General features: G+C 62.1%; 53 protein-coding genes (1 of these 53 cut by a window edge). 28 read left to right on the top strand and 25 right to left on the bottom strand.

Translation table 11 applies throughout. The features are described from left to right. Positions 1–153: 153 nt before the first annotated feature. The gene (locus SFY93_RS09275; protein WP_320446870.1) at positions 154–1,764 is read right to left on the bottom strand and encodes an acyl-CoA synthetase; all 1,611 of its coding nucleotides are present in this window, start codon (positions 1,762–1,764) and stop codon (positions 154–156) included. A gap of 201 nt (positions 1,765–1,965) precedes the next feature. Here SFY93_RS09275 and SFY93_RS09270 point away from each other — a divergent pair, with 201 nt between their 5' ends. Continuing rightward, positions 1,966–2,811 carry a DUF1499 domain-containing protein gene (locus SFY93_RS09270; protein WP_320446869.1) on the top strand — a complete coding sequence of 282 codons (846 nt, stop codon included), beginning with the start codon at positions 1,966–1,968 and terminating at the stop codon, positions 2,809–2,811. Positions 2,812–2,975: 164 nt separating this feature from the next. Here the strand turns inward: SFY93_RS09270 and SFY93_RS09265 are convergent, their stop codons facing one another. Together SFY93_RS09265 and SFY93_RS09260 are read right to left on the bottom strand one after the other, a co-directional pair. Next, positions 2,976–3,914, bottom strand: a complete 939-nt coding sequence (locus tag SFY93_RS09265; RefSeq protein WP_320446868.1) for an IS110 family RNA-guided transposase — start codon at positions 3,912–3,914, stop codon at positions 2,976–2,978. Positions 3,915–4,113: 199 nt separating this feature from the next. Continuing rightward, complete coding sequence (locus SFY93_RS09260; protein WP_320446867.1) at positions 4,114–5,355, bottom strand: aminotransferase-like domain-containing protein; 1,242 nt, start codon at positions 5,353–5,355, stop codon at positions 4,114–4,116. A gap of 154 nt (positions 5,356–5,509) precedes the next feature. On the opposite strand from SFY93_RS09260, the gene SFY93_RS09255 reads away from it, so the two are divergent. The 7 genes from SFY93_RS09255 (at position 5,510) to SFY93_RS09225 (ending at position 13,820) form a co-directional block, all read left to right on the top strand. Continuing rightward, on the top strand, positions 5,510–7,237 hold the full coding sequence (locus SFY93_RS09255) for a cation:proton antiporter (RefSeq protein ID WP_320446866.1): 1,728 nt from the start codon (positions 5,510–5,512) through the stop codon (positions 7,235–7,237). Positions 7,238–7,509: 272 nt separating this feature from the next. Next, positions 7,510–8,601, top strand: a complete 1,092-nt coding sequence (gene ribB / locus SFY93_RS09250; RefSeq protein WP_320446865.1) for a 3,4-dihydroxy-2-butanone-4-phosphate synthase — start codon at positions 7,510–7,512, stop codon at positions 8,599–8,601. 124 nt (positions 8,602–8,725) lie between these two features. Continuing rightward, positions 8,726–9,940, top strand: coding sequence for an acyl-CoA dehydrogenase (locus SFY93_RS09245; protein WP_320446864.1), 1,215 nt, complete (start codon positions 8,726–8,728; stop codon positions 9,938–9,940). Positions 9,941–10,189: 249 nt separating this feature from the next. Further along, positions 10,190–10,657 (top strand): RrF2 family transcriptional regulator, encoded by a 468-nt coding sequence (locus SFY93_RS09240; protein ID WP_116661216.1) that lies wholly within the window; start codon positions 10,190–10,192, stop codon positions 10,655–10,657. Beyond that, positions 10,654–11,553: an NAD(P)/FAD-dependent oxidoreductase gene (locus SFY93_RS09235; RefSeq protein ID WP_320446863.1), complete on the top strand. Its 900-nt coding sequence runs from the start codon at positions 10,654–10,656 to the stop codon at positions 11,551–11,553. The genes SFY93_RS09240 and SFY93_RS09235 overlap by 4 nt, the downstream gene beginning before the upstream one ends. A gap of 212 nt (positions 11,554–11,765) precedes the next feature. Further along, the gene (locus SFY93_RS09230) at positions 11,766–12,701 is read left to right on the top strand and encodes an MBL fold metallo-hydrolase (RefSeq protein ID WP_320446862.1); all 936 of its coding nucleotides are present in this window, start codon (positions 11,766–11,768) and stop codon (positions 12,699–12,701) included. Positions 12,702–12,881: 180 nt separating this feature from the next. After that, positions 12,882–13,820, top strand: a complete 939-nt coding sequence (locus tag SFY93_RS09225) for an IS110 family RNA-guided transposase (protein ID WP_320444434.1) — start codon at positions 12,882–12,884, stop codon at positions 13,818–13,820. Between the two features lie 221 nt (positions 13,821–14,041). Here SFY93_RS09225 and SFY93_RS09220 read toward each other — a convergent pair whose 3' ends face one another. Beyond that, positions 14,042–15,193, bottom strand: a complete 1,152-nt coding sequence (locus SFY93_RS09220; RefSeq protein ID WP_320446861.1) for a lactonase family protein — start codon at positions 15,191–15,193, stop codon at positions 14,042–14,044. A gap of 92 nt (positions 15,194–15,285) precedes the next feature. Next, a complete protein-coding gene (locus SFY93_RS09215; RefSeq protein ID WP_320446860.1) occupies positions 15,286–17,586 on the bottom strand; it encodes a TonB-dependent receptor in 2,301 nt (766 codons plus the stop codon). Positions 17,587–17,681: 95 nt separating this feature from the next. Between SFY93_RS09215 and nikR the strand changes: the two genes are divergently transcribed. Next, positions 17,682–18,122 carry a nickel-responsive transcriptional regulator NikR gene (nikR, locus tag SFY93_RS09210; protein ID WP_320446859.1) on the top strand — a complete coding sequence of 147 codons (441 nt, stop codon included), beginning with the start codon at positions 17,682–17,684 and terminating at the stop codon, positions 18,120–18,122. 206 nt (positions 18,123–18,328) lie between these two features. On the opposite strand, the gene SFY93_RS09205 is transcribed toward nikR, so the two are convergent. Continuing rightward, complete coding sequence (locus tag SFY93_RS09205) at positions 18,329–19,147, bottom strand: aldo/keto reductase (protein ID WP_320446858.1); 819 nt, start codon at positions 19,145–19,147, stop codon at positions 18,329–18,331. Positions 19,148–19,272: 125 nt separating this feature from the next. On the opposite strand from SFY93_RS09205, the gene SFY93_RS09200 reads away from it, so the two are divergent. From SFY93_RS09200 to SFY93_RS09180, 5 genes are all read left to right on the top strand, one after another. Beyond that, positions 19,273–19,398 (top strand): hypothetical protein, encoded by a 126-nt coding sequence (locus tag SFY93_RS09200; protein WP_256461202.1) that lies wholly within the window; start codon positions 19,273–19,275, stop codon positions 19,396–19,398. A 109-nt stretch (positions 19,399–19,507) separates the two neighbouring features. Then, entirely contained in the window at positions 19,508–20,758 is a 1,251-nt protein-coding gene (locus SFY93_RS09195) for a sarcosine oxidase subunit beta family protein (protein ID WP_320446857.1), read from the top strand. Between the two features lie 6 nt (positions 20,759–20,764). After that, entirely contained in the window at positions 20,765–21,025 is a 261-nt protein-coding gene (locus SFY93_RS09190; RefSeq protein ID WP_320446856.1) for a sarcosine oxidase subunit delta, read from the top strand. Beyond that, positions 21,022–23,988, top strand: coding sequence for a sarcosine oxidase subunit alpha family protein (locus SFY93_RS09185; RefSeq protein ID WP_320446855.1), 2,967 nt, complete (start codon positions 21,022–21,024; stop codon positions 23,986–23,988). Before SFY93_RS09190 ends, SFY93_RS09185 begins: the two co-directional genes overlap by 4 nt. Then, on the top strand, positions 23,981–24,559 hold the full coding sequence (locus SFY93_RS09180) for a sarcosine oxidase subunit gamma (protein WP_320446854.1): 579 nt from the start codon (positions 23,981–23,983) through the stop codon (positions 24,557–24,559). The genes SFY93_RS09185 and SFY93_RS09180 overlap by 8 nt, the downstream gene beginning before the upstream one ends. A gap of 139 nt (positions 24,560–24,698) precedes the next feature. Here SFY93_RS09180 and SFY93_RS09175 read toward each other — a convergent pair whose 3' ends face one another. The 6 genes from SFY93_RS09175 to SFY93_RS09150 form a co-directional block, all read right to left on the bottom strand. After that, positions 24,699–25,637 (bottom strand): 2-hydroxyacid dehydrogenase, encoded by a 939-nt coding sequence (locus SFY93_RS09175; protein WP_320446853.1) that lies wholly within the window; start codon positions 25,635–25,637, stop codon positions 24,699–24,701. Positions 25,638–25,656: 19 nt separating this feature from the next. Then, entirely contained in the window at positions 25,657–27,276 is a 1,620-nt protein-coding gene (locus SFY93_RS09170) for an ABC transporter ATP-binding protein (RefSeq protein ID WP_320446852.1), read from the bottom strand. Then, positions 27,276–28,115 carry an ABC transporter permease gene (locus SFY93_RS09165; protein WP_184513560.1) on the bottom strand — a complete coding sequence of 280 codons (840 nt, stop codon included), beginning with the start codon at positions 28,113–28,115 and terminating at the stop codon, positions 27,276–27,278. Before SFY93_RS09165 ends, SFY93_RS09170 begins: the two co-directional genes overlap by 1 nt. Further along, on the bottom strand, positions 28,112–29,083 hold the full coding sequence (locus SFY93_RS09160; RefSeq protein WP_320446851.1) for an ABC transporter permease: 972 nt from the start codon (positions 29,081–29,083) through the stop codon (positions 28,112–28,114). Before SFY93_RS09160 ends, SFY93_RS09165 begins: the two co-directional genes overlap by 4 nt. A gap of 84 nt (positions 29,084–29,167) precedes the next feature. Next, positions 29,168–30,733, bottom strand: coding sequence for an ABC transporter substrate-binding protein (locus SFY93_RS09155; protein ID WP_320446850.1), 1,566 nt, complete (start codon positions 30,731–30,733; stop codon positions 29,168–29,170). Between the two features lie 66 nt (positions 30,734–30,799). Beyond that, the gene (locus SFY93_RS09150) at positions 30,800–31,573 is read right to left on the bottom strand and encodes a class II aldolase/adducin family protein (protein WP_320447731.1); all 774 of its coding nucleotides are present in this window, start codon (positions 31,571–31,573) and stop codon (positions 30,800–30,802) included. Positions 31,574–31,712: 139 nt separating this feature from the next. Between SFY93_RS09150 and SFY93_RS09145 the strand changes: the two genes are divergently transcribed. From SFY93_RS09145 to SFY93_RS09130, 4 genes are all read left to right on the top strand, one after another. After that, complete coding sequence (locus tag SFY93_RS09145; protein ID WP_320446849.1) at positions 31,713–32,411, top strand: GntR family transcriptional regulator; 699 nt, start codon at positions 31,713–31,715, stop codon at positions 32,409–32,411. Continuing rightward, a complete protein-coding gene (locus SFY93_RS09140) occupies positions 32,408–33,433 on the top strand; it encodes a histone deacetylase family protein (protein WP_320446848.1) in 1,026 nt (341 codons plus the stop codon). The genes SFY93_RS09145 and SFY93_RS09140 overlap by 4 nt, the downstream gene beginning before the upstream one ends. Positions 33,434–33,723: 290 nt before the next feature. Beyond that, entirely contained in the window at positions 33,724–35,001 is a 1,278-nt protein-coding gene (gene gabT, locus SFY93_RS09135) for a 4-aminobutyrate--2-oxoglutarate transaminase (protein ID WP_320446847.1), read from the top strand. Positions 35,002–35,029: 28 nt separating this feature from the next. Further along, entirely contained in the window at positions 35,030–36,319 is a 1,290-nt protein-coding gene (locus tag SFY93_RS09130; protein ID WP_320446846.1) for an ArgE/DapE family deacylase, read from the top strand. Positions 36,320–36,374: 55 nt separating this feature from the next. Here SFY93_RS09130 and SFY93_RS09125 read toward each other — a convergent pair whose 3' ends face one another. Then, positions 36,375–36,764, bottom strand: a complete 390-nt coding sequence (locus tag SFY93_RS09125; protein ID WP_320446845.1) for a hypothetical protein — start codon at positions 36,762–36,764, stop codon at positions 36,375–36,377. Between the two features lie 230 nt (positions 36,765–36,994). Between SFY93_RS09125 and SFY93_RS09120 the strand changes: the two genes are divergently transcribed. The 6 genes from SFY93_RS09120 (at position 36,995) to SFY93_RS09095 (ending at position 42,474) form a co-directional block, all read left to right on the top strand. Continuing rightward, complete coding sequence (locus SFY93_RS09120; protein ID WP_320446844.1) at positions 36,995–37,402, top strand: hypothetical protein; 408 nt, start codon at positions 36,995–36,997, stop codon at positions 37,400–37,402. A gap of 500 nt (positions 37,403–37,902) precedes the next feature. Next, positions 37,903–39,126, top strand: a complete 1,224-nt coding sequence (locus tag SFY93_RS09115; protein ID WP_320446843.1) for an ABC transporter substrate-binding protein — start codon at positions 37,903–37,905, stop codon at positions 39,124–39,126. Between the two features lie 128 nt (positions 39,127–39,254). After that, positions 39,255–40,109: a branched-chain amino acid ABC transporter permease gene (locus SFY93_RS09110; RefSeq protein WP_068733337.1), complete on the top strand. Its 855-nt coding sequence runs from the start codon at positions 39,255–39,257 to the stop codon at positions 40,107–40,109. Position 40,110: 1 nt separating this feature from the next. Then, a complete protein-coding gene (locus SFY93_RS09105; protein ID WP_320446842.1) occupies positions 40,111–41,040 on the top strand; it encodes a branched-chain amino acid ABC transporter permease in 930 nt (309 codons plus the stop codon). Then, entirely contained in the window at positions 41,037–41,780 is a 744-nt protein-coding gene (locus SFY93_RS09100; RefSeq protein ID WP_320446841.1) for an ABC transporter ATP-binding protein, read from the top strand. Before SFY93_RS09105 ends, SFY93_RS09100 begins: the two co-directional genes overlap by 4 nt. Beyond that, positions 41,767–42,474 carry an ABC transporter ATP-binding protein gene (locus tag SFY93_RS09095; protein ID WP_320446840.1) on the top strand — a complete coding sequence of 236 codons (708 nt, stop codon included), beginning with the start codon at positions 41,767–41,769 and terminating at the stop codon, positions 42,472–42,474. The genes SFY93_RS09100 and SFY93_RS09095 overlap by 14 nt, the downstream gene beginning before the upstream one ends. 59 nt (positions 42,475–42,533) lie before the next feature. On the opposite strand, the gene SFY93_RS09090 is transcribed toward SFY93_RS09095, so the two are convergent. Then, positions 42,534–43,472, bottom strand: coding sequence for an IS110 family RNA-guided transposase (locus SFY93_RS09090; protein ID WP_320444434.1), 939 nt, complete (start codon positions 43,470–43,472; stop codon positions 42,534–42,536). 195 nt (positions 43,473–43,667) lie between these two features. Next, on the bottom strand, positions 43,668–44,876 hold the full coding sequence (locus SFY93_RS09085; RefSeq protein WP_320446839.1) for a BtaA family protein: 1,209 nt from the start codon (positions 44,874–44,876) through the stop codon (positions 43,668–43,670). Positions 44,877–45,045: 169 nt separating this feature from the next. Here SFY93_RS09085 and SFY93_RS09080 point away from each other — a divergent pair, with 169 nt between their 5' ends. Beyond that, entirely contained in the window at positions 45,046–45,738 is a 693-nt protein-coding gene (locus SFY93_RS09080) for a class I SAM-dependent methyltransferase (protein ID WP_320446838.1), read from the top strand. A gap of 1 nt (position 45,739) precedes the next feature. On the opposite strand, the gene SFY93_RS09075 is transcribed toward SFY93_RS09080, so the two are convergent. Beyond that, the gene (locus SFY93_RS09075) at positions 45,740–46,618 is read right to left on the bottom strand and encodes a putative bifunctional lysylphosphatidylglycerol flippase/synthetase (RefSeq protein ID WP_320446837.1); all 879 of its coding nucleotides are present in this window, start codon (positions 46,616–46,618) and stop codon (positions 45,740–45,742) included. Between the two features lie 320 nt (positions 46,619–46,938). On the opposite strand from SFY93_RS09075, the gene SFY93_RS09070 reads away from it, so the two are divergent. Beyond that, on the top strand, positions 46,939–47,160 hold the full coding sequence (locus tag SFY93_RS09070; protein WP_139285875.1) for a hypothetical protein: 222 nt from the start codon (positions 46,939–46,941) through the stop codon (positions 47,158–47,160). Positions 47,161–47,176: 16 nt separating this feature from the next. Here SFY93_RS09070 and SFY93_RS09065 read toward each other — a convergent pair whose 3' ends face one another. The 4 genes from SFY93_RS09065 to SFY93_RS09050 form a co-directional block, all read right to left on the bottom strand. Further along, positions 47,177–48,004, bottom strand: coding sequence for an NAD-dependent protein deacetylase (locus SFY93_RS09065; protein WP_320446836.1), 828 nt, complete (start codon positions 48,002–48,004; stop codon positions 47,177–47,179). 230 nt (positions 48,005–48,234) lie between these two features. Next, on the bottom strand, positions 48,235–48,549 hold the full coding sequence (locus SFY93_RS09060) for a hypothetical protein (RefSeq protein WP_320446835.1): 315 nt from the start codon (positions 48,547–48,549) through the stop codon (positions 48,235–48,237). A 178-nt stretch (positions 48,550–48,727) separates the two neighbouring features. After that, positions 48,728–49,960, bottom strand: coding sequence for an ATP-binding protein (locus SFY93_RS09055; RefSeq protein ID WP_320446834.1), 1,233 nt, complete (start codon positions 49,958–49,960; stop codon positions 48,728–48,730). Then, positions 49,957–50,679, bottom strand: coding sequence for a response regulator (locus tag SFY93_RS09050; protein WP_320446833.1), 723 nt, complete (start codon positions 50,677–50,679; stop codon positions 49,957–49,959). Before SFY93_RS09050 ends, SFY93_RS09055 begins: the two co-directional genes overlap by 4 nt. 334 nt (positions 50,680–51,013) lie before the next feature. Here SFY93_RS09050 and SFY93_RS09045 point away from each other — a divergent pair, with 334 nt between their 5' ends. Next, a complete protein-coding gene (locus SFY93_RS09045) occupies positions 51,014–51,835 on the top strand; it encodes a DUF3313 domain-containing protein (protein WP_320446832.1) in 822 nt (273 codons plus the stop codon). Between the two features lie 124 nt (positions 51,836–51,959). Here the strand turns inward: SFY93_RS09045 and SFY93_RS09040 are convergent, their stop codons facing one another. From SFY93_RS09040 to SFY93_RS09020, 5 genes are all read right to left on the bottom strand, one after another. Further along, positions 51,960–52,655, bottom strand: coding sequence for an O-methyltransferase (locus tag SFY93_RS09040; protein WP_320446831.1), 696 nt, complete (start codon positions 52,653–52,655; stop codon positions 51,960–51,962). A gap of 341 nt (positions 52,656–52,996) precedes the next feature. Further along, positions 52,997–53,797: an ABC transporter permease gene (locus SFY93_RS09035; RefSeq protein ID WP_244628390.1), complete on the bottom strand. Its 801-nt coding sequence runs from the start codon at positions 53,795–53,797 to the stop codon at positions 52,997–52,999. 21 nt (positions 53,798–53,818) lie between these two features. Continuing rightward, entirely contained in the window at positions 53,819–54,703 is an 885-nt protein-coding gene (locus tag SFY93_RS09030; protein ID WP_320446830.1) for an ABC transporter permease, read from the bottom strand. Between the two features lie 11 nt (positions 54,704–54,714). Beyond that, entirely contained in the window at positions 54,715–55,770 is a 1,056-nt protein-coding gene (locus SFY93_RS09025) for an ABC transporter ATP-binding protein (RefSeq protein ID WP_320446829.1), read from the bottom strand. A gap of 99 nt (positions 55,771–55,869) precedes the next feature. Further along, positions 55,870–57,033: an ABC transporter substrate-binding protein gene (locus SFY93_RS09020; protein ID WP_170849753.1), complete on the bottom strand. Its 1,164-nt coding sequence runs from the start codon at positions 57,031–57,033 to the stop codon at positions 55,870–55,872. A 255-nt stretch (positions 57,034–57,288) separates the two neighbouring features. On the opposite strand from SFY93_RS09020, the gene SFY93_RS09015 reads away from it, so the two are divergent. Then, positions 57,289–57,311 carry the 5' end (the start) of a Gfo/Idh/MocA family protein gene (locus SFY93_RS09015; protein WP_320446828.1) on the top strand. 988 nt of this gene lie beyond the right edge of the window, so 23 of the gene's 1,011 nt are visible here — the first part of the coding sequence; it begins with the start codon at positions 57,289–57,291; its stop codon lies beyond the right edge, outside the window.

The following is a 57,311-nucleotide window of genomic DNA, read 5'->3' as shown; positions in this document are numbered from 1 at the left end:
GGCTGGGGTACGTCGGCATTACGCCGTTTTTCTATCGGGTCGGAGCGATCCGATAGCAGCTTGAGTGCCGTGAGTGGGTGCCCTGCCCCTCACCCGCCGCGAAGACGCGGCGACCTCTCCCCACAGTGCGGGGAGAGGTTAAGAAAGAGCGCCCTACCCCAGTGCCCGCAATTCCCGCCTGAGCACCTTGCCCGTTGCCGTCATCGGCAGCGACTCCGCAAACTGCACATAGCGCGGATATTCATGCGCCGCGAGTTGCGACTTGACGAAGTCCTGCAGCTCGCGCGCCAGTGCGTCGCTGGGTTCAAAACCAGGCCGCAGTACGATCCAGGCCTTCACGGCCTCGGTGCGGATCGGATCGGGAATGCCGACCACTGCCGACAGCGCCACCGCGGGATGCTTCAGCAACGTGTGCTCGATTTCCGAAGGGCCGATGCGATAGCCGGCTGATGTGATGACGTCGTCCTCGCGGCTGACATACCAGAAGTAACCGTCGACATCCTGAATGCCGAGATCGCCGGTCAGAAGAAACTCGCCGGCGAATTTCTTCGCGGTGCCTTCCGGGTTCTGCCAATAGCCGAGCATGGTGCAAGGATTAGGCTGACGCACGCCCACGATGCCACGCTCGCCGCGCGGCAGCTCCTCGCCCTGCTCATTGACGATACGCACATCGAAGCCGGGCGTCGGCTTGCCCATGGAGCCCGGTTTGATCGGAAACAGATCGGCATTGTTGCCGACCACGAGATTGCATTCGGTCTGACCGTAGATCTCATGCGCATCGATGCCGAACGTATTGCGCACCCAGTCGAGCAATTCCGAACCGAGCGACTCGCCGCCGGTGAGCATGCTGCGCAGCTTGACGTCGGGATGTTTCACGTTTGCCTGCCGCATCAGCTTGAGCGCCGTCGGCGGCAGGAACACGTTGCGTATCTTGTGATCGGCCATCAGCTGCATCGCGGCCGCCGGCTCGAACTTCTTCGCGCGGTAACCGACGATCGGCACGCCGTGATACCAGGCTGGAAACAGCGCATCGAACAGTCCGCCGATCCACGCCCAGTCCGCCGGCGTCCAGTAGACGTCGCCGGGCTTCGGGAAGAAGCCGTGCACCATCTCCACATTGGGCAGATGGCCAAGCAGCACGCGATGCGCATGCAGCGCGCCCTTGGGATTTCCCGTGGTGCCCGACGTGTAGATGATGATGGCGGGATCGTCGCAGGACGTATCGACCGTGGTGAAGTCTTCGGACGCCGCCTCGATCGCCGACCAGAACGGTTTGGCGCCGGCATGCGGTGCACTATCCGTGACGTAGATATCTTGTAAATGAGGCAGCCGCTCGCGAATTTTCGACAACTTGTCCCAGCCACTCGCGTCGGTGACGATGGCCTTGGCCCCGGAATTGGCAAGACGGAATTCCAGCGCGTCCTCGCCGAACAGCGTAAACAGCGGCACGGAGACCAGACCCGAACGGAACGCGGCGAGATGCACGATCGGCAATTCCACCGATTGCGACAAAAACACCGCAATGCGGTCGCCGCGCTGCAAGCCGTCCGCCTTCAGCACATTGGCGAAGCTGCGCGAGAAAGCCTGCATCTCGTCGAAGGAGAAACGATGCGTGCCACCGTCCTCATCCACATAGATCAGCGCCAGCCGCCCGCTACCGTCGGCATGGCGGTCGCAGGCCACCGTCGCGATGTTAAATCGCTCCGGCACATCCCAGCGGAAATTGCGGGCAAGCGTCTCATAATCCGTGGTTTCGACCAGCATGGCAGGTGGCTCCCTGCGGCCTCGCTTGCTTCTTCTCGTTGTTCCAGGGGAGAAGTCTGAACGGCCGCGGCCCCATTCTTAAACGAGGAGTCCCGTCCACCAAAGTGCCTTGAAATTCCCGGCCCGACATGGTCTCAAGCACCCTATTCGGAACCCGGCGCTATCAGCGCCTTCGCAAGCTCAATCCGGCAGAAATTCCCCATGGCACGCAGGTTTTCGGCCGCCTACCAGTCGGAGCCAGTATCCAGCCTGGCGCTGTGGGCACGGCGCCTTGCGGTTTTCGCCGCCATTGCCGCCCTCACCTCGATCATCATCGTCCGCTTCGGGTTCCTCGAAGTAAAACCGGCCCTGATGACCTTCTTCGGGGCGCTTGGCTTTGCCGGCCTCTCGATCCTGGTGGCGCTCGCCGGCTTTGCCGCGATCTGGCAGAACGGCTCGCGGGGCATGAGCGTGATCATGCTGGCGCTGATGCTCGACGCGGTGATCCTAGCTTATCCCGGCTACCTTGCGTACCAGTATCGCAAGCTGCCGAAGATCCACGACATCACCACCGACCCGATCGACCCGCCACGCTTCGAGGCGCTGGCGCGGCTGCGCATCGGCGACGACACCAACTCGGCGGTCTATTCCGGCCTTTACTCGGCCGAGCAGCAGCGCGCCGCCTATCCGGATATCGAGCCCATTGAACTCGAAGTACCGGTGCAGCGCGCCTATGACGTGACGCGCGCGCTGGTCGACAAGCGCAAGTGGACGATCATCGACGAACGCCCGCCGCAGCCGCCGCGCCGCATCGGCCGCATCGAGGCCGTGGCGCGGACGCCGATCATGGGCTTTCGCGAGGACGTCTCGATCCGCATGGTGCCGGATGGCGAAGGCTCGCGCGTCGATATCCGCTCGTCGTCGCGCTATTTCGAAGGCGATCTCGGCAGCAACGCAGCACGCATCACCAAGCTGATCGATGATATCAACACCGCCGTCGACAGCGCCCCGGCGCCAAAGAAGGCGGCAACGCCAGCGAAAGCCGCAATCAAGGGCACGAAGAAGTAGGCTTCGCCACTTTCTCCGCGCCAGAGGCAGGTCCGTAGGGCGGATTAGCGCAGCGTAATCCGCCGAGGAATTTCCGCAATGAAGTCGGCCGGCGGATTACGCCTTCGGCTAATCCGCCCTACTCTCGCTTCGCACGGGAGCGGGGAGAGCGACTGTCTTTTTGGTCAAGCGTTTTGATGCTGCCATGGGGTCTTGTCTCGCAGGATGGCGTTGAGGATGGTGAGCAGCTTGCGGGCAACGGCGATGATAGCGACGAGCTTGGGCTTGCCGGCGGCGACGAGCTTGTCGCGGAACAGTTTGAGCTGCGGATTGAAGCGGGCGGCCACCATCGCTCCCATGAACAACACGCGGCGTACATTGGCCCGGCCGCCGCCGATGAAGCTCTTGCCGCGCCACTGGCCGGATTGCCGGGTCCATGGCGCCAAACCGGCGAGAGCCGCAATCTGACGACGATCGAGGGTGGCGAGCTCCGGCAGTTCGGCAATCAGGCTGCGCGCGATGGTCGGACCGATGCCGGGCACCGACGCCAGCAAGTCTTCCTTCTCGGCCCAGGCCGGCGATCCCCGCACGTGATCGCCGATGTCGTCGTCCAGTTCGGACAACTCCTTCTCCAGTGCCTTGTGGAGCCGGGCGATGCTCTTCTTCAGGCGCGGATTGCTGACGCGCCGCGCACGCTGGCCTTCCGCGGCCATCATCTCAACGATCTGGCGCCGACGCGCCACCAGATCGGCTAGCAGCCGCGTCGTGGCATCGGGAAGCGGCCGCAGTTGCGGTTTGGTCGCCTCGGTAAAATGCGCGATCACCATGGCATCGATCGGATCGGTCTTGGCGCGCTTGCCGAGGGCGTTGGCAAAGGCGCGCACCTGTGCCGGATTGACCACCACCACAGGCAGATCGGCGCCGGCCAATCCTGCGGCGACCATCGTCTCGAAGCCGCCGGTCGCCTCGATCGCCACCACCAGTGGCGGTCGCGCTTTCAGCCGCGCGATCAGATCATCGATCCCCGCACCATTGCGGGCAACCGCAAAACTCTCACCGCCCGGACGCATCGCCACGTCCAACCGATCCTTCGACACATCGATGCCAACATAAATCGCGTCCATCTGATCCCATCCTTGCGCAACCGGGCTTGCTGAGCGGCCCAAGCGACTGTTCGGGTTCGATGGAACGGCAAGCAAGGACCCGCGCTCTCCCACGGGCTTGGTGTCCCTCAGGTTACTCGGTCTCCCGCCTGCCACCGCTCCGCATAGCTTAGCAGATCCGGCGGGAGGCAAGTTACAAGGTTAGATTGCAGCGACGCAGTTACCCCCGCGCACGCTTCTCCACATTCGCGATCCGCTCTGGCACACCGAACTCCTGCCGGCAGACATCGGCAAGAACCGCGATGCCGTCGCGGATTTCCTGATGGGTCGGACTGGCGAAGCAGATGCGAATGTGGCTATGCGCATAGGCCTTGTCGACAGACCACTCGGGGCCGGGATTGATCGACACGCCGGCCTTGAGCGCGGCCTGATAGAGCTTCATCGCATCGACATTGGCGGGCAGTTTCACCCACAGGAAGATGCCGCCTTTGGGTTCGTCGAATTCCGCCGCTGTGCCGAACTGCTCATTGAGCGCATCCATCAACGTCTCCAGCTTGGCGCGCAGCCCGCGCGTCGCCTTTGGCACATGGCTGGCGAAATGCGGCACGCAATATTCGGCGAGCACCATCTGCTCCAGCGCGCCGGAACCGGCATCGGTCTTCAGCGCCAGCATGCGTGACATGATCTCCCAGGGCGCGACGATGTAGCCGACGCGGAGCGCAGGCGCGATCGACTTGGAGAACGAGCCGATATGGATCACGCTGCCGGTCTTGTCCATCGCGTGAATCGCCGGCGGACGCTCGCCGTTCCAGATCAGGTCGGCATAGCAATCGTCCTCGAAGATGGGGACGCCATATCTGGCCGACAGCGCCAGCAGCTCACGGCGACGGCTTTCCGGCATGATGGTGGCGGTTGGGTTCTGCACGGTCGGGATCGTATAGATATATTTCGGCCGGATGCCCTTCGCCTTCAGATCTTCCAATGCTGAGGCCAGCGCGTCCGTCCGCATGCCGTCGTCATCCAAGGGGATGCCGACGATATTGACGCCGAGACGGGTGAGCCGGTTGATGGAGCCTTGATAGCAGTCGCGCTCGATGATGACGGTGTCGCCCTTGGCCAGCAGGCTGTGATTGACGAGATCGAGCGCCTGCAGCGAGCCGGAGACGACCAGGATATCATCGGCCGTACAATCGATGCTTGCGTCGCGCTTCAGCTTGCCGGCGATGAAGGTGCGCAGCGGCAGATAGCCCTGCGGACCGCTCGCCAGACCGTAGGTTGCCAGCGTGCGTCCCTCGCGCAGCATGACGGCATTGGCGGCAGCAGTCAGGCCCTCCACCGGTACCTGGTCCATATCGTTGTTCCCGCCGACGAAGCTGTATTTGGCGAGACCGGTCCATTTTGCCGCAGCCGCGGGCAGGCCCGGAGGCAGCAATGGCGCGTAGTCGAACCGTGCAGTGGTCATGAACGTCGTCTCCCTGAAGCTTTTTATGATGAAGGCTGCCTCGTTGGACCGCCCCCCGCGTGTATCGCGCGCCGAATGCCGGATATTACCCCTTTGCCCTCACGCGGCGCACCATTAGAGTGCCGCCGAATTGTAAGGCTTTTCCGGCAGGGGCATGCACGACTTAATCCGCGATATCACGCTGTGTATCCTGTTTGCGTGGGGCATCGGGCTTATTGCGCATTTCACCCGTCAGCCGTTGATTCTTGCTTATCTGATTGCCGGCTTCATCATTGGGCCATTCGGCATCGGCTGGGTCAAGTCGGACGAATCCATTAGCACGATCTCCGAACTCGGCCTGATTTTCATGCTGTTCATGATCGGTCTCGAGATCGATCTGAAGAAGATCATCCGCGCCGGCAAGGTCATTCTGTTCGCCGCGGGCGGCCAATTGATCGCAGGCTGCGTGCTCGGCGCGGCCTTCTTCATGGCACTCGGGCTCAAGCTCGGTGGCGGCGGGTTCGACGCGTTGTATCTCAGCGTCGCCTGTGCGCTCTCCTCCACCGTGGTCATCGTCAAGGTGCTCTACGAGAAGCGCGAGCTCGACACACTGCCCGGCCGCATCACGCTCGGCATCCTGGTGCTGCAGGACATCTTCGCGATCCTGTTTCTGGCGGTGCAGCCGAGCCTCGCCGACCTGCAGGTCAGCGTCATCGCGCTGTCGATCGCCCGCGTCGGCGTACTGGTCGCCACTGCGCTGATCCTGAGCCGTTACGTGCTGCCGGCGCTGTTCCACCAGATCGCGCGGCGGCCGGAATTGGTGCTGCTGGGCGCGCTGGCCTGGTGCTTCCTGATCGGCGAAATCGCCGAGCGGCTGCATCTGTCGCGCGAGATGGGCTCGCTGGTCGCCGGCGTATCGCTGTCGACCTTCCCCTACGCGCTCGACGTCACCGCCAAGGTGACGACGCTGCGGGACTTCTTCATCACGCTGTTCTTCGTCGCCGTCGGCATGACGATCCCGATCCCGAACGGCGCGACCATCGGTCTCGCCCTGATCATCGCCTTGTTCACCGTGATCAGCCGTATGCTCACGACCTTCACGCCCCTGTATCTGATGAAGCAGGGCCTGCGCGCCAGCCTGCTGCCGGCGCTCAATCTGGCGCAGATCAGCGAATTCTCGCTGGTGGTGCTGCAAACGGGAATTGCCGCCGGCCATATCACCACGCAGACCTCCAGCGCGGCATCCTTCGCCTTCGTGATCCTGGCGGTCCTCTCGACCTTCGCGATGATGCGCAGCGACCAGATCACGCGCCTCTTGATCGGCCCGATGAAGCGCATCGGGCTGCGCGACCTCGATCACGGCCAGGGCCGCGAGGGCGATCATGCCGAGGGCCATGGCGACGCCCGCCGCATCGTCATTCTCGGCTTCTTCCGCACCGCGTCCGCCCTGCTCGCCGAGATCGAGCGCCAGAACGCGTCACTGCTCGACCAGATCAGCGTCGTCGACTTCAATCCGAACGTCTTCCGCACTTTGGTCGGGCGCGGCCAGCACGTGATCTATGGCGACATCAGCAATGTCGACACGCTGGTCCATGCCGGCGTCGGCAAGGCCGAGATCATCATCCTCAGCGTGCCGGACTCGCTGCTGAAGGGCGCGAATAACGAGAAGCTGGTCCGCCATGTCCGCTCGATCAACCCGACCGCCAAGATCATCTCCACGGCGGACGTGCTCGGCGACGTGAGCGATATTTACGCCGCCGGCGCCGACTACGTCACCGTGCCCCGGCTCAGCGACGCCCATGCGCTGTATGAGGTGATCGAGGCCGCCGATCAGGGCCTGCTGGACGATAAACGCGCCGAAATGGACGCGCAGCTGGCGGAGCGGCGGGAAGTGCTGCCCTGACCTCTCCCCGCTTGCAGGGAGAGGTCGCCGCGTCTTCGCGGCGGGTGAGGGGGACTTTCCATCCACTCATCAGTTCGCGGAACGTCCCCCTCATCCGACCCGATCATGCTTCGCAAGCTCGGGCCACCTTCTCCCCGCAAGCGGGAGAAGGCAAACTCCCCATTCCGCACTGCGAACCCGCATACCGCCCCCCATTTCCGCGGGTTGCACCGCCCCCCGCTCTGCGCCATATGGACCTCACACAGAGCAAGAGTGCATCCGAGGCAAATTTTATGGCCGACCCGATTTCAGACGTTCTGCAAGCCTTTGCCGCCGGCGAAATGGTCGTGGTGACCGACGATGACGACCGCGAGGGCGAAGGCGACCTCATCGTCGCCGCGTCGTTCTGTACCGCCGAGAAGATGGCCTTCATCATCCGGCACACCTCCGGCATCGTCTGCGCCCCGATCACCACCGAGGATGCGCGCCGGCTGCGGCTCGATCCGATGGTCGTCAACAACGATAGCAACCACACCACCGCCTTTACCGTCTCCATCGACTACAAGCCCGATGGCGGTACCGGCATTTCAGCCGATGAGCGCGCCTCATGCTGCCGCGCGCTGGCCAATTCCAATGCCGGCGCCAATGACTTCGCCCGCCCCGGCCATATCTTTCCGCTGATCGCTAGGGAGGGCGGCGTGCTGATGCGCTCCGGCCATACCGAAGCCGCCGTCGATCTCTGCAAGCTGGCCAATCTCGCGCCCGTCGGCGTCATCAGCGAATTGATGAACGACGATGGCTCGGTGATGAAGGGCCAGCAGGTCGTCGACTTCGCGGCCAAGCACAAGCTCAAGCATGTCACCATCGCCGACATGATCGCCTATCGCCAGGCCCGCGAGAAGCTGATCGAGCGCGTCTCGGCCTTCACAACCGACAGCCCGATCGGCCCGCTGCACGGCTATTCCTATCGCTCGCCGTTCGATCCGATCCACCACGTCGCCTTCGTCTATGGCAGCGTCGGCGACGGCAAGAATGTGCTGACGCGCTTCCACAAGCCGAACATCGTCCGCGACGTGTTCTTCGGGCCGGCGAAGATGCAGACCGTGCTGGAACGCTTCAAGAAGAACGGCAGCGGCGTGCTCGTCTATCTGCGCGACGGCGCCGCGGGCGTGCCCGTCGAGCCGCTCGATGCGCCGAAGTCGGCGGAAGCCGACCGCAACCGGCAGTGGCGTGAAATCGGCGTCGGTGCACAGATCCTGCGCGATCTCGGCGTCACCTCGATCCGCCACCTGACCTCGTCGACCCATGACTACAAGGGCCTGTCGGGTTTCGGTATCGAGATCGCCTGCAACGAACAGCTTGATGGCGATAGTTCAAAGACCTAAAATGCCGTAGCACGCAATGCGCGGGTGCCGCCTGAGACGGCACCCTGTTGAGCGAAACAGCGCTTGCGACCAGAACACGCGCAGCCAATGCGCATTACTCAGCCATGATGTGAAAGGGATTTCGATGAGCGTTGCCCCCAAGGCAAAGGACAAGCCGGCCGCTGCAAGTTTCCAGTGGGACGATGCGTTCCTGCTCGATAGCCAGCTCACCGAAGACGAGCGCATGATCCGCGACACCGCGCGCGCTTACGCCCAGGACAAGCTGCTGCCGCGCGTCAACGACGCTTATCTCAATGAGCATACCGACCGCGAAATCTTCAACGAGATGGGCGAGCTCGGCCTGATCGGCATCACGCTGCCGGAAGACTATGGCTGCGCCAATGCCAGCTATGTCGCGTACGGCCTCGTGGCCCGCGAGATCGAGCGCGTCGACTCCGGCTACCGCTCGATGAACTCGGTGCAGTCGTCGCTGGTGATGTATCCGATCTACGCTTACGGCAGCGAGGAGCAGCGCAAGAAATACCTGCCCAAGCTGGCCACCGGCGAGTGGGTTGGCTGCTTCGGCCTCACTGAGCCCGATGCCGGCTCCGATCCCGGCGGTATGAAGACCCGCGCCGAGAAGGTCTCGGACGGCTACAAGCTGACCGGTTCGAAGATGTGGATCTCGAATGCGCCGATCGCCGATGTGTTCGTGGTGTGGGCGAAGTCTGCCGCCCATGACAACCAGATCCGCGGCTTCGTACTCGAAAAGGGCATGAAGGGTCTGTCGGCGCCCAAGATTGGCGGCAAGCTGTCGCTGCGCGCCTCGATCACCGGCGAAATCGTCATGGACGGCGTGATCGTGCCGGAAGAAAACCTGCTGCCCAACGTGTCGGGCCTGAAGGGTCCGTTCGGCTGCCTCAACCGCGCCCGTTACGGCATTTCCTGGGGCGTGCTCGGCGCCGCCGAGGACTGCATGGCCCGCGCCCGCCAGTACACGCTGGACCGCAAGCAGTTCAACCGTCCACTCGCCGCCACCCAGCTGGTGCAGAAGAAGCTCGCCGACATGCTGACCGAAATCTCGCTCGGCCTGCAGGGCAGCTTGCGCGTCGGTCGCCTGATGGACGAAGGCAATTTCCACCCGGACATGATCTCGGTGGTCAAGCGCAACAATTGCGGCAAGTCGCTGGATATCGCCCGCATGGCCCGCGACATGCACGGCGGCAACGGCATCCAGGCCGAATACCATGTGATGCGCCACGCGCAGAACCTGGAGACCGTGAACACCTATGAAGGCACCCATGACGTCCACGCGCTGATCCTCGGCCGCGCGATCACGGGCATCCAGGCGTTCGGTTAAGTCGCTCGCGCTCACTCGCGATCTGCGAAATGCCCGGCTTCCCGCCGGGCATTTTTGTTTCCATGCACTCGTCATTCCGGGGCGCGGCCGGCCCTTGCCGGACGCGAACCCGGAATCCCGACATGGCTTGGCGCTGTCGGAGACCCCCATGTCGAGATTCCGGGCTCGGTCCCGCCGCCTGCGGCGTCTGCACCGCCTCGGAATGACAGAGGGTTGACGCCCGCTCTATCATGTATCATCATAAGTTACATGAGACGAGACAATCGCCTCTCCGCCACGCTGCATGCGCTGCTGCACATGGCCGAGCAAAACCGCCCGATGACCTCGGCCGAACTGGCCATGTGCATGACCACCAATGCAGTGGTCGTCCGCCGCACCATGGCTGGGCTGCGCGAAGCGGGCCTCGTGCGCTCCGAAAAGGGTCATGGCGGCGGCTGGGAGATCGCGCGGGATCTGTCCACGGTGACGCTGAAGGACATCTATGACGCGTTGGGCAAGCCCAGCCTGATGGCGATGGGCATTCATCTGGAAAGCCCGACCTGCCTCGTCGAACAGGCGGTCAATCACTCGCTCACATCGGCCTTCGCGGAAGCGGAGGCAGTTCTGATCGGCCGCCTTGCAGATGTCACGCTGGCGCAGCTCGCCGCGGATTTTCACGCGCGGGCGGAGGATCATCGCAGCAAAATTCAGAGCAAGATTTCAAGGAAGACAAAATGAGTTTCGATGCCATCGTCATCGGCGGCAGCTATGCCGGCCTCTCCGCAGCGCTGCAATTGGCGCGTGCGCGCCGCAAGGTCCTGGTCATGGATTCCGGCCAGCGCCGTAATCGCTTCGCTGAACACTCGCATGGCTTTCTCGGCCAGGACGGGCGTCCGCCGGGCGCGATTGCCGCGGACGCCCGCACGCAGCTGATGAAGTATCCCACTGTCGAATGGGTCGATGCGGCGGCCACAGATGGCAAGGGCGTCGTGAACAACTTCACTGTCAGCGCCGAGACCGGCACGCGCTATCAAGCCCGGCGCATCATCCTCGCCACCGGCGTGGTCGATGCGTTGCCGGATGTCCCCGGTCTTGCCGAGCGCTGGGGCAAGCATGTGTTTCACTGCCCGTATTGCCATGGCTATGAACTCGACCAGGGTCGCATCGGCGTGCTGGCGTCATCGGAGATGTCGATGCATCACGCCTTGATGCTGCCGGACTGGGGATCGACGACGCTGTTCCTCAATGGCACGTTCACGCCGGACGCGGACCAGCTCATGCAACTGATGCAGCGCGGTGTCACCGTCGAGCGCGAACCGATCAGGCAGTTCTCAGGCGCATCCATCGATGTCGAACTCACGGATGGCCGCATCATTCCGCTTGATGGCATGTTCACGCTGACGCGCACCAGCCCGGCCTCGCCGCTCGGCGCACAGCTCGGCTGCACCATCGAAGACGGGCCGATGGGACCGTTCCTGCAGACCGACATGTTCAAGGAAACCACCGTCTCCGGCGTATTCGCCTGCGGTGACATGGCGCGCGCGACGGGCTCCGTGGCGCTTGCGGTGGGCGATGGCGCGATGGCCGGGGTCGGCGCGCATCGATCGCTGATGTTCGGGACAGGGCACGCGTAACTTCCAGATCTGTGCTTCCAGAGTTCGTCATGCCCGGGCTTGTTCCGGGCATCCACGCCTCGACGGCGCATACGGCAGGACGTGGATGGCCGGGACAAGCCCGGCCATGACAGTGTTTAAGCATGCATGGCAGGCGCGTCTCCGCGCTGTTTGATTTCCCTGATCATGTTGCTAGTCATCACAGGCCAAGAACACCCTGGGAAGGACCGACCATGAGCGACAAGGATAACGGCGCCAACGACGACGTTCCGTTCAATCGCGATTACCCGCTCAAGCCCGGCGTCGTCGATCAGGTCCGCCCAAACGTGCGCCGGGTTCTCTGCAACAACCCCTCGCCTTTCACCTTTACCGGAACCAACAGCTACATCGTCGGCACCGGCAAGGTCGCGATCATCGATCCCGGCCCGGCCAATGACGCCCATCTGCAGGCGCTGCTCGATGCCGTGAAGGGCGAGACCGTGACGCATATTTTCGTCACCCACACCCATAGCGACCATTCACCGAACACTGCAGCACTCAAGGCTGCCACCGGCGCCACGGTCTATGCCGAAGGTCCACACCGCGCCTCGCGGCCCCGCTTCGAGAGCGAGAAACATTCGCCGGAATCCGGCGCCGACCGCGACTTCAAGCCGGATGTGCTGGTCGCCGACGGCGACGTGATCGAGGGCGACGGCTGGGCGCTGGAAGGCGTGGCGACACCGGGCCATACCGCCAACCACATGGCCTTTGCCTGGCGCGAGAAGAAGTATCTGTTCGTGGCCGATCACGTGATGGGCTGGTCGACCTCCATCGTCGCGCCGCCCGATGGCTCGATGATCGACTACATGGCCTCGCTCGATAAACTCGCCGCGCGCGATGAGGACCTGTATTTCTCTGGCCACGGCCCGGACATTCCCGACGCGCAGCGCTATGTCCGCTTTCTCATTCGCCACCGCCGCGCCCGCGAAGCCTCGATCCTGCATCGCCTCGGCAAGGGCGAGGCGGATATCCCGACCATCGTGCGCGCGATCTATATCGGCCTCGATCCGCGCCTCACCAATGCGGCCGGCTATTCGGTGCTGGCGCATCTTGAGGATCTCGTCGCCCGCGGTGTTGTGCTGACGGATGGCGATCCGGTGATTGGTGGCAGCTATCGGATGGCGTCCTAACCTTGTAACTTGCCTCCCGCCGGATCTGCTAAGCTATGCGGAGCGGTGGCAGGCGGGAGACCGAGTAACCTGAGGGACACCAAGCCCGTGGGAGAGCGCGGGTCCTTGCTTGCCGTTCCATCGAACCCGAACAGTCGCTTGGGCCGCTCAGCAAGCCCGGTTGCGCAAGGATGGGATCAGATGGACGCGATTTATGTTGGCATCGATGTGTCGAAGGATCGGTTGGACGTGGCGATGCGTCCGGGGGGTGAGAGTTTTGCGGTTGCCCGCAATGGTGCGGGGATCGATGATCTGATCGCGCGGCTGAAAGCGCGACCGCCACTGGTGGTGGCGATCGAGGCGACCGGCGGCTTCGAGACGGTGGTCGCCGCAGGATTGGCCGGCGCCGATCTGCCTGTGGTGGTGGTCAATCCGGCACAGGTGCGCGCCTTTGCCAACGCCCTCGGCAAGCGCGCCAAGACCGATCCGATCGATGCCATGGTGATCGCGCATTTTACCGAGGCGACCAAACCGCAACTGCGGCCGCTTCCCGATGCCACGACGCGGCTGCTAGCCGATCTGGTGGCGCGTCGGCGCCAGATCGTTGAGATGATGGCCGCGGAAGGCCAGCGTGCGCGGCGCGTCAGCAATCCGCGCCTGAAGAAGAGCATCGCCCGGCTCCACAAGGCACTGGAGAAGGAGTTGTCCGAACTGGACGACGACATCGGCGATCACGTGCGGGGATCGCCGGCCTGGGCCGAGAAAGAAGACTTGCTGGCGTCGGTGCCCGGCATCGGTCCGACCATCGCGCGCAGCCTGATTGCCGAACTGCCGGAGCTCGGCACACTCGATCGTCGTCAGATTGCGGCTCTCGCCGGTTTGGCGCCATGGACCCGGCAATCCGGCCAGTGGCGCGGCAAGAGCTTCATCGGCGGCGGCCGGGCCAATGTACGCCGCGTGTTGTTCATGGGAGCGATGGTGGCCGCCCGCTTCAATCCGCAGCTCAAACTGTTCCGCGACAAGCTCGTCGCCGCCGGCAAGCCCAAGCTCGTCGCTATCATCGCCGTTGCCCGCAAGCTGCTCACCATCCTCAACGCCATCCTGCGAGACAAGACCCCATGGCAGCATCAAAACGCTTGACCAAAAAGACAGTCGCTCTCCCCGCATTGCGGGGAGAGGTCGCCGCGTCTTCGCGGCGGGTGAGGGGCAGGGCACACACTCACAATAATCAAGCGACTGTCGGATCGCACCGACGCGATAGAAAAACTCTGCGACATCGACGTACCCACGCCCCTCACCCCACCCCTCTCCCCGCGCAGAGCGGGGAGAGGGAGCGAGAGGCCTGCGCCAGAACATAGCCGCTACGGCAGATTCACGATCTCGACCCAGTTCGGATTCTTGCCCACCGCGGTTTCGCTGAGCTTGGTCAGGCTGCCGGTCGACTTGTCGATGGAATAGATCGTCATGCTGTTCGACAATTGCCCGACCGCCAGCAGATAGCGGCCCGACGGATCGATGTTGAAGCCACGTGGCTGCTTTTCGGTTGCAGTCGAACCGAGCGATGTCAGCGCCCCCGTTTTGGGATCGACACGGAACGCCGCGATCGTGTTGCTGGTGCGCTCCGACGCATAGAGAAACTTGCCGTCCGGCGTCAGATGGATATCCGCCGCCCAGGGCTTGCCGTCGAAACCCTTCGGCAGCGCGGAGGCGACCTGCGTTTCCTTCTTCAGCGTCCCGGTCGCAGCGTCCCACGGAAATACATAGATCGCCGCATCGAGCTCGTTGAGCAGATAGACGAACTTCTTGTCAGGCGAGAACACCAGATGGCGTGGGCCACCTTTCGCCTTCACGCTCACGGTCGGCGGATCGTTCGGCGTCAGCTTTCCGGCCCTGGCATCGAATTTCTGCTGATAGATCACATCGCCGCCGAGGCTCGTATGCAGCACATAGCGATTGGTGGGATCGACGATGATGCAGTGCGCGCTCGGTTCGGTGGCGACGACCTGCTGCGCCGCTGCGATCACGCCATTCGGCCCGATGGCGTTCACCGTCACCTTGTTGCCGCCATAGGAGGCGCTCAGCAGAAATCGCCCGGTGCGATCAACCGCGATATAGGCCATGGAATCGGCCAGTGGCCCGGGGCCAACAAGTTTCAATTTGCCGGTTTTGGCATCGATATCGAAGGTCACCGCCGTGTAGGGCTCGTTGCGGAGGCCAGCATAGAGCCGGTGCTTCTCGGGGCTGATGGCCAGCGGCAGCGAGCCGCCGGGCTTTGCCGGCCCCGGCACCGCCACGGTGTCGATCGCAGCGAGACTGCCATTCGCCTTCAATTCGAGAATACTAATGTTCTGGCTGTCGGCATTGCCGACATAGACGTAAGTGGCGGCGCTGGCCGATGACATGATGAACCCTGTTGCTAACGGGAGCGACACGATCGCCAGCAGCGCCTTCAAACCGGCGCTGGCACGCGTGAATGGCCAACGGCGCGAAACGGAACGAACCCGTGCGAGCATCAACACCTCCCTGCCTCTTTTCATTGGGAGGGATGATGCTACCGCCTTTTCGAATAGGCAAGCTGCGCTGCGGCAAAGTCAGAACCGCGAGATCAGAACCGGCCGGCCACCGTCACCCGCAGTGCCAGCGGCTCGACCGGATGCAGCACGCGATCCATGATGCCGGTCTGACACACCGCGGCAGGTGCCGTCGGCGCGCCGCCGCCGCCCGGGAAGCACATGGCGAACAGCGAATCCGATTTCAGCAGCGAGCCATAGGCATAGGTGATCTGGTCCGACTTGCTATCGAGAATGTTGAAGGCATCGAGCTGGATGCGCCAGCCATTATCGAAGCGGTAACCAACCTGCCCGTTGAGCAGACCCGTGGCTGGCGAGATGAAGGCCGCGTCTTCAGTCAGCGGACGCGGGCCGAAATAACGATAGCGCAAGGCGCCAAACCAGCCGGTCGCCTCGCCCAGCCTGATGCCAGCCGAGGCGATCATGTTGGGCGCGCCGGGAATGAAATTGCCGGGCGCGTTGCCGATCTGCGAGGCTGGATAGCCATCCAGCTCCGCATAGGCCGCCGCCTGATCGGCATTGCTGCCGCGGAAGCGCGCGCGGGTCATTGCGAGATCGGCTTCAAGACTCAACCATGACGTGGGCTTGTAGTCGTTGGTCCATTCGAAGCCGACGCGGCGGCTGGGACGACTCGCTTCAGTGTCACCAGCATCACCGACGAACAGGATCTCGGAGGCGGAATCCAGCATGAAGAGCGCGATCGAGCTGGTCAGCCCTGGAATGAGCCTGGTGCGCAATCCAATCTCCGCGCCCTTTGTCTTGACCAGGAACGGCGAGCTATCGACCGGCGATCCGTCGCTCGGCGATTCCTTGATGGTCACACCGCGCGCATCGTTGCTGTGAAAACCCTCGCCGGCATTCAGGAACAGTTCGGTCCTGGCGAAAGGACCGAGCACGAGACCTGCCTTGGGGCTGCCGATGGTCGCCGTGGCGCTGCCGGAGTTCACCGGATTGAAGAACGAATTGACCGTGGTGTCGTAATAGTCGCCGCGCCAGCCGATATTGGTGCGCAGCCAGTCGGTCCAGAAGGTAGTGTTCTGCACGAACACGCCGACGCTACCCTCCTTCACGCCATCGTTGCGCGTGGTGGAGAGATATAGCCGCTGAATGGTGTTGCCGAGACTGACATTGATATCGTCGTAGCGGCTCTGGATGCCGACCTCGGTTTCGTTGCGGAAGCCTGCGATACTGTACTTGAATGTATGCGAGGCATTGATGCCGCCGAGCACGCGGTCGTCATATTGGTGAAACTGGTCGCCATTGACGGGATCGCTCAGGAAGAACGTGAAGTTGTTCCACAGATTGAGCTTGCTCTTGATGACGTAGAAATCGAGTTTGGTTGCGCTGTCGAGATCGGTTTGCCGGAGACGGCCGGACAGCGAGAAACGCTCCGAATTGCCGCCATCGCTGGGATCGAGCGCGCCATAGCGGCCGATCTCGCCGGAAGTGATTGCGCGCAGCGGCACCTGATCGGTGGAATTCCACTTGTTGCCATAGGCCATACCGGTCAGCGACAAACCATTGTCGGCGGTGCCCTGGCTGTAGCGGATCACGCCATTGAGCTTCTGGAGCTTGTCGGGATTGTCCCACGGGCCGTTATAGATATTGGCCTCAGCGGCCACCAGCAGCGTGCCTTCGCCGACTTTGCCCGACGTCACGCCAAAGGCCCGGTTGTAACCGAAACTTCCTGATGTGATCGACGCCATGGTGCGCGCGACGCTGTCGATCAGGCTGACATGGATCGCACCCACGGACGAGAAGTCGCCTTCATCGGCGAAATACGGTCCCTTGCGGACGTTGACTGAATTGATCAGCTCGGGGATCAGAAAATTTGTATCGGCATAGCCCTGGCCGTGACCATGGGTGCGCATGTTCACCGGCATGCCGTCGATGGAGATCGCCAGATCCGTGCCGTGATCAAGATTCACGCCGCGCAGGAAATACTGGTTGGCTTTGCCCTCGCCCGAATGCTGGGTGACGATCAGGCCGGGCGCGACTTCCAGCGCTTCGGCGGGACGCGACAGAGGACGTGCATTGATCTCGGTGCCGCTGATATTCTTCTCGCTGGCAGAGGCGACCAGCGCCTGCGCTGCACTGGCGCCGGGCGCCGCCGTGCCTGCGCCGACATTTCCTGCCGTGGGCGGAGCTGCGCGACGCGCGACCGGACGACTCGCCTCGGTCCCGCTGCGCGGCACACGTGGCTTGGCTGTATGCCGCGGCGGGGCCTCGACTTCGACCGGGGACAACACCGTCGCCGGCTGCGCGGCTGAGGGCGTGACGGCTGCAAGCAACGAAGCCAGGGCGATTCCGGCCGATGAAAAGAGAGAGCGATGCATCGGTCAGTCGGCCGGGCTATGCTGGGTTCAACCGGAACACACTGACATGCCAAGTATGACAAAGTCAAAGATTCGTCATACTTTTGAGAGGACCGATGCAGCGCATTACGATCACGCTCGATGACGACCTGATGGAAGAGCTGGATGCGATGATCGCCGAACACGGCTATCAGAACCGCTCCGAAGCGATCCGCGATTTCGCCCGTGCCGGCATGCAGCAGGCCGCGCAGGAAAAGGGCAAGGCCGGCGAATGCGTGGCCGCCCTAGTCTATGTCTATGATCACGCCCAGCGCGATCTGTCACGCCGGCTGGTCGACACCTATCACCATCACCATGACCTCTCGCTGGCGACGCTGCATGTGCATCTCGACGGCGACAACTGCATGGAAGTCACGGCGCTGCGCGGCTCCGGCAGCGAAGTGCAGCACTTTGCCGATCACATCATTGCGGAGCGCGGCGTGAAGTATGGGCGGGTGGTGATGATGCCGACGGGGAAGAAGGCGGAGGGGAAGAAGAAGGGGCACAGTCACGGGTGATGTGGAGCTTCCTTCCCCTCTCCCCCAGCGCGGCGAAGCAGCGCGCAGCGGGAGAGGGTGGATCGAACCGCGCAGCGGTTCGAGACGGGAGAGGGAGCGCCACAGGCTCCGTACGTTGTGGCGCCCCTCTCCCGCCTTCGCTTCGCTCAGGCACCCTCTCCCCCCCCCGCGAAGCTGCGCTTCGCGGGGGGAGAGGGGAAGAAAGATCAATCCCAATCCGGCGCGAAACCCGGATTGACCAGCCGCTGCGTCTTCGGCAGTGCTGCGATCGCCTTGCGGTCGTCGTCGTCCAGCGTGACCTTCAGCGCATCGAGATTGGCCTGCTGGCTTTCCTTGCGCGACGCCTTGGGGATCGCCGCGACGCCGTCCTGATCGAGCAACCATTTCAATGCGACCTGCGCCGCCGACACGCCGTGTTTGGCAGCGATGGTCTTCATCGCGTCGTTGTCGGCCAGCCGGCCCTGACCGAGCGGACAATAGGCGACCAGCGGGATCGACTTCGACCGCAGATAGGTCAGCAGCTTCATCTGGTCGAGCAGTGCATGATATTCAACCTGATTGCAGGCGACCGGGGCGCCGATCTCCTCCACGGCCTGCTTCATCAGCTTGACCGGAAAATTCGCGACGCCGATGGCGCGGACCCGGCCCTCGTCCTTCAGTTTCAGTAGCGTCTCGAAAATCGCCGGCAGGTTCATGCCCTTCGAGGGCCAATGCACCAGATAAAGATCGATGACATCGAGACCGAGTTTCTTCATGCTGGTGTCGAAGGCGCGCTTGATGGCATCCGGCGCGAGATTCTCATGCCAGACCTTGGTGGTGACATGCAGATCCTTCCGCGCGATACCCGAAGCCTTGATGCCCGCGCCGACTTCAGCCTCGTTGCCATACATCTCGGCGGTGTCGATGTGGCGATAACCGAGCCCGATGGCGCTTTCCACGCCGGCGACGCAGCCATCGCCCGTGAGCTTGAACGTGCCGAGGCCGAGCTTCGGCACCTTGATGCCCTGGGTATTCAGATTGTCCATGTCACTTCCTCAAGCATGTCAATTCTTCAATATGGCGAAACCGTCCGAGACGACGGCGCCTGAAGTGTTTGATACGGTGCCAGCCTGCAACGATAAACTCAAATCACCGGGAGAGTTTCAGCACCATGGAAAAGGCATTACGCGGATGGCTCGACTCCCACGGCCTGCTGGCCATCACTGCGGCCGTGCTCGGGGTCATCAGCCTGCTGGCCATGATCCTGGTGGTGGGCGGCTTCTGGCTGGCGCGCTAAACGACATCATCTCACGATGTCGCTGATGGGCTTCTGAATGTCGCTCATGGACTGGTGCCGCTTCCCGAAATACGCGACACTCCGGGCCTGATCGCCACCCGGATTTTCCATGCGCTATTCGCTGACGTCGCTGCTCAAGCAGACCCTCCCCGGCCACAAAGGCTGGACGCCGCAATGGCGCGATGCTGCGCCGAAGCCCGAATACGACATCATCATCGTCGGCGGCGGCGGCCATGGGCTGGCGACCGCCTATTATCTGGCGAAGGAGTACGGCGTCAGGAATATCGCCGTGCTGGAGAAGAGCTGGATCGGGTCAGGCAATATCGGCCGCAACACCACCATCATCCGGTCCAACTATCTGCTCTCGGAAAACATCTCGCTCTATGAGCTGTCGCTGAAACTGTGGGAAGGCCTCGAGCAGGACTTCAACTACAACGCCATGGTCAGCCAGCGCGGCGTATTGAACCTCTATCACTCCGACGGCCAGCGCGACGCCTATGCCCGGCGCGGCAACATGATGCGGCTGAACGGCGCCGATTCCGAGCTGCTGGACCGTGAGGGCGTGCGCAAACTCTATCCGTTCCTGAATTTCGACGCCGCGCGGTTTCCGATCCAGGGCGGCCTCTTGCAGAAGCGCGGCGGCACCGTGCGCCATGATGCCGTCGCCTGGGGCTATGCCCGCGGCGCCAGCGATCGCGGCGTCGACGTGATCCAGAATTGCGAGGTCACGGGGATCGACATCATCGACGGTCGCGTGGTGGGCGTGCAGACCTCGCGCGGCGCGATCAAGGCGAAGAAAATTGGCCTTGCCGTTGCCGGCTCGTCGTCGCGCGTCGCGGCGATGGCCGGGATGCGGCTCCCGATCGAAAGCCATGTGCTGCAGGCCTTCGTCTCCGAAGGGCTGAAGCCTGTCATCCCCGGCGTCATCACCTTCGGCGCCGGACATTTCTATATCAGCCAGTCCGACAAGGGCGGGCTGGTGTTCGGCGGCGATATCGACGGCTACAACTCCTATGCCCAGCGCGGCAACCTGCCCGTGGTCGAAGATGTCTGCGAAGGCGGCATGGCCCTGATGCCGGCGATCGGCCGTGCGCGGATGCTGCGCAACTGGGGCGGCCTCGTCGATATGTCGATGGACGGTTCGCCGATCATCGACCGCACCCACGTCAAAGGGCTCTACCTCAATGCCGGCTGGTGCTATGGCGGCTTCAAGGCGACGCCCGGCTCGGGCTTCGTCTTCGCGCATCTGCTGGCGAAAGACGAGCCGCATCCTGCCGCCAATCGCCTGCTGCTGGACCGGTTTCGCTCCGGCCATATCGTCGATGAAAAGGGCCAGGGCGCCCAACCGAACCTGCATTGAGGCCCCATGCGCATCCCCTGCCCTTATTGCGGATCCCGTGACGCGTCGGAATTTTCCTATTCCGGCGACGCCACGCTGACGCGGCCCGCGCCCGACAATGCCGATGCGATGTTCGACTATGTCTATCTGCGTGACAATCCAGTCGGCGTACACAGGGAATACTGGTATCACGCCGCCGGCTGCCATGCATGGCTGACGGTGACACGCAACGTCTCGACGCATGAGGTGATCGACGCCGTGCTCGCCCATGATGAGGCTGCATCATGAGCATCTCGCGTCGCCTCGCATCCGGTGGACTGATCGACCGATCGAAGCCGATCAATTTCACCTTCGATGGCAAGACCTATGGCGGCTATACCGGCGACACATTGGCCTCGGCGCTGCTCGCCAATGACACGATGCTGGTCGGCCGGTCGTTCAAATATCACCGGCCGCGCGGCATCTTCTCGGCCGGGCCGGAAGAGCCGAATGCGCTGGTGACGCTGCGCTCGGGCGCGCGCGCCGAACCGAACACTAAGGCAACCACAGTCGAGCTGTTTGATGGCCTGGACGCATCGAGCCAGAATTGCTGGCCGTCGCCGAATTTCGATCTGCGCGCCGTGCACCAGCTCGCCGGCCCACTGTTGAATGCCGGCTTCTACTACAAGACCTTCATGTGGCCGGCGGCGTTCTGGGAGAAATTCTACGAGCCCGCCATCCGTGCCTCGGCAGGCCTCGGCGCGCTCAGCGGTCTCGACGATCCCGATACATATGAAAAATCGCATGCCTTCTGCGATCTGCTGGTGATCGGCGCCGGCCCAGCAGGCCTCGCCGCTGCGCTTGCGGCGGGACGCGCCGGCGCGCGCGTGATCGTGGCCGAGGAAGATTTCGTACTCGGCGGACGATTGCTCACCGACACCGCGCTGATCGATGGTGTCTTGGCAGCCTCATGGGCCGCGCTGGCCGAGGCTGAACTCGGCACCCTGCCTAATGTCCGCATCTTCAAGCGCACCGCGGTGTTCGGCGCCTATGACGGCGAATACGGCGCCATCGAGCACGTCAGCGATCACCTGCCGGTGCCACTTCCTCACATGCCGCGCCAGCGATTGTGGAAGATCGTCGCCAGACAATGCGTGCTCGCCGCAGGCGCTCAGGAACGACCGCTTGTATTTCCCGGCAATGACCGGCCCGGCATCATGCTGGCGTCGGCATTGCGCACTTACGCCAACCGCTTCGGCGTGGTGCCGGGTCAGCGCATCGCGATCTTCACCACGTCGGATGATGGCTGGCGCAGTGCGTTCGACTTGCAAGCGGCCGGTGCCGAGATCGCGGTTGTGGTCGATGCACGGACAGACGTTTCGCCTGAGGTGCGCAAACTCGCAGGCAACGCACCTCAATTCCTCGGCGCGCATGTCTCGGACACATCGGGCTATCGCCGGCTGACGAACATCACGATCACCGACAGTACCGGCAAGACGCGCAATGTTGCCGTCGACACGCTCGGCGTCTCCGGCGGCTGGTCGCCGAGCATCGGCATCGCCACGCATCTCGGCAGCAAGGGCAACTGGTCGGAGGAGAAATCGGCATTTCTCTGCAGCGACACGCCACCGGGCATGCAGATCGCAGGTGCGGCCGCCGCGCAATGGTCACTCGCGGACGCGCTTGAGCACGGCGCGCTGGCCGGCGCAAAAGCTGCCTCGCATATCGGTCTCGGGTTGCAGGCGCAGAAGCCGATCCTCGCCAGCGATGAAGCCTCCTGTAACAACCCGGTCTGGCTGTTCAAGGGATCGCGTCGCAAGGCCTTTGTCGATCTGCAGAACGATGTCACCGCGACGGATGTTGCTCTCGCGGCTCAGGAGGGCCTCCGTTCGGTCGAGCAGCTCAAGCGTTACACGACGCTTGGCATGGCGACCGATCAGGGCAAAACGTCCAACGTCAACGGCCTTGCGATCCTCGCCAGCGAAATCAGGAAGACCATCGCTGAGACCGGCGCGACGCGGGCACGCCCGCCGCATGTGCCGGTTGCCATCGGCGCCTTTGCGGGTCTGCACAGCGGCAAGCATTTCAAGCCGACACGGCTGACGGCGAGCCACGCCGCCTCCGCCGCGTTGAACGCCACCTTCGTCGAAGCCGGCCAATGGATGCGCGCGCAATGGTTCAACGCGCCCGGTGAGAGCGACTGGTTGCAGAGCGTCACCCGCGAGGTGAAGGCGGTGCGCTCCAGCGTCGGCATCTGCGATGTCTCGACGCTCGGCAAGATCGCGCTGTGCGGATCGGATGTCGGCACGTTCCTCGACCGCGTCTATATCAACACCTTCTCGACGCTGCCCATCGGCAAGGTGCGCTACGGCGTGATGCTGCGCGAGGACGGTTTCGTCATGGATGACGGCACCACCGCGCGGCTCTCCGCCGATCACTATGTGATGACGACCACCACGGTGAATGCCGGCAAGGTGATGCAGCATCTCGAATACTGCCATCAGGTGCTGTGGCCCGAACTCGACGTGCAGATGGTCTCGGTCACCGAGCAATGGGCGCAGTATGCCCTCGCGGGGCCGAAGTCGCGCGACCTGCTGCAGGCACTGCTCGGCACCGCCTTCGACGTCTCCAACGAAGCGTTCCCCTATCTCGCCTGCGCCGAGTTTCATGTCGGCAGCATTCCGCTGCGGCTGTTTCGCGTCTCGTTCTCCGGCGAACTCGCCTACGAGATCGCTGCGCCCGCGGGCTATGGCGAAGCGCTGTTCAACGCACTGATGCAGGCCGGCATGGCCTTCGACGTCACACCCTATGGCACCGAGGCGCTCTCGGTGATGCGCATCGAAAAGGGCCATGTCGCCGGCTCCGAACTCAACGGCCAGACCGTGGCGCGCGATCTCGGGCTCGGTCGAATGATGTCAGTGAAGAAGGATTATATCGGCCGCACCATGGCCGGGCGCGAGGCACTGGTCGATCCGGATCGGCCGACGCTGGTCGGCCTGCGGCCGGTCGATCACAGCCAGCGCCTGCGCAATGGCGCGCTGCTGTTCGCGCACGGCGTGACGCCTGCGCCGGACACCAATGCCGGATTCATCACGTCCACGGCTTTCAGCCCGAGCAATAATCACTGGATCGGCCTCGGCCTGCTGGCGCGCGGACCGGAGCGACACGGCGAGATCGTCCGCGCCTGGGACCCGGTACGGTCAGGCGACTATGAGCTCGAAGTCGTCGATCCCGTCTTCGTCGATGCAGAAGGAGCGCGGCTGCGTGCTTGACCTTGCTCACATCTCCGCCTTCGCTGAGTTGCGCTCCATGGGCGATGGCCGCGGCGTGATCGCCAGGGAACGTCGTGGCATCGCCATTGCCACCGTCATGGCGCGCAAGGGCCAGAGTGCCGCGCTCGCTGCTGCCGTAAAGGAACAGTTCGATATCAACCTGCCACTGGGACCGCACGGCTCCGGCAGCGACGCGACATCGTTTCTCGGCACCGGTCCCGGCCGCTGGCTGGTGACCCACGATGCGGGCACACCGCGTTTCGTCGATAGCCTTGCGCAGCAGCTCGAGGGCCTCGCCTCCGTCGTCGATCAGTCCGACAGCGTTGGCCTGCTCCGGCTGTCAGGTCCGGCCCTGCTCGATGTGCTCGCCAAGGGCGTCGCCGTCGATCTCAGCGCCGCGGCGTTTCCAGCTGGCAGCGTTGCGGTGACGCAGATCGCGCATATGAGCGTGACGCTGTGGAAAGTCGACGAGGCGCCAACTTTCCACATCGCGGTCGCGCGCAGCATGGCTGGCAGTTTCCTGCACTGGCTCGAAGCGTCGGCGGCGATGGTCGGGCTGGCGGTAGAGTAGTCGTTTTCTTAACCTCGCCCCGCTCGCGGGGAGAGGTCGGAGCCGAGCGGCTAGCGAGGCTTCGGGTGAGGGGGAGCTAGTGTTCTACTCGCTAGCTCTCCCCGCAAGCGGGGCGAGGGAAGCAAGCCGCTCCGTCCATCTAATATCCCCGGCTGCGATCCACCGAATCCTTCGGCTGCACACCGGCCTGCACGGCCTCGGCGGTGGCGAGGATGGTGTCGCCGATGGCGGTCATGGTGACCTCGCAGGCGTCGTGGGGCGTCAGCACGATCTGCGGATGCGACCAGAACGGATGGTCCTTGGGCAGCGGTTCGGTGTGAAACACATCGAGTGTCGCGCCGGAGAGCTGCCCGCTGGCGAGCGCATCGAGAATATCCTGCTCGACCGAGTGCTCGCCGCGGCCGACCTGAATGAGATAACTGCCGCGCGGCATCCTGGCGAACAGCTCCGCATTGAGAATGCCGCGGGTTTCCTCGGTGAGTGGCAGCAGGTTCACCAGCACCTCGGAGCCCGCGAGCATCGCATCGAGCCCATCGCTGCCGTGGAAGCCGGTCACGCCGGGTGTCGTCGGCTTTGCCGAGCGGCTCCACACCCGGACGGGAAAGCCGAGCATCGCCAGATCGGACGCGACGCGCGCGCCGATGGCGCCGTAGCCGAGAATGCCGATCGCAACCTCGGACGGGCGACGTCCGCCGCCGAGGCGCTTCCATACGTGATCGCGCTGGTTCTGCAGATAAGTCCCGAACTGGCGCTGGTGATAGATCACGTTCCAGATCACGAAGCCCGACATCATCTGCGCCTGTGCCGGCTCGACCACGCGCACCACATCGATACCGTCGCGCAGGCTTGGACAATTCAGGATGCTGTCGGCGCCGGCGCCGATGGAACACGCCGCCTTCAGGTTCGGATAGTGATCGAACGCATCCGCATGCGGATGCCAGCTCACCGCCATGTCGATTTTAGCGGGATCGGTACCATCGAGGTGATCGACAAAATTCACCTTGCCGTCGAGCCGGGCGATTTCGTTGGCCAGGTATTTGCGCAGGTTGATGGTCCTGCTCAGGAAAACACAAGTCACGGGAGACGTCGGCATAAGGTCAGGCGGCCTGGGATGGCGAACTCTGGCCGGGGACGGCACCGAGCAATTCGCGGGTGTAGGGATGTTCCGGCGCCGCGAACAATTGCGCCGTCGGCTTCAGCTCGACGATCACGCCGCGCTGCATTACGGCGATGCGGTCGCAGATCTGCGCAGCCACACGAAGGTCATGGGTGATGAACAGCATCGACAGACCAAGACGGGCCTTGAGGTCTTCGAGCAGCTTCAGCACCTGCGCCTGCACGGAGACGTCGAGCGCGGAGACGGCTTCGTCGGCGACGATGATCTCCGGATCCATCGCAAGCGCGCGAGCGATGCCGAGACGCTGGCGCTGGCCGCCGGAGAACTCATGCGGATAACGGTCGAGCGAACCGGCATCGAGGCCGACCATGCCAAGCAGATCACGCGCACGCTGCATCGCGATCTTGGGATCGGTGCCGCGGGCGATCGGGCCATCGGTGATGATCTGGCCTACCCGGCGACGCGGATTGAGCGAGGCGAACGGATCCTGAAAGATCATCTGGATGCGGTGGCGCTGCGCACGCAGCGCCTTGCCTTCGAGGGCCGTGAGATCGATATCCCCGATGCGCACGGTGCCGCGATCGGCCTCGATCAGCCGCATCACCAGACGCGCGACGGACGATTTGCCCGAACCGGACTCGCCGACCAGGCCGACGGTCTCACCCTGCATGATCGAGAACGTGACTTCGTTCGCAGCCTGCACGCGGCGATCCGGCTTGAACCAGCCGCCCGAGGTCACATAGGTCTTGTCGAGGCCGATGACCTCGACAGCCTTCGCATTTTCATCCAGCGACGCGCGCACCGGCGGATGCATCGAAGGCACGGCAGCCAGCAGAGCCTTGGTGTAATCGTGCTGCGGATTCCTGAAGACAGCGTCGATCGAGCCTTCTTCCACGATCTTGCCATGACGCAGCACCACGACACGATCGGCGATATCGGCGACGACGCCGAAATCGTGGGTGATGAACATCACCGCCATGTTGCGGCTGCGCTGCAGGTTACGGATCAGCTTGAGGATCTGCGCCTGGGTGGTGACGTCGAGCGCAGTGGTCGGCTCGTCGGCGACGAGCACCGAAGGCTCAAGCGCAAGCGCCATGGCGATCATCGCACGCTGGCGCTGGCCACCGGAGAGCTGGTGCGGATAGGCGCGGATGATGCGCTCGGGATCGGGCAGACCGACTTCCTTGGCGAGGCTGAGGGCCTTGGCGCGGCGTTCCTTCGGCGTCAGCAGATTATGCGCCTCGAACATTTCCATCATCTGCTCGCCAATCCGCATCAGCGGATTGAGCGCCGTCATCGGCTCCTGGAACACCATGGCGATGCCGCGGCCACGCACTTCGCGCCAGCCGCTCTCGTCGAGCTTCAGGAGATTCCGGCCCTCGAACAGAACTTCGCCGGTCTCGGTCTTCACCGTATCCGGCAACAGTCCCATCAGCGCATGCGCGCACATGGACTTGCCGGAACCGGATTCGCCGACGACGCAGACGATCTCGCCGGGAATGAGATCGATGGACACGCCATCGACCGCATAAGGGCGTTCGGCGCTCTTCGGCAAAGCAATCTTCAGGTTCTTGATGGAAACGGCGGGGGTAGCGGTCATCAGCGGCTATCTTTCGCCAGGCGCGGATTGAGCGCATCGTTGAGGCCTTCGCCGATCAGGTTCATGCCGAGCACCGAAATCAGGATGGCGACGCCGGGGAAGACCGTGATCCACCAGGCCTGACGGATCACCGTCCGGCCCGCGCCGACCATGTAGCCCCAGGACATCAGATTGGGATCGCCAAGGCCGAGAAACGACAGCGAAGATTCCAGCAGGATCGCGTTTGCCACCATCAGCGACGCCAGCACGATCACCGGCGACAGCGCATTCGGCAAAATCTCGCGCGAGATGATCCAGGTATTGCTCTGGCCGGTCACGATGGCCGCCTGAACATATTCGCGCGTGCGCAGCGACAGCACCTCGCCGCGCACCAGACGCGCCACCGGCGGCCACGAGACGATGGCGATGGAACCGACGATGGAATAGATCGACGGTTGCAAGATCGCCACCAGCACAATCGCCAGCGGGAAGCTCGGAATGGTCTGGAAGAACTCGGTGAAGCGCATCAGGGCGTCATCGACCTTGCCGCCGAAATAGCCGGCGATGGCGCCGAGCGGCACGCCGATGGTCAGCGCCACGGTGGTCGAAACGAGACCGACGAGCAACGACACGCGTGCGCCGTAGATCAGGCCGGCGAACACATCGCGGCCAAGGGCATCGGTGCCAAGGGTCACCATGGGATTGGTGAAGGGCGGCAGGAACGGCCGCTGCACCATCCGCCAGGGCGAGGTCGGAAAGATCATCTGCCCGAACAGCGCGATGAAGATCGCAATCGTGATGATGACCAGACCGATAAGGCCGCCGGGATTGCGCAGCATCAATTTCCAGAACTTCTTCATGATGCAAACTCGATGCGTGGATCGACCAGCCGATAAACGAGGTCGGTGACGAGGTTGAAGATCAGAACCATCGCCGAGCAGACCACGAAGACGCCGAGCAGAAGGTTATAATCGCGTTGCAAGAGTGCCTCATAGAGCAGCCGGCCGATGCCGGGCCATGCAAACACCGTCTCGGTGAGCACGGCGCCGCCGACCAGCGTACCGGAATGGACGCCGGCCAGTGTCACCACCGGCAGCAGCGCGTTGCGCAGCACGTGGCGGCGCTGGATGATATTGTCACGCAGGCCCTTGGCGCGGGCGGTCTTGACGAAATCCAGCCGCTTGACCTCAAGCATCGAGGCGCGCGTCATCCGCGTATAGGTCGCCATGAAGAACAGGCCGATGGTCATCGCCGGCATCACCAGATGCAGGGCCACGTCCTTCACATGAGCAAGCCCGGTGTAGTTCGCGCCGATGGTCTCGTAGCCGAAGCTCGGCAGCCAGCCGAGATAGACCGAGAACAACAGGATCGACATCAGCGCGACCCAGAAGATCGGCGTGGCATAGAACAGCAGCGCCGAGACAGTGATGGCGGTGTCCGCCCATGTCCCCGCAAATCTCGCGGCCAGCGTACCGAATGTGATGCCCAGCAACAGCGATATACCGAACGCCGTCATCGTCAGCAGCAGCGTCGCCGGCAGACGCTCGGCGATCAGCTTCGCGACCGGCATCTGCTGGCGGAACGAGAAACCGAGGTCGAGGGTGACGACACCCTTCACGTAAATGAACAGCTGCTCGGGCAGCGGCTTGTCCAGTGAGAACTTTTCACGCAGCTGCTGGACGAATTGCGCATCGCTGGCGCCGGCCTCGCCGGCCATCACCGCTGCGGGATCGCCGGGCGCAAGGCGGATCAGGAAGAAGTTCATCACGATGATCGCAAGCAGGACGAACACGCCCTTCACGATCCTCTGGGCAACGAATGACAGCATCAGAGGTCCATCGCATTCAAGTCAGAGTACACAAAGAAAACCCGTGACGATCCGAGGGATCGTCACGGGCATCAGGCTGAAAGCTTACTTGTCGATCCAGGCGTCGCGGAAGCCGTCATTGACGCCGATACCGGTCGTGATCAGATTCTTGATCTTGCAGTTCATGATAGTGGGGAACTGCAATTCAAGCTGCCATGCCACCGGCACGTCCTCGACGAGAATCTTCTGGACCTTCTCGTAGATTTCCTTGCGCTTCGAATCCGGCGTCGCGACGGCGCCCTCTTCGAACAGCTTGTCGACCTCGGGATTGGAGTAGCCCTCGAGGTTGTTGAAGAGCTGGCCCTTGGCGATTGCGCTCGTCACGTAGTTACGACCGACACCGAGAGCTGGATCACCATACTGATACAGATAGGTGAACGAGATGTCGTAATCCCATTCGCTGTTCTTCTGGTTGGAGCCGGGAACGTCGGTGGCGATGGTCTCGATATTCATGCCGACGTCGACGAGATTCTGCTTCACAGCTTCACCCCAACGCGACCAGGTCTCGCCATAGGGCAGCGGCATCAGGCGGACCTTTTCGCCCTTGTAGCCGGCTTCCTTCAGCAGCGCCTTGGCCTTGGCCGGATCGTACGGATATTTCGGCACGTTGTCGGTGTAGAACTTGATCGCCGACGACGACGGGCCGGTGGCGACCTTGCCGAGACCGTTCCAGATCACGTCCTTGGCGAATTCGCGGTCCACCGCATACATGATCGCCTGACGAACCTTCTTGTTGGCGAGCACGGGGGTGCGGTTATTAAGCCACATCCAGGCCATCGGCGAGAAGAACTCCCAGCCATCGCCGGTGACGCAGGTATTCGGCAGCTTGCTGACGCGCGGCACGTCGAAATTCTCGATCGAACCGCCCGGCAGCACGTCGACCTTGCCGGTCTCGTAAGCCACCGAACGCGCAGCCGCGTCCGGAATGATCTGCCAGTAGATGCCGTCGATATAGGGCTTGCCCTTGACGTGGTAGTTCGGGTTCTTCACCAGCTGGATGAACGAGCCCTTCTTCCACTCCTTGAACATGAACGGGCCGGTACCGATCGGCGTATTGTTCGCGGGATTGGTCTTGACGTCGGAGCCTTCATAGATGTGCTTCGGGATGATCGGCATCGAGCCGACTTCGAAGATGCCGATGAAGGGGCCAAAGGGCTGCTTCAGCGTGAAGACGACGGTATAATCATCCGGTGCTTCGACCTTGTCGAGCTGCACGAGGTTGTTGCGCGCGCGGGCATGGGTCACTTTCAGCGTCTCGATGGAGAACAGCACGTCAGCCGCGGTGAACGGCTTGCCGTCATGCCAGGTCACGCCCTGCTTGAGCTTGAACGTGTAGGTCTTGGCATCCGGGCTGATGGTCCAGCTCTCGGCGAGACCGGGCTGCGGCTCCAAGGTCTTGCTGTAGCGCAGCAGGCCTTCATAGATGTTGCCCGAGACCATCTGCGTCGGGCCGTTCTGAACCAGTGCGAGCATCAGGCCTGGCGGCTCAGGCTGGATCACTGCATTGATGGTGCCGCCCATCTTCGGCTCCTGCGCGAGCGCCATCGTGCTCGTGAAGACGAGCGGGCTCACGCTGGTCAGGGCCAAAGCCAGTACAAATTTCTTCAACATATCTTTCCCCTTAGTGCCGGCTGGCACGTAACCCAGATCAGTTGACGATGTGTAGCGGAAGTCGGATCAATTCTTGTAATCGGCGTCCGTGCGATCGAGCATGCGCTTGAACGCTTCCCACTCGCTGTCCGGCTTGCCGCCTTCGGTGCCATGCACCTTGTCGTAACCGCGGTCATACTGACCGGCGGTGTGCGCGGCAATGGCATGCGACGGGCGAATGACTTCGGCACCCGACGAGAGGATCGCGAGCTGCGCGCGGCAGGAACGCTCCATGTTGAACATCAGCTTGAAGGCCTCGCCAACCGAGCGACCGCAAGTGAGCAGGCCGTGATTGCGCAGGATAAGCACCATCTTGTCGCCGAGATCGGCGACCAGGCGCTCGCGCTCGGACAGGTCCAGCGCGATGCCTTCGAAGTCATGATAGGCGATGCGGTCGGTGAACTGCATCGACCACTGATTCAGCGGCTGCAGACCGTCCTTTAGGCACGACACAGCGACACCGGCAACGGTATGCGTGTGCAGCACGCACTGTGCGTCGTGGCGGGCAGCGTGAACGGCGCTGTGAATGGTAAAGCCGGCCGGATTGATACCGAGGCCGAGCGGATCGTCGACAACTTTACCGTCGACGTCGACGGTGACGAGGTTGCCGGCCGTCACTTCCTCGAAGCGCATGCCATAGGGATTGATCAGGAAGCGGTCCTGCGTGCCGGGGACGCGCACCGAAATATGCGTGTAAATGCTGTCATCGAGGCCGAGGCGATGGATCAGGCGATAGGCCGCAGCAAGATCGATACGAACCTGCTTGGCGGCATCGAGGGTCGGCGTAATGTTTGCATGCATATTCACAGGCGCGGTTCCCGGCTTTTTTTTAAGGTGCGGGCAGGAAACACAATCGCATGGCAGCTCGCAAGATTAAACTGTCGACAATCGACGATTAATTCTTGTACAGGGGAAGAAACGGGTCCCCCGCATGCGTTTAATGTCTCCTCCAGTTGGTCTGACCGCCCTCGCCGACACCGATCTTGTCGGGCAGGTCGCACGCATCCTGACCCAGGCCATCATCAAGGGGCAGCTGCTGCCTGGCGCCAAAGTCGTCGAAGCCGGCATCGCCCGCGAGCTCGGCGTCAGCCGCGCCCCTGTCCGTGAAGCCGCACGGCTGCTCGAGCAACAGGGCCTGCTGGTCTCGCATCCGCGCCGAGGCTTCTTCGTCCGCAAGCTCGAAGCAACGGATATCGACGAGATCTACGACCTGCGCATTTGTGTCGAATGTCATGCCGGCGTGCTCGCCTCCAAGAACATGACGCCTGCCAATCGCGACATGCTGCGCCGGCAGATCGACGTCATGCATGAGACGGCAGCGATCGACGATCATGCGCGACAGATCGAGGAAGACTACAAATTCCATCGCATGATCTGCGAGATCGCCGGCAGCAAGCGCCTGCTGCGTCTGTTCGATGACCTCGCTTCGGAACTGCGTATGACGATCGGCCTGATCGGCCGGCTCTATGACGACCCGCATCGCATCGCGCAGACCCATGAGGCACTGCTCGAAGTGCTCGAACAGGGGCATCCCGACATTATCACCGCGCGGATCGACTATCACATCGGCGCTGCCTGGCGCGAAGTCGGCAAGCTGGTCCGCGAACTTCCCTCCTCAACAAATGGAGCCGCCACGTGAAGGCAGTGTATTCCGACAAGCACAAGAGCCACGATCCGCAGTTCTTTCTGGTACGCGGTCAGGTCCGTAAAACCACCGAGCAGCCGGAGCGCGCCGAGCGCCTGCTGAAGGGTCTCGCCGACGGAAAGCATACGATCGTCGCGCCGACCGAATTCGGCCAGGGCCCACGCGCCCGCGTGCACTCGCCGGAATATCTGCGCTTCCTCGAAGGCGCCTGGGAGGAATGGATCAAGCTGCCGGATTACGGCCCGGAGATGATCGCCAATATCCACCCGAACCGCGTGGCGGGTAGCTATCCCACCCACATCACCGGCAAGCTCGGCTGGCACACCGCGGATACCGCGGCGCCGATCGGTCCTGGCACCTGGCTTGGTGCCTGCGCATCCACCGACGTCGCCGTCACCGCGGCGCAGATGGTGATGGACGGTGAGGACGCCGTCTATGCGCTGTGTCGGCCGCCCGGCCACCACGCCTATCGCGACATGGCCGGCGGCTTCTGCTTCATGAACAATTCGGCCATCGCCGCCGAGCATCTGCGCACCAAGCACGAACGCGTCGCCATCCTCGATGTCGACGTGCATCACGGCAACGGCACCCAGGGCATTTTCTATTCGCGTCCAGACGTGCTGACGGTGTCGATCCATGCGGATCCGGTCGGCTATTACCCCTTCGTCTGGGGCTATGCCCATGAGAAGGGCGAAGGGAACGGCCTCGGCACCAATCTCAACATCCCGCTCGCGCTTGGCACCGGTGACGATGGCTTCATCGACGCGCTTGCTGTCGCCGAGAAGACCATCAAGTCGTTTGCGCCGACCGCCCTCGTTCTCGCTCTCGGCCTCGATGCATCCGAGCACGATCCGCTGGCGGCCCTGAAGGTCACGACGCCGGGCTTCAAGCGCATCGGCGAAGCCGTTGCGCGCATGGGCCTGCCCACGGTCCTCGTTCAGGAAGGCGGATATCTGTCCGACATCCTGGGCGCCAACCTCACCTCGACCCTCGCCGGTTTCGAAGCCGCGCGGTGATTGGACTTATCGAGTGAACACCAGCACGCCGCGCTCTCTTAACCTCTCCCCGCTCCCTGCGAAGCGAAGCTTCGCTAGGCGGGGAGAGGTCGCCGCGTCTTCGCGGCGGGTGAGGGGCATGGCACGGCGCTCATCGCACGCACTGCACTTGCGGATCGCAAGAGCCCCTCACCCCACCCCTCTCCCCGCAAGAGCGGGGCGAGGGAGCCTACAGCGCCCGGCGCAGCAGCCTGCTCCATCCACTGATCCACACCCAACAACATCCAAGAAAACTCGAAGGACAAACTCGCATGCCAACCAATGCAGAAATCTTCGCGCGCCGCGAAGCCGCTGTTCCCCGCGGCATCGGCCACTCCACCCCGATCTCGGCGCAGCGCGCACTGAATGCGGAAGTCTGGGACGTCGAAGGCAAGCGCTATGTCGACTTCGCCGGCGGCATCGCCGTGCTCAACACCGGCCACTGCCACCCGACCATCATGGCCGCCGTGCGTGCGCAGATGGAGAACTTCACCCACACCTGTTTCCAGGTGCTGCTGTATGAATCCTACGTGACCCTCGCCGAGCGCCTGAACAAGCTGGCGCCGATCGACGGCGCCACCAAGACCGCATTCTTCACCACCGGCGCCGAAGCGACCGAGAACGCCATCAAGATGGCCCGCGCCGCCACCGGCCGCGCCGGCGTGATTGCCTTCACCGGCGGTTTCCATGGTCGCACCCACATGACCATGACCATGACCGGCAAGGTGTTCCCGTACAAGAAGGGCTTTGGCGGCGCCATGCCGGAAGTCTGGCACGTGCCGTTCCCGGCCGCGCCGCTCGATGTCACTGTTGAGGAATCGCTCAAGTATCTCAGCTTCCTGTTCAAGGCCGACATTGATCCGGCCCGTGTCGCCGCGATCATTATCGAACCCGTGCAGGGCGAAGGCGGCTTCCATCAGGCGCCGCCGGAATTGTTGCGCGCGCTGCGCAAGATCTGCGACGAGAACGGAATCGTCTTCATCGCCGACGAAGTGCAGACCGGTTACGGCCGCACCGGCAAGATGTTCGCGATGGAACATTACGACGTGAAGCCCGACCTCATCACCGTGGCGAAGAGCCTCGCCGGCGGCTTCCCGCTGTCGGGCGTGATCGGCAAGGCCAAGATCATGGACGCAGCCGATCCGGGCGGCCTCGGCGGCACCTATGCCGGCAACCCGCTGGCGATTGCCGCAGCGATGGCCGTGCTCGACGTGTTCGAGAAAGAGAAGCTAGTGGAGCGCGCCAACCATATCGGCGAGCGCATCACCACGCGCCTGAAGAAGATGCAGCAGCGAAACGACCTCGTGCCGATCGCCAGCATCCGCAATGTCGGCGCCATGATCGCCTTCGACATCGTCAAGGAGCGCGGCTCTGACACGCCGGACGCCGAAGTGACCAAGAAGGTGACGCAGAAGGCCACCGAGGAAGGCCTGATCCTGCTGTCCTGCGGCGTCAACTTCAACACCATCCGCGTGCTCGTTCCGCTGACCGCCCAGGACGAAATCCTCGACGAAGGCATGGACAAGCTCGAACGCGCGCTGACCGCCTGAGCCCTCTCACAAGAAAAGGAAAAACAACATGGCTCTCGATCCCGCCCTCCGCGACAAGATCATCGCCGCCGTCGACAAGGGCTTCGATGCCCAGGTGAAGTTCACCCAGGACATGGTGCGCCACGTCTCGACCCGCGGCAACGAACACACGATGCAGGACTTCATGTTCCGCGCCATGAAAACGCGCGGCTACAAGATGGAGCGCTTCGAGATGGATCGCGCCGCGCTCGGCCATCATCCCGGCGCCGGCGCCTGGGACGACCTGCATTCGACCGCGCCGATCGTGGTCGGCACGCATTATCCGCGCGAGGAAAAAGGCCGCTCGCTGATCATGCAGGGCCATGTCGACGTGGTGCCGGAAGGCCCGCACGACATGTGGACCACGCCGCCCTATGACCCCGTCATCCAGGGCGACTGGATGCAGGGCCGCGGCGCCGGCGACATGAAGGCCGGCTGCGCCTCCAACATCTTCGCGCTCGACGCACTCAAGAGCCTCGGCCTGCAGCCGGCAGCGACGGTCTATCTGCAGTCTGTCGTGGAAGAAGAATCCACCGGTGACGGCGCGCTGATGACGCATCTGCGCGGCTACAAGGCCGACGCCGTGGTGGTGTCGGAGCCGTCGCATGAGACGATCACCCGCGCCAATATCGGCGTGGTCTGGTTCCAGGTCGAAGTCCGCGGCGTGCCGGTGCATGTGCAGCGCATGGGCACCGGGGCCAACGCCATCGACGGCGCCTATCGCATCATCGGCGAATTGCGCAAGCTTGAAGCCAAGTGGAATGCGACCAAGGACCAGTACGAGCACTTCAAGAACATCGAGAAGCCGGTCAACCTGAACATCGGCAAGATCGCCGGCGGCGACTGGGCGTCATCGGTCCCGGCATGGTGCAAGGTGGACTTCCGCATCTCGCTGCTGCCCGGCAAGACAGCCGAAGCAGCAAAGAAGGAAATCACCGACTGCGTCGCCGCCTTCGCGCATCAGGATCCGTTCCTGTCGAACATCCCGCCGACCGTGACCTTCAACGGCTTCCAGGCCGAAGGTTACGAGCTCAAGCCGGGATCTGATGCAGAAGCCACACTGGCCGCAGCCCATGAAGCCGTGTTCGGCCAGAAGCCAAAGCCGGAAATCTCACTCGCCTATCTCGACAGCCGCGTCTATGCGCTGTTCGACAATGTGCCGACGCTGAACTACGGCTGCATTTCGCGCGGCGTCCACGGCTTCGACGAAGGCGTCAACCTGCCGTCCCTCAAGAAGACAACGACGGCGCTGGCGCTGTTCATCGCCGAATGGTGCGGCGTGGAAGAGATCAAGGCCTGATCATTCAGGCCTCAGCCTGAAGACCGAATGGGCGGCGGAGCAATCCGCCGCCTTTTCATTTCTGCCAGCTACAGATGCCGCCTGTGCGGCACGGCCAGACCTGCACCCGCGTATCCGCCGCATTGGAATCCAGCGGATTGCCGCGGCGAGCGACCTTCTTCTGCGCAGCGGCGCGCTGCGCCACTGGCTTTGTGGCCTGCGCGCGCGCAACACGCGGCGCTGCCTTCACCGGATCGGCTTTCACATTCGCCTTCGCATCGGCCTTGGCCTGGATCTGCACCTGCTCGAATGACGCGGGCGGACCAAGCAATTTCGGCGACAGCACGGCCTTCTGCAGATCGAGCAGCAGGTACTCGCCGGGCTTGTATGTATCGGCCTGCGCGGCGCCCAAGCCGGCCAACAAAGCAATACCCGCCGAGGCAGCAATCAGATGTCTCAAACGCATTTACGCCTCCTGAGGCCGGTTCCCGGCTTCTGGACTGACAATGTCTCCAAGTTAAGCATGGATAACGCCGAATCCAGCCCTGTGTTTCGCCCAAAAGTGCCTGCAGCACAGGCATTTTCGGCGGTAAGGCTAACCGTCTCCGGCCTGCGCGCTTGATTGATCCAGCGCAATGCGATTCCGCGCCGCTGCGCAGACCCTCTGCTCAATCATTTTCAGCAGCGGAGACCGCCATGACATCCGTCCAGCCCTATCCCGTCGTCAGCAATCTCCTCGAACGCTTTGGCGACTGGTTGATCCGGCGCCGCCAGCTCAACGAACTCGGCGCGCTCGACAGCGGCGAGTTCAAACGCATGGCCCATGAGCTTGGCCTTGCGCCAAGCGATCTCGATACGATCGTCCGCAGAGGCGTGAACGGCGCCGAGGAATTGCCGCAGATGCTCCGCGCGCTCGGTTTTGACGAGGTCGCCATTGCCAAGATCCGGCCGCCTGACATGATGGAGATGCGCCACGCCTGCGCCAGTTGCGCACACAAGCGGGCCTGCAGCGCCGACCTTGCAGCCAAAACGGCGGCGGCGAATTATGAGAACTATTGCGCCAATGCCAACGACATCACCCTGCTGGCCCGGGCTGCGGAGTAGATTATTCTCCACCTCCGCCAAAAATGCTCGAAAAGCCGGCCAGGTAAGCCTAATCGGTTAGGTTAAGATTTGGTTTAAGTTGCGACAAAACCCGGCTGGGATAGCGTCGATCGCGTCGCGCAGTGGGGTGCGGAAGTCGCTTTCCAACCCCGAATTTCAATGCACGGCACGGGACCGCCGTTATTACCTGCGTCGGCGGTCCCACCCCTTGGTGGCCCCGGCTGTACCCAACGCCACCTCCCAACCCGGCCACTTGAGAATGCGCATGTTGCACCTGCTTGCAACTTGCAACGTGCCGCCCGCGCCGCAACATCGTTACATGTCATGCAAGCAGTCATCGCGTCGCAACAAAGAAGCGCTTTGTGAATGCTCGCAATTTAATCCGCGACACAGTGTTGCTGTGCGCAATCTTCCTTGACTTGCTCTCGCCGCACTTGGCAGTCTGTGATCACACAAAAAAGCATCGGGCAACGACCCAGATGCCTCTAGGGAGAGACACCATGGACTCATTTCTGAGGCCGCTTGCGGCTGCGAGTATGATTGTTGCTGGCGCCCTTGCTTCCACTGCTCCAGCATCTGCCCAGCAAGCGCCGATCAAGATCGGTATTCCGACTTCGGTCCAGCTGCAGGTCGGCCGCGACACCCAGAACGCCGCCAAGCTGGCCATCGAAGAGATCAATGCCAAGGGCGGGTTGCTCGGCCGCAAGCTCGAAATGGTTGTCGCTGACGAGACTGAGAATCCCGAACAGGGCATTGCTGCAATCAAGAAGCTCACCGCCGACGACAAGGTCAACGTGCTGATCGGCGGCTACACGTCAGGCGTGACGCTGGCCCAGCTGCCGCACATCTCCAGCGCCAAGACAATCTATCTCGGCGTCGGTGCCGCCTCACCTGCCATCACCGCAAAGGTGAAAACCGACTATGAGAACTACAAGTACATCTTCCGCGCCTTCCCCATCAACGCGGCGCATCAGGCGCGCGCGCTGGTCGACTTCATCAACGGCAAGCTGAAAGGCGAGATGGGCCTGAAGAAGATCGCCATCGTCGGCGAAAACGCCAAATGGGTGCAGGATCTCGTGCCTATCCTGAAGAAGGGCGCGACCGACGGCGGCACCGACGTGACGCTGGCCGAGTTCTTCGACACCTCGACCTCCGACTTCTCGCCGCTGTTCGCCAAGGTGAAGAATTCCGGCGCGCAGTATCTGATCGTGATCCTGTCGCACGCCTCCTCGGACATCTTCGTCAAGCAGTGGCATGACGCGCAGGTGCCGATCCCGATCGGCGGCATCGACGTCAAGAGCCAGGACGCCGACTTCTTCACCCGCGTCAGCGGCAAGGCCAACGCCGAGACCGTCGGCATGTTCGCCATCCGCGCGCCGCTGACACCAAAGACCATTCCATTCTGGGATGAATTCGTGAAACGTTTCGGCACCGCGCCCGTCTATACCGGCATCGGCGCCTATGACGCCGTTTATGTCTATGCCGATGCCGTGAAGCGCGCCAACTCCATCGAGCCCGACGCTGTCATCAAGGAGCTGGAGAAGACCGACCATGTCGGCATCGCTGGCAAGCTGATGTTCGACGAAGTACACGACGTGAAGACGGGCCCCGGACTGCAGAACCTGCTGTTCGTGCAGTGGCAGAAGGATGGCGCTCGCGTTGTGGTCTGGCCGAAGGAAGCCGCTACCGGCCCGATGATCGCGCCGCCCTGGATGAGCAACTGATTTGTTGATGGCGGTCATCTGACCGCAGCGTAACCGCGCGGCCGGCGATCTCTCGCCGGCCGGAAAACGGGAGAAGCGAGCCCGAAGAAGTTCGCCCTCCGCCGTCCGGTCTTCAACAGCGGGTTCTCATGCTTCAGATTCTGATCTACGGCGCGGTCTCCAGCGCCATCTATGCGATGCTGGCCGTTGGTTTCACCCTGATCTTCGGCGTCGCCCGCATCCTCAATCTCGCGCATGGCTCGTTCTACGCACTCGGCGCCTATGCGGCCTATGTCCTCACCTCGCTGCTCGGCGTTCCGCTGTTCATAGCCGCACCGCTGGCGGTATTGATCGTCGCCGGCTTTGGCGTGGTGATGGAACGTTTTCTCGTGCGTCCGCTGCGCTCGTCCCAGCTCGCGGTGCTGATGATTACCCTCGCCGTTTCTCTCGCGGTCGAACAGGCGCTGTTCATCACCTTTGGCTCCGAATATCGCAACGTGCCTTCCTTCGTGGCTGACAAGCTCTCGATCGGCGGCGTGGATATTTCCGGCCAGCGCCTGCTCGCCCTTGTCGCCGGTGTCCTCGTGCTGCTCGGCCTCTGGCTGTTCATCCAGCGCACGCGGCTCGGCGCGGCCATCCTCGCGGTATCGCAGGATCCGGAAGCCGCGCAATATATGGGTATCCCGACTAACCGCATTTTCTCCATCGTGATGGCGATCTCCGCCGGCACCGCGGCGCTCGCCGGCGTGCTGGTGTCGCCCTTCCTCACGGTGCAGCCGACCATGGGCCTGCTGCCGATGGTGAAGGCCTTCGCCATCGTCATCGTCGGCGGCCTCGGCTCGATCCCCGGCAGCATCATCGCGTCACTGATCCTCGGCTATTCCGAGACCATCGTTGCCTATCTGATCTCGACGTCATGGACCGAGCTGGTGTCGCTGGTCGCGGTCGTCGTCACGCTGATGATACGCCCGTCAGGGCTCCTCGGGCGACGGGCGGCATTCTGACATGAAACGCATCGCCCTCATCGACATCGCAGGCGGCATCCTCGTCGTCGCCTTCCTCGCTTTGCTGCCCATGTTCGCCGCCAGCAACTATCTCACCGGCGTGCTCACCGTCTGCGTGATCTACGGCATCTGGGCCTCGAGCTGGGACTTCATGTCCGGCCTCACCGGGCGTGAGAATTTCGGCCACTCGCTGTTTATCGGCGCCGGCGCCTATACCGCGGGCTTCCTGTCTTCGATCTGGTCGACAAATCCGTGGGTCAGCCTGCCGCTCGGCGTGGTGATCGCCATCGCTTTCAGCCTGCTGGTCGGCTTCCCGACGTTGCGGCTGCGCGGGCCGTATTTCGCGCTGGCGATGCTCTCCGCCTCGGCGATCCTGCAACGGCTGTGTCTCATCTTCTGGGAATACACCGGCGGTGAGGAAGGCATCTACGGCCTCGATCCCTTGATGAAAAATCCGCTGCATTACTACTGGTTCGTGCTGGCGATTCTCGCGGTCACCGTGATCGCGCTGACGCTGCTGGCGCAGTCGCATTGGGGGCTCCTGCTGCGCGCGATCCGCGGCGACGAGGCGACCTGTCAGGCCGCCGGCATCAACGTCACCTTCTACAAGATCGTGTCACTGATGATCTCGGCCGGCTTTGCCGGGCTCGGCGGCGCGCTCTATGCCCATTACCAGCTGCAGGTGTCGCCGCCGCTGTTCTCGGTGGTGGTCTCGATCACGGTCATCATCATGGTCTATGTCGGCGGCATCGGCTCGATCTATGGCGCTGCGGTGGCGGCAATCCTGCTGACGCTGCTCACCGAGATGCTGCGCGGCTTCGGCGAGTACCGGCTGTGGATCTACACGCTGACCTTGATGCTGATCCTGTTCTTCCTGCCCAATGGACTGATCGCGCCGCTCTGGCGCCGGCTGACGGAGCGCCTGCGATGACCGACCTGCTGGAAGTCAACGGCGTGACCAAGCGCTTCGGCGGCCTTACCGCCGTCAAGAACGCGAGTTTTACGCTGAAGAAAGGCGAGTTCACCGGCATTCTCGGCCCCAACGGCGCCGGCAAGACCACGCTGTTCAACATCCTCACCGGCTTCATGCAGCCGACATCAGGCACCATCCATTTCAACGGCGATCTGGTGCGCGAGCTTGCCCCCTACAAGGTGGTCAATCGCGGCATGGCCCGCACCTTCCAGCTCACCCGGCCATTCGTCGGCATGAACCTGCTGGAGAACGTGCTGGTCGCCTGCATGTCGCCCCGCGCCAGCGAGGACAAGGACAAGGAGGCGCGCGCGAGCTATCTGTTGGCACAGGTCGGGCTCGGCGGCCGTGACAGGGAGCCGGTGGAGACTCTTCCCTATGGTGACCTGCGGCGGCTGGAAATCGCGCGCGCGCTGGCGACCCGGCCGGACCTGCTGCTGCTCGACGAGCCCTTCGCAGGGCTTGGCAGCAGCGAGATCGAACAACTGGCGCAACTGATCAGGCGTCTGCATCGCGAGGAGAACCTCACTATTTTGCTGATCGAACACAAGCTGCGCGAGTTCATGGCACTGGTGTCGCGCGTCATCGCGATGAATTTCGGCGAGATCATCGCCGTCGGCCCACCGGAAGAGATCGTGAAGAACGAGAAGGTGATCGAGGCCTATATCGGCAAGACGGAGGACGCCCATGCCTCTGCTTGAAGTCGCCGATCTCAAGGTCAGTTATGGCAAGGCGCTGGCCATCGAATCCGTCTCGATCAGGGTCGAGAAGGGCGAACTCATTGGCGTGCTCGGCCCCAACGGCGCCGGCAAGACCACACTGCTGAAGGCCATCTCGCGCAGCATCGCCTCGCAGGGCACGTTGAACTTCAAGGACGTGTCGCTGCATCCGATCGAGCCCTACAATGTCGTCGCCAGGGGCATCTGCCACTGTCCCGAGGGGCGCAAGCTGTTCTCGGAACTCTCGGTGCTGAAGAACCTGCAGCTCGGAGCTTACCTCCGCAAGAACAATGCCGACGTCGAGAAAGACCTCGAGCGCGTCTTCACGCTATTCCCGGTGCTGCGCGAACGGCAATGGCAACAATCGAGCACGCTGTCTGGTGGCGAGCAGCAGATGGTCGCCATCGGCCGTGCGCTGATGGGCCGGCCCGAGCTGCTGCTGCTGGACGAACCCTCGGTCGGCATCGCGCCGCGGCTGAAGGGGCTGATCTTCGATTCCATCCAGCAGATCAGGAAAGACGGCACCGCGATCCTGATCGTCGAGCAGGATGCGACATCGACGCTGCGGATAGCGGATCGGGTCTATGTGCTGGAACATGGGCGGACGATCCGCGAGGGGACGTCGGCGGAGATCGCTGGCGACAAGTACATCCAGCAGATTTATCTGGGGGTGTGACGTTCACGTGCTCGCTTCTTACCTCTCCCCGCAAGCGGGGAGAGCGACTGTCTTTTTGGTCAAGCGTTTTGATGCTGCCATGGGGTCTTGTCTCGCAGGATAGCGTTGAGGATGGTGAGCAGCTTGCGGGCGACGGCGATGATAGCGACGAGCTTGGGCTTGCCGGCGGCGACGAGCTTGTCGCGGAACAGTTTGAGCTGCGGATTGAAGCGGGCGGCCACCATCGCTCCCATGAACAACACGCGGCGTACATTGGCCCGGCCGCCGCCGATGAAGCTCTTGCCGCGCCACTGGCCGGATTGCCGGGTCCATGGCGCCAAACCGGCGAGAGCCGCAATCTGACGACGATCGAGTGTGCCGAGCTCCGGCAGTTCGGCAATCAGGCTGCGCGCGATGGTCGGACCGATGCCGGGCACCGACGCCAGCAAGTCTTCTTTCTCGGCCCAGGCCGGCGATCCCCGCACGTGATCGCCGATGTCGTCGTCCAGTTCGGACAACTCCTTCTCCAGTGCCTTGTGGAGCCGGGCGATGCTCTTCTTCAGGCGCGGATTGCTGACGCGCCGCGCACGCTGGCCTTCCGCGGCCATCATCTCAACGATCTGGCGCCGACGCGCCACCAGATCGGCTAGCAGCCGCGTCGTGGCATCGGGAAGCGGCCGCAGTTGCGGTTTGGTCGCCTCGGTAAAATGCGCGATCACCATGGCATCGATCGGATCGGTCTTGGCGCGCTTGCCGAGGGCGTTGGCAAAGGCGCGCACCTGTGCCGGATTGACCACCACCACAGGCAGATCGGCGCCGGCCAATCCTGCGGCGACCACCGTCTCGAAGCCGCCGGTCGCCTCGATCGCCACCACCAGTGGCGGTCGCGCTTTCAGCCGCGCGATCAGATCATCGATCCCCGCACCATTGCGGGCAACCGCAAAACTCTCACCGCCCGGACGCATCGCCACGTCCAACCGATCCTTCGACACATCGATGCCAACATAAATCGCGTCCATCTGATCCCATCCTTGCGCAACCGGGCTTGCTGAGCGGCCCAAGCGACTGTTCGGGTTCGATGGAACGGCAAGCAAGGACCCGCGCTCTCCCACGGGCTTGGTGTCCCTCAGGTTACTCGGTCTCCCGCCTGCCACCGCTCCGCATAGCTTAGCAGAAACGGCGGGAGGCAAGTTACAAGGTTAAGACAGCAACGCCTACGCCTTCCGCGTATACAGATGAAACCCGCCATAAATGCCCGAACGATCCGCAGCCAGACCTTCGGCACTGCGTGCCTCATCGCGCTGCCACGTCTCACGCAGCGATGCATGTTCCGGATCGTCCAGCGGTGACTCGGCGCCGGCGGTGCGGAAGATCACCCGGATGCCGTCCTTGCCGGCGCGGTCGATCGCGTCCCACAGCGCACGGATTTCATCCGGCGCCATCCAGTCCTGCGAATCCAGTAGCACGACCGCGTCGATCTGGCGGGCTGGAAGGCTCTCCAGAAACACGCGCAGATTGGCATGCACCGGCGTGACCAGAGCGGCGCGGCTGGCGGTGTCCGCGTAACGGCTCTGCTGCAGATAGAGCGGCAAGCACTTGTCACCGGGGCCGACATAGCTGCGGCTCAGCGCCTGCCAGGCAAAATAGTTGTCGGCGTTCGGATGCACGTCGATCAGAGCGAGCAGACGCTGATGCAGCACTTCGTTGAGCGGCTGATTGCCGCCCAGCAATGTGCGCTGCTGCGGCGGGATGCCGAGGCTGAACAACAGCGCCGGCGTCTTCGTCATCATACGAGCGAGCCGCGAATGAAACAGCCAGTGCAGTCGTTCCAGCGCGCGCTTGCGCGCCGGGGACTGCTTGTCCTCGTGCAACAACGCCTTGAGATCGATGCGGGCGAGCTTCGCCAGCGTATGCGCGAAGCCGATGAAGCGGCCGAGCGCGCCATGACGATAGAAGCCGTCACTGAAGTAACCGTAACGCGGGCGGCCCTGAATATCGCGCTCGTCCCAATAGCCGCGTGCTTCGGCATCGAGCAGCGGCCGCAGCCGCTCGCGATAGAGGCCCACATTGGTATCAGATGTGCCTTCGCCGAAGAATTTCCAGAAGTCCTGATAGTTCGGCAATGCGCGCAGGCCCGCGAGCTTCAGCTTCAGCAGCGACAGATGCGCCTCGTTGAGATCGACCGCGTAGACATGCTCGGGCTTCGCCGACAGATAGGACAGCGCATTGCAGCCGCCGCTGGAGATGGTGACAATCGTCGAACCGGGCGCCAGCTTCAGCGCTGCCATGTCCGCCTCCGGATCTTCCCAGATCTGGGTATAGACCAGCCGGCGGAACCAGAAGGCGAACAGCCTGTCCCAGATCGTCGTTTCCTCGCGACCACGGCTATTGCGAACGGCGTCGGCGATCAGATGCGTATTCATCGGCTTCTTGGACCCTTCGAATCGACAATCTGAAATTTTTATCAAGCGCAGACTGCGGTTTTGCGACAGTCATTCTAAATTTCGGCCGATTCCCGCGACGAAACCACTGTCACACCGCTGTCGTGTTGCGATGAAATGGATCGCTCATCCGGATGCGACGAGGTGCGCCATGACGATTGTCTCCGAATACGAAGACCGCGGTCAGCCCGCATGGTCGAACGAAGCCACGCAACGCATGAACCGGATGTATCGCTGGCAGCGCTTCATCTATGACGCAACGCGCCGGTATTATCTGCTCGGTCGCGATCAGCTCATCGCCGAACTGGCACCCGCGCCGGGCGCGACAGTGCTGGAGATCGGCTGCGGCACCGGCCGCAATCTGGTTCAGGCTGCCCGCAGATATTCACAAGCGGTATTTTATGGCATCGATATTTCGACCGAGATGCTGACCACGGCCATCGGTTCCATTGCCCGCAACGAGCTCACGGATACCGTTCGCGTCGCCCATGGCGATGCAACGAATTTCGACCCGGCACGCATCTTCGCTGTTCCGTCATTCGATCACGTCATGATTTCCTACAGCCTCTCGATGATCCCAAGCTGGCAGAATGTGCTCGATCACGCCGTCTCGCAGCTCAAGCCCGGCGGCCAACTGCACATCGTGGATTTCGGCCATCAGGAGCGGTTGCCAAAGATCGCGAGCAAGCTGCTGTTGCGCTGGCTGACGCTGTTCGACGTCACGCCGCGCCGCGAGCTTCTCGATGTGCTGAAGGCGCTCGCCGAGCGTCATCACGCCAATCTCGATTTCAACCGCCCGTTCCGCGGCTATGCGCAGTCGGCTGTGCTGACACTGCCGAAGTAATTCAGGCCAGCTTGCGCCTGTTCACATTCCGGTAGGCTTCAACGGCACCGAACAGCGCCAGCGACAGCACGAACGGGATCAGGTGATAGAACAGCCGGAACAGCAGCAGCACAGCCAGTAGCTGCTCGGTATGTTCGCCGCCAAGCCCGACAAGGATCGTTGCGTCGAACACGCCGATGCCCGCGGGTGCGTGGCTGGCGAATCCCAACAGCGTCGCAGCAATGAAGACGACGATCACCTGCGCGACGCCGACATCCATCGTCTCGGGGATCAGCACATGCATCGCCAGCGCCGCCGCGCCGAGATCGACCAGACCGATGCCGATCTGGAAGAACACGTTGCGCCCGCTCGGTACCGGCACCGACCAGTTGCGGCCACCGAGCGTCCGAATGCCGTTCCATGTCCAGCCGACATACGCGACGATGCCGACGAGAGTTGCGACAGCGATAAAGCGGTTGATCTCGGGCGAGAGCTGATCGATCCTGCTGATGGCACCTGGCTCGTGCAAGGTGCTGAGCGCCAGCGCGGTGAGATTGCCGAGCCAGAAGGTCAGGCCGGTGAGAAAGCAGATGCGGGCGACGCCGGCAGGACCGATGCCATGCGGTGCATAGATCCGGTAGCGCACCGCCGATGACACCAGCAGCACAGCGCCGGTTCCGTGCGAAATCGGATAGCTGGTGAAATTGGCCAGCGCTGCAATCCTGAAGGGAATGTCCCCTCGCCCGATCATCTGCAGCGCCAGCCAGTCGTACAGCGTCAGGCTGCCATAGGAGATCGCCACCAGCACCAGCGCCAGCGCGATGCTGCCTGGCGGCACCATGTGCATGGCAGACAGCACATGGGCGAAATCCACGCCCTTGAGCGCCCTGGTCAGCGCCATAAACGCAATCGTAGCAATTGCTATGCTAAGGAGCGCGCCAAGCCACCTCCAGCTGAGGCGCGTACGCATCAGCTGCATGATATTTTTCAATGCGGGTGGCACATTGTTCTACTTTTCATTAGGTCTGAGCACGCCGTGATTCGCGCATGTGTTCGCGCGTTCTGTTGCACGTCCATGTGACAGCTGCGCAAAAGCAGCGTTTTGGCGTCATCCAACAATCCGGTGATTTCCAGATTTCGCCTCCGCCATGTCGCATCAAGGTCATGCGGGTTCCGTAAGCCATGCGCATTGAATGCACTGATTCATCCAAGCAGGACACCATGTCGACCGAGACCGAATATCAGCTCACCGAAAACCAGTGGGACACACTGCGGATGCTTCGCCCCGCGATCCTGCCACCGGCCAAGCTGAACCGTTACGTGCTCGATCAGCTGGTTGCGATGGGACTGGTTGCGCTATCGGACACTCACCCGGCGCTCACGCCGATGGGCCGCGCCGTGGTTCTGCGCGGTTGTCCACGTCTGTGGGACCTGGCGGCCTGAGCCGAGGCCTGCGCCGTCAGGGTGCATGCACCCGCTGAAGCAGGAACGCGAATGCGTCCTCGCAACGGTCTTCGACCTTGAAGCTGAGAAACTCGTCAGCCCGCGTGCGGCCGAGATTGACCGCCGCAATGGGGATCTCCGCGCGCACCGCCGCTTGCACGAACCGAAAGCCGGAATAGATCATCAAAGACGAACCGGCGATCAGCACGGCGTCGGCCTTCTGTAGGTGGCCAAGCGCGGCATCGACGAACTCGCGCGGCACGTTCTCGCCGAAGAACACCACATCCGGCTTGAGGATGCCGCCGCAGATTTCGCAGGCCGGCACGACAAAGGACGCGAAATCGACGCCCTCCAGATCGGCATCGCCATCGGGCGCAACAGCCGCATCGAGGTCCAGCCATCCTGCGTTCAAGCGGCCCATCTCGTGCTGGAATTCATCGCGCTGGATCCGGCGTTCACATCCCATGCAGCGCACGAGATCGAGCCGGCCGTGGAGGTCGATGACCTTCTTGCTGCCGGCCGCCTGATGCAGCCGGTCGACATTCTGCGTGAGCAGAACCTCGCATTTGCCGATCTGTTCGAGCCGCGCCAGCGCATGATGCGCATCGTTCGGCCGCGCCTGACCGAACCGACGCCAGCCGATGAGACTGCGTGCCCAATAACGCTGCCGCGTCAATTCCTCGCCCATGAAGGCCTGAAAGGTCACAGGCTGCGTCCGCTTCCAGTTGCCGTCAGTGTCGCGATAGTCGGGAATGCCCGAATTGGTGCTGCAGCCAGCGCCGGTCAGGACAAACAGGCGTTCATGGCGATCGACGAAGTCGCGAAGGACATTGGGTGGGGTCATAGAGGAACGATTATCTCTCGGCGGGAAACAATGCCAGCCGCGCGCGGACGCGGCACCTGGCACTGCATATGTGGGGACGGAATTCGGCGAGTCCACCACGCGAGATCACGCCACGGCGTCGAATATCGCTGGCGAGGGGATGAACCAGTTTGTTCATGAGTGGAGACAAGGTGCTTAACCGTCATATTGGCATATCTATGTCGGTGGCTGACATGCGTGCCAGAACGAAATCAATGGATGCTCCGCTTGGCCCAACCATAGGCAACCATTGCATCGTGAAGTGCATTCCTAGCGTCAACAGTGCTGACCGGATCTTCGCTCGCAGCAGCTAGCCTGCTGACGACATCAATCCATTGAGGGGACGCGCGGGTTTCAGCTTCGACGTAGCGCTGAATCCATCGCAGCGCCGAAACGATCGACAGCAGCTTCCGATCACCAGTCGGAGTCTGGCCAGGCGCATCAGTTGTCAAAGTGATCGGCGCGAAGATGATCTGCACCGTTACCCCGTCGGTTAGCGGATGAAGTTCCAATCCGGTGTGGCGCAAGATACAACGTATCCGCAAAGTCACGAAATTCAATTTGGAAACAGGCGTTCGTAGGACCGCGCTGATGCCCATGAACCAATATGCGAACGAGAACTCAACCGGCTGCTCGTCATCGGACTGTTCAACGTTCCATCGATCCGCGCCTCGAATGGCAGGTAAGACCGCAACAAGAATCGATCTATAGATTTGCGATCGCCGGCAGTTCGACTACCTGCACCAGGCCACCGTCACGACCGTTGCTGATCTTTATATCGCCGCCGGCCCGGCGAATAATTTCTCGTGAGATCGTAAGGCCAAGGCCCGCTCCCGGTATGCTCTGAATGCGCGCCGGGTTGGTGCGAAAGAAAGGTTCGAATACCTGATCGAGCAGATCCGGAGAGATTCCTGGGCCATCGTCGCAGATGATAATGTGTGCAGTTGCGCCGCCGGTTACGCTGACTCTGCCGCGCTCGCCATGAGTTGCCGCGTTGATCAGTAGATTGCGCAACGCGCGGCTCAGAGCGACGCGATTTCCCTTTACGCGTACCTTGGCGGTGTCGGAGACTTCTATCTTGAAATTCTGCTCCTGCAATTCTGTCGCCACGCTGCCCACGAGGCCTTCAATACAAATGACCTCCGACAACGCACTCGCCGACTCCTCGCGCACCAGCTCAATGGCGCTGTCTGCGATATGATCGAGTTCCTTGATGTCCCGGAGCCACAATTCGCGCTCCTCCTCGTCTGCGACAAATTCCGCGCGCAATCTCATTCGGGTGAGCGGCGTGCGAAAGTCATGACCCGCACCGGCAATGAGGCGCATGCGGCTTTCGACTGCTCGCCTCAACCGGGTCGACAACGAATTTAGCGCGGCCGCAGTCGCCCGGACTTCAGCAGGACCGCGCTCGGGCAGATGCGGCAGAATGCCGTCGGGGCTGACCATTTCGACAGCACTTTCAAGCATGACCAGCGGTCGGATCATCCGGTTCGCGGCGAGCACCGCGACGCCCCCGACTCCAATTGTAATGAAGGCAAGCCACCACAGGCGCTCGACGTTCGGCGGAAGATCGAGATCTACGATCAACCATCCGCGCGATCCGACTCGGACTGACGCGGCCTGAAACCAGCTACCTTCAAGCCCGTCCTTACGCGTAACAACGACATCCAGCGGCGAACCAAGTCGCGCGGTGACAGAGCCAAAGATTTTCGTCTGCTTTTCGTCCGGCATACCGCTCGCCGGGCTCCGGACGAGCACACGGCCTTCAGGATCGTTCGCTGCGAGGCGCTCCATCAAGATCAACTGCCGGGCTAACAGATTGACGACCTCTTCGTCGGGGGCCTTGAAAATATACATTGTCGCGATCGTCATGAACATGACAACTGCAACGATCGATGAGACGAGAAGCAGAGCTACCTTTACGCGAAGTGTGTTCATCTTTGCTCCCCCACATGAACAACTTTGGCAGCCAGTTGATAGCCACCGTTGCGCACGGTCTTGAACAGCTGGGCAGCAACACCGTCCGACAATTTGCGGCGCAGGCGGCTGATGAGAACATCAATCGATCGATCGAGCACATCGCCATCGCGACCGCGCGTCAGATCGAGTAATTGATCGCGCGACAATACGCGGCCGGGACGATCAAGAAACGCCACTAGCAGATCGAATTCCGCACCGGTCAGCTCGATGTCCTCGCCTTTCGGATCGGTCACGGAACGCGTGGACGGATCGGCCGTGAAGCCTTCGAAGACATACCGACCGGCATCGTCCGGCGTAGAGCGGCTATTCCGACCGCGACGCAAGACCGCGCGAATACGCGCAACGAGCTCACGCGGGTTGAATGGCTTGCCGAGGTAATCGTCGGCTCCGATCTCAAGGCCGATGATCCGATCGATATCCTCTTTCAGAGCGGTGAGCAGGATGATCGGGATGTTCGATTTCCTGGCCCTCAAATCACGGCAAAGGTCGAGCCCGGATCCGTCCGGCAACATCACATCAAGTACGATGAGATCAATCTGGTTAGTAACGATGCGCTCCCTAACCTCCCCGCACCTTGATGCAAGTTGGACGCGAAATCCCTGTCCCTGCACGTAACGCGCCAGAAGTTTTCGGATTTCGAGATCGTCGTCGACAACGAGAATTTGCGGCACATGCATGGAAATGAAATCCGTCTTACCCCCTCAGGAGCAGTAATTGCCTCAGGGGAAATTGGAGAAGAACTTTTGTAACGAAGCATGTCCCGGGTCGATTGCGGCGGGTTTTTGACACGAAAATCACCTGCAAAGAAATGTTTCGACACATTCGGCCGGAGTGCGAGCAACCTGGCATCCTTATCAATTGCGCAGCGACAACACTCAGGGGTTTCGAATGCGCTTCCTCGCCAGTCTCCGCCGATCGACGGCCATAAAGACGGCTCCATCCCGCGATCAGACATCTCCAGTCAGACATCGGTCATCGACGCGGGGACAGTATCATTCCCTATCTTTCGCGATGCTCACCGTCGCGACGTTTCTGCCAGGTTGCGCAACGGTGCCTGCTGTTCAGGGAAACCGGCTCTCGTCCTACGAGGGGCTCACTCCGTCCGACGGCAAGCTCACGAAATCCAGGCTCATGGTCAGGAAAGAGCAGGTTCTGACGGCAAAGACGATCAACATTGCCCCGACAGTATTCCCGTCCACGATTGCGCCGAAGCTATCCGGAGAACAGCGAACTCTGGTGGCGAATGTCGTGAACCGCGCCTTGTGTATCAGCCTCAGTGATCGCTTTCAGGTCGTGATGCCCCATGAGCCTGCGGATCTGACTGTCCGTGCGACGGTGACGCGGGCGACGGAAACCGACGAGATTGCAGCAGGCGCTTCCGCCGCGGCGTCTCTCAGCACAAGCTTTATCGACATGGGCACCAATGTGCCGATACCGATCCCGCGTATACCCTATGGCCTGGGAGATCTCGCCATCGAAGCCGAAGCGGTCGATGTGGCCGGCCGGCAGCAAGCCGCCATGCTATGGGGCAGAGGTGCGGGTGTCTTTTTTAGTTCGCCGCGCGCCTCAAGAGCGAGCGATGCCTACGAACTTGCATCGGCATTCGGCGACGACTTCGGACATTTGCTGGTGAAAGGGGAAACTCCCTTCAAATCCATGGGGATCAACATCCCCACATGGCAGAAGGTGAATTCGAATATAGGCCTCGCACCGAAATACGCGGCCTGCGAGGCTTACGGTCGGGCTCCGGGCATCGCAGGAATGGCTGGCGCCAAGATCGGGCTGCCGCCCGAGTGGACCGATAACGGTCCACGAGCATCTGCAAAACCTTAGGGAAAGCACGGGCCGGCGAAATTACTCGTCGTGCCGCTCCGGCGACGCATGGCGCCGTCCGGATTTACAATACGACGACCGCGGCTGCAGCGGTCGTCGGCGGACCCGCCCACTCCTGCCGCAATCAGGCCACCCGAACGGTGAACTCGTTGCCGCGCCCTTCGTCGACAGCGAGCGGTTGAGACAGGTAGCCGTTGGCGGGGTTGCGGACATAATCGAGATAGTCCCGCGCAAACGCGTTCTCGCCCAGAATCACAGCTCCGGGCGCCAGCCGTGGTTCAATCAGCTTGAGCACCTGCAAGTAAAGAGAAAACGCGCCATCGATCAGTAGAACGTCGACCGGGCAGCCGACATTCTTGAGCGTCTCCAGCGCGTCGCCTTCGCGGATCTCCGCGAGATCAGCGAGGCCCGCCGCTTCGAGGTTCGCGCGCGCCCGCGCCACTTTGCTGGGCTCAAGCTCCGAACCAATCAACTGACCGCCGCCATTATCGCGAAGTGCAGCCGCAAGATAGATCGTCGAGATTCCCATCGACGTTCCGAACTCGACAATCCTGCTCGCCCTCCGCGCGCGGGCGATCGCGTAGAGGAAGCGACCATAGGCAGGAGAAACGGCCAGGAAGTGCTCGGCGTGACCGCGGTATGTGGTCCGGTAGCTCACCTGCTCCTCGGCCACCAGCTTGGCGGCCGCTTGTTCCACCGTCTCACCGGACGCCTCGAACTGAGCCATGACGCTGGCCATGAAGTCGCCATCCGCCGCGTCGGCATCGCGATGAAGCTTGTCGAGCGTTTCTGAAACGCGCCCATGGGTGATCAAAGCCATCAAAATCCCTTTCCTCTACGGTCGATTCCTTATCGACCTCGCTTGGTGGGTGGAGGGATAGATGGAGGCGACCCCGGCGTCATTACGAAGCTTGGACAGATTATTATTCATTTGCGCCAATCAGCCTGTAAGATCAGCCGATGCCTATCCTGACAGACGCGTCCGTTCCGACCGATTGGATTGAACCGGACGACGTCGCGCGCCCGGTCGTCACCTATGGCATTGCATCGAAGAAGACCGTTACTAGGTCCGACGCCATGCTTCGGCAGGTGGTTCCTGTCCGCCTTGCGCGATGAGCCAACCTTGGCGATGACCAAACACGCGCAGCCTCAAATATGAATTTACTTGTCGAGCTTGAACACCATCTGTGTCGGGCGCACGAACCGCAATGCGATCAGAAGCAGCGTCATGACCATCACCATGTAGATCACGGCCATGGCATCGATGGAATAGACGGGGCGAACACCACCGGCAAACATGTTGTAGAATAACGCGACGACAAGCGTCTGCGATCCACCGCCGCCGAGGAGAAATGCGAGCTCGAAATTCGAGATCGTATTGACCAGCACAAGGACGCCGGCGGTGAGTATTCCCGGTACCATCAGGGGAAACAGAATCCGCCTGAAAATCTGAGCCCGGCTTGCGCCGAGCATTGACCCGCTCCATTCCAGATTGACGCTGATCTGCTCGAAAAATGGCATCAACACGAAGACGGCCAGCGGTACCATCGGCACCAGGACCGCCAAGATCACGCCGACGACGGATCCGCCGACGCCATATCGGTAAAGGGTGGTTGCCAGTGGAATCCCGTAAGTCATCTGAGGGATGACCAGCGGCAGGAAGTACAGCAGCAGGATGACCGATTTGAATCGGAAATTTCGTCGCGCAAGAATGTAAGCGGCCGGAAATCCAATGGCCAGTGCAAGGAAGACAACGACGACCACGATCAGCAGCGTGACGCCCAACACCTGCCCCAGATCGAAATTCTTCCACGCATAAGCAAACCAGTCCGTCGTATAGGCCGGCGGCAGCAGTCCGCCGAACCAACGCTTGGCAAACGAGCTCACGACAACATGCGACACGATCCCAAGCATGTTGAGGATGAAACCCACAATGAACAGATAGAGCGAGAGCTTCCACATTCTGCTTCGCATTGTGCGGCCCTATCTCTTTCCGACGCCCATGGTCGCTGCCGGCGACAACCGGCGACGGAACAGGATGATGACCAGCAGTGCTGCCAGCTGACACAGACCCATAACCACCGCGATCGCGGAAGCAGCCGACATGTCATATTGTTCGAAGGCCTTCTGATAGGCCGCAATAGAGATCGTGCGCGTGGTACCCGCCGGCTGCCCGAGCATGATGGCGGACGGAAAGACCGCGAAGCTCATGACGAACACCAGTGCGAATGCGATGGCAAGACCGGGCGCGATGAGCGGCAGCATCACGCGCCGGAAGACGACTGAAGGTGTCGCGCCCAGCATCCGCGCCGAGCGTTCAAGGCTGGGGTCGATGCCGGATATGTATCCGAGCAGCATCAGGAAGCAGAACGGAAACTGCTGCATGAACAACGCCAGCATAACGCCAGCGTAGTTATGCGTCAGGATGAACGGCTCTTTGATAAGCCCTAATCCGAGAAGGACCTGATTGAACCAACCCTGCGAACCATAGAAACCCAAGATACCTTCCGACAGCAGGATCACGCCAAGCGAAATAGGCATGATCAAGATCGTCGTCACGGTCCGTTCCATGAAAATGCCCCGGCGCATGCCGTAGGCCAGCCAAAGAGCGAGCAGAAGGACAACGATCGTAGTGGGAATCGCTAGGCTGAAGGTGATCCAGATCGTACCATACTGATAGGGATCGCTGAAGAAGGTGAGATAGTTCGCAAAGCTAAAGCCGCCAACCTTTTGCGGCTGAAGGCTGAGATAGACTCCATACAGAAACGGATAGACGAACATGCAGAGAACGTAGAGCAAGGACGGCAGCAAACAGAAGAATGCCAGCGCGTCGAATTCGCTCTTCTCATCGTTGGCTACGGCGCGCATTATTTTCTCGCCTATTCCGCAGGAAGCAAGACGACCTTGTCGATCGGAAACTGAAGGCCAATCGTATCGGCGGTTCGTATCGCCTCGGCGGTGCGCAACCAGACTCGCGTATTGTCATTGATGCGTATGGCGGCTTCCTGTTCCCGACCGAGATACTCGACCACTTCGACACAGCCACTAACATCTTCGGCACCGGAAACCACCTCACCGCCGGCCCGGATATCGTCTGGACGTATCGCCATCACCATGTTGGTATTCACGCGCACATCGGCCCCTGCCCGCGCCCGAATGCGGATTCCATCACCGACGCCCTCGGCGATTCCGTTGGACACTGACGCGATCCTGACCTTGAAGAAATTCCGGAAACCCATGAAATCCGCCACGAAGACATTCTTCGGTCGGTCGTGGATTTCCTGCGGCGTGCCCGACTGCATCAGGACGCCATTGCGCAACACCACAATCCTGTCCGACAGCGACAGTGCTTCGGCCTGGTCGTGAGTCACGTAGATCGACGTCAGCCCTAGCGCAGCATGTATCTGCTTGATCTCCGCCCGCATCTCGACTCTCAGCTTCGCGTCGAGATTCGAAAGCGGCTCGTCGAACAGCATCAGGCGCGGATGCAACACGAGGGCACGCGCAATCGCAACGCGTTGCTGCTGACCGCCGGAGAGCTGGCCCGGATAGCGCTCCTCATAGCCGGTCAATTGCACCAGCTTGAGCATCGCATCGGTGCGTTTCTTGATCTCATCCTTGGACAATGGCTTCAGGGTGAGCCCGAACGAAACGTTGTCGAAGACCGTCATGTGAGGAAACAGCGCGTAATTCTGGAACACCATTCCGAATGCGCGCTTCTCGGGCGGCAGATGATCGACCCGCGCTCCATTGAGCCTGATCTCGCCCTCGGTGGCCGCAATCAGGCCAGCGACGATCGACAAGGCCGTCGACTTTCCGCATCCACTCGGTCCGAGGAAGGTGACGAACTCGCCCTTTCGGATATCGAGTTCAAGGTTGTCCAGCACGGTCTTGTTGCCATAGCGCTTGGTGATTCCAAGCTTCAGCGAGTCCAACCTATCTCCCGGCCCGTTCATGTCGTCCCGTTTCTGAGTAAGAAGCAACAAAGCCACCGGCGGGTCCGTCCATGCGGACCCGCACGCTCATCGAATTGATTACTTCTTGACCTGGTTTGCGCCCACTTCCCGGTCCCAACGGTCCATCGCGTAGCTTAATTCCTTCACGCCGAGCGGCGGGGATACTTTCCACTTGGTGCCGACTTCGTCGTATTCCGGCCGCCAAAACTCCTTCACCAGTTCCTGGATCTCCTTGGGTGCCTTTTCCATGGTGGCCGCGGTGATCGTCGGCCCGATGAAGCCCGGCCAGGAAAGCACCTGCTGCTCTGGCCGGCGCATGAACTTCATGAGATCGAGAATGACGTCGACCTGTTCTTTCGGCACGCCTGTGGGGATGCACCAGTAATGTCCGTCGACCACGAAGGTCGTGTTCTGAAGGATGGTGATCTTGGAGTCCGGCGGGATGACGCTCTGGGCACGCGGCTTCATGTCCCATTCCATGATGCCGGCGATGATCCAGCGTTGCCCCTGGGCGAATTCCTTCAATGTGATCGCGGTGCCCGTCGGATAGTATTCGACGTACTGCCCAAGCTCCTTCAGATAGGCCCAGGTCTTGTCCCACCCCTTGTCGGGATCGAGTGGCTTCGAGTCATTTAGAATGTGCGCCATGCCCAGTACGATCGACCGCCCCGGTCCGCTATTCGCCGGCCGCGCATACATCAGCCGACCCGGATTTGCCTTCGCCCAGGCCAGCAATTCTTCGGCGGTTTTCGGCGGGTTGGGCACCTTGCTGGGATTGTAGACGAACACCGGTCCGCCGGCGTTGCCCACCGACGGCACCATGTAATCGCGGCCTTCGTCGTACAGCGCCTTACCGGCAGGGGTCATCTCATCGCGCGGAAACTGCTTCTCGAAATCGGGAATCTTGATCAGCTGGTTGTTGGCCGCGAGAAACGCGCCACCGTCCTGTCCGGTCAGCACAAGGTTGATGTCCAGCCGTCCGGCATCCTGCTGAGCCTTGATCTTGGCCGGCAACTCCGGCGCCGGCGCGCGCTGAATCCTGATCTCCTTGATCTTGTCGGGATTGGCCTTCTTGTAGTTCTCGATAATGACCTGGGTAGATGCCAGATCGCCCCCGGTATCGATGATCGAGAGAACGATCGGCTCGGCGGCCCTCAGGGGTTCACCAACGAAGGCCGTCACGGCGAGGACAGCCACGGCGCCGGCAAACGGGCGCAATAATGCATTCGGACAGATCCGCATTTCCGATTCCTCCCTGGCATATGCACCCGCGTCGCGCACGGTTGTCATTTATTTGTAAACACAGCATCGACGAGTTAGGCGACATCTGTCAAGCATTGGGAGATCGCAATCGGCCGATCATGAGCAGGACTTGCTGATGTCGCGATGTCGCACCTTGCCCGTCTTGCTCGTTCGCATATCAGTCTGTGACGTCATACCCGACCCCAAGAGCCGACAAGTCGGCGCCTTGAGAAGGTCGGCCATCGGGAGAAACGCATGCCAATTGGAGTCGGCCTGAT

This window comes from Tardiphaga sp. 42S5, assembly GCF_034044155.1.
In the GTDB taxonomy this organism is placed as follows: domain Bacteria; phylum Pseudomonadota; class Alphaproteobacteria; order Rhizobiales; family Xanthobacteraceae; genus Tardiphaga; species Tardiphaga robiniae.
Note: the sequence above shows the minus strand (reverse complement) of the source record. Positions and strands in the feature narration are given on the sequence as shown.

Coding starts and splice junctions, on each gene's coding strand:
- SFY93_RS09275 (WP_320446870.1), bottom strand. CDS start 1,764: ATGCTGGTCGAAACCACGGATTATGAGACGCTTGCCCGCAATTTCCGC.
- SFY93_RS09270 (WP_320446869.1), top strand. CDS start 1,966: ATGGCACGCAGGTTTTCGGCCGCCTACCAGTCGGAGCCAGTATCCAGC.
- SFY93_RS09265 (WP_320446868.1), bottom strand. CDS start 3,914: ATGGACGCGATTTATGTTGGCATCGATGTGTCGAAGGATCGGTTGGAC.
- SFY93_RS09260 (WP_320446867.1), bottom strand. CDS start 5,355: ATGACCACTGCACGGTTCGACTACGCGCCATTGCTGCCTCCGGGCCTG.
- SFY93_RS09255 (WP_320446866.1), top strand. CDS start 5,510: ATGCACGACTTAATCCGCGATATCACGCTGTGTATCCTGTTTGCGTGG.
- ribB (WP_320446865.1), top strand. CDS start 7,510: ATGGCCGACCCGATTTCAGACGTTCTGCAAGCCTTTGCCGCCGGCGAA.
- SFY93_RS09245 (WP_320446864.1), top strand. CDS start 8,726: ATGAGCGTTGCCCCCAAGGCAAAGGACAAGCCGGCCGCTGCAAGTTTC.
- SFY93_RS09240 (WP_116661216.1), top strand. CDS start 10,190: ATGAGACGAGACAATCGCCTCTCCGCCACGCTGCATGCGCTGCTGCAC.
- SFY93_RS09235 (WP_320446863.1), top strand. CDS start 10,654: ATGAGTTTCGATGCCATCGTCATCGGCGGCAGCTATGCCGGCCTCTCC.
- SFY93_RS09230 (WP_320446862.1), top strand. CDS start 11,766: ATGAGCGACAAGGATAACGGCGCCAACGACGACGTTCCGTTCAATCGC.
- SFY93_RS09225 (WP_320444434.1), top strand. CDS start 12,882: ATGGACGCGATTTATGTTGGCATCGATGTGTCGAAGGATCGGTTGGAC.
- SFY93_RS09220 (WP_320446861.1), bottom strand. CDS start 15,193: ATGCTCGCACGGGTTCGTTCCGTTTCGCGCCGTTGGCCATTCACGCGT.
- SFY93_RS09215 (WP_320446860.1), bottom strand. CDS start 17,586: ATGCATCGCTCTCTCTTTTCATCGGCCGGAATCGCCCTGGCTTCGTTG.
- nikR (WP_320446859.1), top strand. CDS start 17,682: ATGCAGCGCATTACGATCACGCTCGATGACGACCTGATGGAAGAGCTG.
- SFY93_RS09205 (WP_320446858.1), bottom strand. CDS start 19,147: ATGGACAATCTGAATACCCAGGGCATCAAGGTGCCGAAGCTCGGCCTC.
- SFY93_RS09200 (WP_256461202.1), top strand. CDS start 19,273: ATGGAAAAGGCATTACGCGGATGGCTCGACTCCCACGGCCTGCTGGCC.
- SFY93_RS09195 (WP_320446857.1), top strand. CDS start 19,508: ATGCGCTATTCGCTGACGTCGCTGCTCAAGCAGACCCTCCCCGGCCAC.
- SFY93_RS09190 (WP_320446856.1), top strand. CDS start 20,765: ATGCGCATCCCCTGCCCTTATTGCGGATCCCGTGACGCGTCGGAATTT.
- SFY93_RS09185 (WP_320446855.1), top strand. CDS start 21,022: ATGAGCATCTCGCGTCGCCTCGCATCCGGTGGACTGATCGACCGATCG.
- SFY93_RS09170 (WP_320446852.1), bottom strand. CDS start 27,276: ATGACCGCTACCCCCGCCGTTTCCATCAAGAACCTGAAGATTGCTTTG.
- SFY93_RS09165 (WP_184513560.1), bottom strand. CDS start 28,115: ATGAAGAAGTTCTGGAAATTGATGCTGCGCAATCCCGGCGGCCTTATC.
- SFY93_RS09160 (WP_320446851.1), bottom strand. CDS start 29,083: ATGCTGTCATTCGTTGCCCAGAGGATCGTGAAGGGCGTGTTCGTCCTG.
- SFY93_RS09155 (WP_320446850.1), bottom strand. CDS start 30,733: ATGTTGAAGAAATTTGTACTGGCTTTGGCCCTGACCAGCGTGAGCCCG.
- SFY93_RS09150 (WP_320447731.1), bottom strand. CDS start 31,573: ATGCATGCAAACATTACGCCGACCCTCGATGCCGCCAAGCAGGTTCGT.
- SFY93_RS09145 (WP_320446849.1), top strand. CDS start 31,713: ATGTCTCCTCCAGTTGGTCTGACCGCCCTCGCCGACACCGATCTTGTC.
- gabT (WP_320446847.1), top strand. CDS start 33,724: ATGCCAACCAATGCAGAAATCTTCGCGCGCCGCGAAGCCGCTGTTCCC.
- SFY93_RS09130 (WP_320446846.1), top strand. CDS start 35,030: ATGGCTCTCGATCCCGCCCTCCGCGACAAGATCATCGCCGCCGTCGAC.
- SFY93_RS09125 (WP_320446845.1), bottom strand. CDS start 36,764: ATGCGTTTGAGACATCTGATTGCTGCCTCGGCGGGTATTGCTTTGTTG.
- SFY93_RS09120 (WP_320446844.1), top strand. CDS start 36,995: ATGACATCCGTCCAGCCCTATCCCGTCGTCAGCAATCTCCTCGAACGC.
- SFY93_RS09115 (WP_320446843.1), top strand. CDS start 37,903: ATGGACTCATTTCTGAGGCCGCTTGCGGCTGCGAGTATGATTGTTGCT.
- SFY93_RS09110 (WP_068733337.1), top strand. CDS start 39,255: ATGCTTCAGATTCTGATCTACGGCGCGGTCTCCAGCGCCATCTATGCG.
- SFY93_RS09105 (WP_320446842.1), top strand. CDS start 40,111: ATGAAACGCATCGCCCTCATCGACATCGCAGGCGGCATCCTCGTCGTC.
- SFY93_RS09100 (WP_320446841.1), top strand. CDS start 41,037: ATGACCGACCTGCTGGAAGTCAACGGCGTGACCAAGCGCTTCGGCGGC.
- SFY93_RS09095 (WP_320446840.1), top strand. CDS start 41,767: ATGCCTCTGCTTGAAGTCGCCGATCTCAAGGTCAGTTATGGCAAGGCG.
- SFY93_RS09090 (WP_320444434.1), bottom strand. CDS start 43,472: ATGGACGCGATTTATGTTGGCATCGATGTGTCGAAGGATCGGTTGGAC.
- SFY93_RS09085 (WP_320446839.1), bottom strand. CDS start 44,876: ATGAATACGCATCTGATCGCCGACGCCGTTCGCAATAGCCGTGGTCGC.
- SFY93_RS09080 (WP_320446838.1), top strand. CDS start 45,046: ATGACGATTGTCTCCGAATACGAAGACCGCGGTCAGCCCGCATGGTCG.
- SFY93_RS09075 (WP_320446837.1), bottom strand. CDS start 46,618: ATGGCGCTGACCAGGGCGCTCAAGGGCGTGGATTTCGCCCATGTGCTG.
- SFY93_RS09070 (WP_139285875.1), top strand. CDS start 46,939: ATGTCGACCGAGACCGAATATCAGCTCACCGAAAACCAGTGGGACACA.
- SFY93_RS09065 (WP_320446836.1), bottom strand. CDS start 48,004: ATGACCCCACCCAATGTCCTTCGCGACTTCGTCGATCGCCATGAACGC.
- SFY93_RS09055 (WP_320446834.1), bottom strand. CDS start 49,960: ATGAACACACTTCGCGTAAAGGTAGCTCTGCTTCTCGTCTCATCGATC.
- SFY93_RS09050 (WP_320446833.1), bottom strand. CDS start 50,679: ATGCATGTGCCGCAAATTCTCGTTGTCGACGACGATCTCGAAATCCGA.
- SFY93_RS09045 (WP_320446832.1), top strand. CDS start 51,014: ATGCTCACCGTCGCGACGTTTCTGCCAGGTTGCGCAACGGTGCCTGCT.
- SFY93_RS09040 (WP_320446831.1), bottom strand. CDS start 52,655: ATGGCTTTGATCACCCATGGGCGCGTTTCAGAAACGCTCGACAAGCTT.
- SFY93_RS09035 (WP_244628390.1), bottom strand. CDS start 53,797: ATGTGGAAGCTCTCGCTCTATCTGTTCATTGTGGGTTTCATCCTCAAC.
- SFY93_RS09030 (WP_320446830.1), bottom strand. CDS start 54,703: ATGCGCGCCGTAGCCAACGATGAGAAGAGCGAATTCGACGCGCTGGCA.
- SFY93_RS09020 (WP_170849753.1), bottom strand. CDS start 57,033: ATGCGGATCTGTCCGAATGCATTATTGCGCCCGTTTGCCGGCGCCGTG.